The sequence below is a fragment of the Micromonospora sp. CNZ285 genome (assembly GCF_004637285.1).
On sequence record NZ_SPQD01000001.1, the window covers coordinates 4827663 to 4883671 of the forward strand.

A 56009-nucleotide genomic window follows, 5' to 3' on the forward strand; every position below is an offset into this window, starting at 1 on the left:
ACCGGGTGGTGGCGGCGCTGCTGACCGAACTGGACGGGGTGGAGGCGCTGCGCAACGTGGTGGTGGTCGGCGCGACGAACCGCCCCGAGCTGGTCGACCCGGCGCTGCTGCGTCCCGGCCGGCTGGAACGGCTGGTCTACGTGCCGCCGCCGGACGGTCCGGCCCGCACGGAGATCCTCCGCGCGTCGGCCCGGGACGTCCCGCTCGCGCCGGACGTGGACCTCGACGCGCTCGGCGCCGAGCTGGACGGCTTCTCCGCCGCCGACTGCGCCGCGCTGATCCGGGAGGCGGCGCTGGCCGCCATGCGGGAGTCGCTGGAGGCGAGCACCGTGACCGCCGCGCACGTCGAGGCGGCCCGGAACCGCGTCCGCCCGTCCCTGGACCCGGTGCAGCTCGCGCACCTGGAGTCGTACGCCGCCGGCCGGTCCTGACCGGTCAGCGCTCGTCGCGGCGGCGGGCGGCGGGGCGGCGGGGCCGCTCCGGGACCCGGCGGCGGCGCTCGGGTTCACGCTGCCCGCGTGCCGTCCGGCTGCGGGCACGCTCCGGCTCGGTCAGGACCGGCTCGTCGGCGTACTTGTCGTCGTCGAAGTCGTTGCCCTCGTCGTAGGCGGCGTACTCGTCGTCCGCCGGCCCGGCCTCTCCCCGCTCCTCCCGCAGCGCGGTCTCGTGGTCCTTGACCACCTGGGAGTCCTCGATCTCGCCACGCCAGCCCTCGACCGCGTCCGGGTCGAGCACGGTCCGGGTCATCACGTGCCGGACGAAGTGCTTCAGCTCCAGCCGGACCCGGCGGCCCTGGGCCCGCCACAGGTTGCCGGTGTGCTCGAAGAAGCCCTGCGGGTGGTACTCCAGCACGACCAGGATCCGGGTCAGCTCCGGGCCGACCTCGTGGAAGCTGACGGTGCCGTCCACCGAGCCCTTCTCGCCCTTGGACCGCCAGTGGACGAGCCGGTCCGGGATCTGCCGGACGATCGTCGACTCCCAGCTCCGGTGCGACCAGAGCACCTGCGCCTTCCAGGTCATCTTCTCGTCGGCGTCGCAGTCGGCCTGCTCGACCTTCTTCATGAAGCTCGGGAAGTCGCCGAACGTCGTCCACTGGTTGTAGGCGACCCGGACCGGCACGCCGACCTCGATGGTCTCGACGATGTTGGTGACCTTGAGCTTCTGGCCGCCGTCCCGGCCACGCCTGCGGCCGAACGCCGCCATCAGCTTCTCCTTACCGCCGGCCAGGCCGGCCTGGAACATGGCAGTCACCGGCGAGGCACCCTCGGCGAGCCGTTGCGCGCCGGTGGCGGCGGCGACCAGGCCCGGGTCGCCGCCCCGCTTCGCATACTCGCTCAGCCGTCCGGTGGTATCGGTGACCCGGTCGGTGACCACCTGCACGGCCCGCTCGCCGAGCGCGGTGGCGAGGTTGCGCAGCTCGCCGCCGATCTGGTCGCGGGCCCGGTCGGTCAGGCTGCCCGTCGCCACGGCTCACCGCCCCCGATCGGCTCGGGCGGGCACCGGCGCGGCGGGCTGGTCGTCCAGCTCCTGCTCCTCGTCCGGCGCGGAACGTTCGGCGCCCGGCCCGGAACGATCCTTGTTCGGCCCGGACTGCTCGGCGTCCGGCCGGCCCGCGCCGGTCTTGCGCCGCAACGCGCCGGCACCCTCCCGCAGTCGCCCGCCGATGGCGTCGATGCCGTTGCCGGCGGCGGCGGTTGCGGCCGCCCGGCCCGCGGCCACCAGCGGCGGTGCCAGCCCGCCGAGGTTGCGCAGCTGCGGGTTCGCGGCCATCAGGTCCGCGCCGAGCTGCTTCAGGCCGCCCGGGCGCCGGCTGGCCCGCCCGGCGGCGACCGCCGCCGCGAGCGTCAACGCGGTACGCATCTTCTTCCGGCGACCCAGCAGGTAACCGAACCCGACGGCCAGCGCCACCCGTGATCCGCTCTTCATCCGCTCTCCTCCGCGCTCCCCGGGAAGTCGGGTCCCGGAGACGCGGGCAGTACCCGTCACCCCCTCGGCAAAACACTTCCGTGCGAGCACGAAACCGCCCACCGAGGCAGCTCTGAGCAGGAGAAACGTGAATCGGGACCGAAACGGGTCAGCGGATCGGCAGGGCTGAATCCAGGGACATCCGGGCGTGCAGTCGTCCGTCCTCGGTACGCAGTTCCGCGCCGCATTTGCGCAGCACCGAGATCGCGCCCGCGTTGTCCGGCGTGGTGTCCGCGACCACCGTGTGCATCCCGGCCGCGGCGGCGGCGTGCAGCAACTGCCGCAGCGCGGCGGCACCGAGGCCCCGGCCGCGCGCCGACCGGCCGAGCCACATGCCGGTCTCCACGGTTCCCGGCTCGTCCCGGCGGGTCATCCGCACCATGCCGACGACCTCACCGCCGGAGACGATCGCGTACATGGCGGTGCCGGTCGGGCCGTTCAGCCCGCCGAGGTTGGCGCGGTGGAACTCGCGGAACGCGTCACGGCGGGCCAGCGACCAGCCCGCCGGGGCGTCCACCGGAGGCATGACATCCTCCGGTTCCGCCTCAGCCGCCGCTACGGAGAGCAACGGTTCCAGGTTCCGTTCGTCCACCGGCTCCAGCCGTACAGCACCCGTCACGTCGCGCAGTCTGCCGCGCGTGGTCCGGGCCGTCCACCCCTTTGGGGAGGGATTGCCGCTATGGCCGACCGCCTCGTCCGGTCGTACCCCCGGGGTGTTCCCGCCTCACGCTGCGTTGTCATCCGACCGGTCGTTCCGGCGTGAGCGTGGTCACGGCCGAGGGTCGAACTCGCAGAGCACCGCCGACGCGTCGTCGGTGCGCTTGCGTCGCCGCAGCCGGTCCGGGTGGTCCCGCTCGGCCACCCGGACCCGGTCGATCAGCCCGTCCGGGCCCTCCACCGTCAGCACCTCCAGCAGCCCGGCCCAGTCGAACAGGCCGAACTGGTCGACAGCGCAGGAGGCGCCGTCGCTGAGCAGCGCGGCCCGCCGCAGCGCACCCGGACCGCGCAGCGGAAGCGTCCCGGTCAGCGCGTGGTACGCCGCGTCCGGGTCGCTCGCCGCCGCCCAGTAGCCGTGGGTGCGGTTCATCCGGGTCCGCTGCACAGTCGTCGCGCGCCGGAACCGGGTCGCCGGGTCGGTCTCGCCGTCGGGCAGCGCGGCGGCGCTGCGACGCAGGTCCGCCACCGCGTCCGCGAGCCGGTCGTCGGTGACCACCTCGATCCCGCGGTCGGTGTCGAGCACCAGCGGGCTGTCGCAGAGCACCAGGTAGTCGACCCGGTCGCCGCCGGACCGGAGCAGGCACACGGTCGACGACGGGGTGCCGGGATGGTCGAGGTCGCACGTCCCGCCGTGGTCGGCCCGTACCGCGAGGATCGCCGCCGCGAGGCTGCTCATCAGCGTGGCGGCGGGACGGGCCGCGACCGCCAGGCCGATCCGGGCGGCCAGGTGGCGGACGTACCAGGCGGGGCCGTGCGCGCAGCCGGTGTCGAAGCCCTCGGGCACCGTGGCCCCGTCGAGGACGCCGACGAGCGGGCCGAACCGGAAGACCACGTCCTCGTTCTCCGGCCGGCCGGGGGCCGGGTCGGAGGCCGAACGCACCCGCATCACCGGCGCCTGCGCGGCCGGGCGGGCCGGGCTGCTGCCGATCGCGTACCTGCGGTCTGGTGCCCCCATCGTCGGCCTCCGTTCGTCGTCGCCGGCCGCCTACCCGGACCGCGCCGGGTCATCCGCCGCCGACCCCGATCGTGGTAACCGTGCGTCATCTTCCCCGGACCTTCGGTAGCGTCGAACGCGACCGGGTCGGTCCCGGTGACAGGGGGTACGAGATGTTGGAGCGGTTGCACGAGGGCGGCATCCGGGCGGAGCACGCCTACCTCGCCGGATTCGTCAGCATCGGCCTCTCGGTCACCAGCTGGTTCCTCTCCAAGCACATGGAGCGCGCCGGGGTGGCGCGGGCGGACCGCTGGGGCATCTTCATCGGCGAGTGGGCGCCGACGTTCTTCGCCATCGGCAACGGGCTGCGCACGTACGAGAAGTGACGCCGGTCAGCGACGCCGGTTGCGGGCGCGCGACGACCGCAGCCGGCGCAGCCGGCCGATCAGCAGCGGCTCGGCGGCGAGCGCGGCCGGGTGGTCGAGCAGGGCGTTGAGGAGCTGGTAGTAGCGGGTCGCGGAGAGCCCGAAGGTGTCCCGGATGGCCTGTTCCTTGGCGCCGGCGTGCTTCCACCACTGCGCCTCGAAGGCGAGGATCCGCTGCTCCCGCTCGGTGAGGCCGGCCGGCGTCGTCCCTTCAGCGGCCGCATCTGCCGCGTCTGGACCGGCCTGCTCGACCGGCGCGGTGGACTCGACGGGCGGCGAGGCGGGCCCGGCCGCGGCGGGCTCGGCGGGCCGGGCGGACTCCGACGGCTCCGACGGTGCGGTGGACTCGACCGGCGGAGCGGTGCGCGGTGGCGGAACTGCCCCGCCCGCGTGGCGCGTACCCGCTGCCGGGCCGGACCGGTCGACGGCGGCCCGCTGCGAGGCGTCGGCGGACATGGCGCTCCTCTCCGACGGCGGGTGACCGGCACGCGGAGCGCGCCGGCCGGGGGAGCCCCAGCGTAACCAGGGCCGCCGCCGGCCGCATCGGACGCGGGGTCCGCGCCGCCGGCAACGGCCGGCGGCGCGGACCAGGTCAGGCGATGTCCCGCCGCCGCATCGTCCAGAACGCGGCCGCCACCGCGCCCACCAGCGCCACGCCGAACACCACCGCCGACTGCTGCCAGGTGACCACGTACGTCGCAGGCTCGCAGGCGCCCTGGGAGAACTGGCAGGTGTCGTAGTCGAACAGCTCCGCCTGCTTCAGGAACCACGACTGGGCGTACGTGGACAGCACGTACCGGTCACCGAACTGGACCCCGAGCACCGCTACCGCGATCCGGATGCCGATCTCGCTCACCGCGAAGATGCCCACCGCCGCGCCGAGCGCCATCGCCGTGTGCCGGCCGAGCGAGGCCAGCGCGAACCCGACCGCCGCCACGAGCAGCGTCATCCCCAGCGCCCGCAGACCGTCCAGCCCGATCGACTGCCACACTCCGGCGGTCATCTTCGCGGTGCTGCCGCGCTGGCTGGCGATCAGCCAGAACGCCGCCGTCCAGAGCGCGCCGAGCACCACGGTCAGGCCGAACACGGTGGTGAGCAGGGCGGCCAGCTTCGTGCCCAGCACGGTGAGCCGTTTCGGCCGCCAGAGCAGCAGGTTCATCATCCCGCCGGTGTTCCACTCGGCGCCCACGAAGGAGGCGCCGACGATGAAGCCGAACAGCGCCACGGAGGCGGCGAACACGGCGATGAACAGGGGGAACTCGGCCCGGAAGTCGAACTGGTACGGCAGGTACCACTTCGCCTCGAACATGTCGGGCTGCGGCTGGTAGTCCTTGCCGCAGTTCGGGCCGTACCGTTCCTCGGTCTTCTCGCCGCGCGCCTGGGCCGCCTCGCACTCCGCGATGGTGCGCTTCCATTCCGTCATCGCGGACTGGTAGTCGTTGTTCGCCTTGGCCTCGGCCTCGGCGACCACGACGGGCGAGAGCTTCTGGCTGGAGAAGCTGAACGCGGTCGCGACGGTGGCCAGGCCGAGCACCAGCAGCACGAGCATCAGCCGGGTCACCCGGCGCTTGCCGAGCCGGCGCAGCTCGGTGACGAACAGGCTCATGCGCCCCAACCTCCTGCGGTGCCGGTCTGGTCGACCTTGGCGGACTGATCGACCTGACGGTGCTGGCCGGGGACCGGCGCGGTGGCGGTCAGTTCGAGGAAGACGCTCTCCAGGTCGACAGCGACCGGGGTGAGCTCGCTGACGTACAGGCCCTGCTCGGCGAGCAGGCGGCTGACGGTGGCCGGCTTGTCCACGCCGGACAGCATCAGGTGGTCCGGCTCGGCGGCCACGTGGACCCCGGCGCGGGTGAGCGCGTCGGCGGCCTGGGGCAGGTCGCTGACCGCCTCCAGGCGTACCCGCACGGCGCCCTGGGAGTGGGCCGCGAGCACCTGGTCGACCGGCCCGAACGCGACCCGGCGGCCGAGCGAGATGATGGTGACCGAGTCGCAGATGAGCTGGATCTCGCCCAGGATGTGGCTGGAGAGCACCACTGTCATCCCGGCCTCGGACAGCTCCCGCATCAGCCCGCGCATCTCCCGGATGCCGCCCGGGTCGAGGCCGTTCGCCGGCTCGTCGAGGATCAGCAACTTGGGGTTCTTGAGCAGCGCGGAGGCCACAGCGAGGCGCTGCTTCATGCCGAGCGAGTAGGTCTTCACCCGCTCGCCGGCCCGGTCGCGCAGCCCGACCAGTTCCAGCACCTCGTCCACGCGCTGCTTGGGCAGCTCACCGGCCTGGGCGAGCAGGCCGAGCGTGTCCCGCGCGGTGAAGTGCGGGAAGAACTGCGGACTCTCCACGATGGCGCCGACCTGCCCGGCGACCGCCGGCAGCGCGTGCGGCAACTCCTGGCCGAGGATGGCCATCCGGCCGCCGTTCGGCTTGATCAGGCCGAGCAGCGTCCGCAGCGTGGTGGTCTTGCCCGAACCGTTCGGGCCGAGGAAGCCGTGCACCTGGCCGGCTTCCACTCGCATGTCGAAGCCGTCGAGCGCGTGGCGAACCCCGCGTTTCCGGCTCCGGTACGTCTTGCGGAGACCTTCGATCTCCAGGACAGCCGACACAGCTGACCTCCCCCGATAAGTAGGCGTCAGCGACACCATACGCGGTATGCACCGGAAGGCAATACCCGGTATGCAGTGTCGGCGTGTCGGGTGAGGTCAGGCGCAGACGACGTGGACGCCCGCCTCGCGGAACGCCGCCACCACGTCGGGGGACGCGCCGGAGTCGGTCACCAGCGTCTCGACCCGGTCCACCGGGCAGATCCGGGCGAACGCGTGCCCACCGAGCTTCGACGAGTCGGCTATCACGACGACCCGCTTGGCCCGGGCCACCATGAGGCTGTTCATGGCCGCCTCGCCCTCGTGGTGCGCGGCGGCGCCGAGCTGCGGGTCGATCGCGTCCACGCCGAGCAGCGCCACGTCCAGCGTGACCTCGCGCAGCAGCGCCCCGCCGAGCGGGCCGACCAGCTCGAACGACTTCGGCCGGACCACGCCGCCGGCCACCACCACCTTCATCCGCGAGCGCACCAGCAGCTCGTTGGCGATGTTCAACGCGTTCGTGACCACTGTGAGCTGGGCGCCCTCGGCGCTGGTGTTGAGGTCGGGGCGGACCGCGAGCGCCCGCGCCACCTCGGTGCTCGTGGTGCCGCCGTTGAGACCGACGACGGTGCCCGGCGACACGAGCGCGGCGGCGGCGGTGCCGATCCGCTGCTTCTCGGCCGAGTGCTTCGCGGTCTTGTAGCGCAGCGGCAGGTCGTAGGAGACACCGTTGGCGACCGCGCCACCCCGGGTACGGGTGATCATCTGCTGCTGGGCGAGCTGGTCGAAGTCGCGCCGGATGGTGGCCTGGGAGACGTCGAGCCGCCCGGCTGCCTCCTCGACGCTGACCCGGCCGCTGTCGGTCAGCATCTCCAGCAGCGCGTTCCAGCGCGCGTAGCGGTCCACCGCGGGGCCCTCCCCAGACTGTGCGTGAACGGTGATCGGTTGCGTGCACACTAGTGCGCGAAATTGGGTCCGCGCAAAACCCTGCGCTGCGCGAACGGGGAGACGGTTGCCACGACCACCAGACTTCGCGCAGAATGACGCGCGAAAGACGGCAGTATCGCGCCGTATTGCGCAAGGGTTTTCCCGGCGAGGAGTTGTCATGGCGTACGTGCACGCGGAGATCGCGAGCCAGCCCGACTGCTGGCGGGAGGCGGCGCGACTCGCCCCGACCGTCGCCGAGCACCTGCCGCGGCCCGGCGAGCGGGTCGCCGTGGTCGGTTGCGGCACGTCGTGGTTCATGGCGATGGCGTACGCCGGGCTGCGCGAGGCCGCCGGCCAGGGCGAGACCGACGCCTTCCAGGCCAGCGAGTTCCCGGCCGGCCGGAACTACGACCGGCTGATCGCGATCACCCGCTCCGGCACCACCACCGAGGTGCTCGACCTGCTCACCGCGCTGCGCGGGCGGATCCCCACCACGGTCCTGGTCGGCGACCCGGACTCGGCCGCCGTCGCGCTCGCCGACGCCACGGTCGCGCTGCCCTTCGCCGACGAGCGGTCGGTGGTGCAGACCCGCTTCGCCACCACCGCGCTCGCGCTGCTGCGCGCCCACCTCGGCGAGGACCTCGGACGGCTGGCCGCCGACGCCGAGGTGGCCGTACGCGCCCCGCTGCCGATCGACCCGGCCGGCATCGAGCAGGTCACCTTCCTCGGTCGCGGATGGACCGTCGGCCTGGCCGAGGAGGCCGCGCTGAAGTGCCGCGAGGCGGCCACGTTCTGGGCCGAGGCGTACCCGGCGATGGACTACCGGCACGGCCCGATCTCGGTCGCCGCGCCCGGCCGGCTGGTCTGGGCGCTCGGCGAGATCCCGGACGGCCTGTCCGAGGACGTGGCCGCGACCGGCGCCGCGTTCGTGCACAGCCGCACGCACGGCTGGCGCACGGTGCTGACGAGCTGGTCGGCGGGCCGCAACCCGGTCGACCCGATGGCCGACCTGATCCTGGCCCAGCGCTTCGCGGTCGCGCTCGCCACCAGCCGCGGCCTCGACCCGGACGCGCCGCGCCACCTGACTCGGTCCGTGGTCCTGGCATGAGCGAACGCACCGAGCGCAGCGAGGGCCGTGAGCGCATGCCCAGCCGGCACAGCATGAGCGAACGCACCGAGCGCAGCGAGGGCCGTGAGCGCATGCCCAGCCGGCACAGCATGAGCGAGCGAAGCGAGCCCATGGCGTGAGCGCAGGCGACGAGGTCGTCGTCGCGCTGGACGTGGGCGGCACCGGGATGAAGTGCGCCCTGGTCCGGCCGGACGGCACGACTGTGCACACCGAACGGCACGCCACCGGCGCGCAGCGCGGCCCGGAGGCCGTGGTCGGCACGATCCTCGACGTGGCCGAAGGGCTGGCCGGCAAGGCCCGCGCCGACGGCCGTACGCCGGTGGCCTGCGGCATCGCCGTACCCGGAGTGGTCGACGAGGCGCGCGGCGTCGCGGTCTGGTCGGCGAACGTGGGCTTCCGGGACGTACCCCTGCGGGAGCTGGCGGGCACGCGGCTGGGACTGCCGGCGGCGCTCGGCCACGACGTGCGTGCCGGCGGCCTGGCCGAGGCGCGGCTCGGGGCCGGGCGGGACGCCGGCCACGTCCTGTTCGTCGCGATCGGCACCGGCATCGCCGCCTCACACGTGGTCGACGGGTCGGCCACCACCGGCGCGCACGGCGCCGCCGGGGAGATCGGCCACATTCTGGTACGCCCCGGCGGCCCGCGCTGCGGATGCGGGCGGACCGGCTGCCTGGAGGCGGTGTCGTCGGCCTCGGCGATCGGGCGCCGGTATGCCGAACTGTCAGGTGCGCCCACCACCGCCGCTCAGGTGGCCGACCGCGCGGCGGCCGGTGAGCCGCTCGCCGTGAAGGTGTGGCAGGAGGCGGTCGAGGCGCTCGCCGACGGACTCGCCACCGGGCAGGCGCTCTACGATGTCTCGACAGTGGTGCTCGGCGGCGGGCTGGCCCAGGCCGGTCCCCGGCTGTTCGACCCGCTGCGGACGGCGTTGCGTGAGCGGCTGACGTTCCACCGCGAGCCGCGCCTGGTCGCGGCCGGCCTCGGTGACGAGGCCGGCTGCCTGGGCGCCGCCCTGCTGGCCCTGGACACCCTGGCGAAGGAGAGTCGATGACCCGGCGCGTGACCGGCAAGGTGGTGACCCCGACCGGCGTCATCCGGCAGGGTTGCGTGGAGATCGCGGACGGGCGGATCACCGCTGTCGCCGAGTATCCGTCGGTGCGTGACGGGCACTGGATCGTGCCGGGCTTCGTGGACATGCACACCCACGGCGGCGGCGGGCACACGTTCACCACGGGCGACCCGGAGTCGGCGCGGCAGGCCGCCGCGTTCCACAGCGGGCACGGCACCACCACGCTGCTGGCGAGCCTGGTGAGTTCCCCGTTCGAGCTGATGCGCGATGCCACCGCCGCCTACCGCCCGCTGGTGGAGTCCGGCGTGCTCGCCGGCGTCCACTTCGAAGGCCCGTACCTGTCCGCCGACCGCTGCGGCGCGCAGAACCCGGAGTTCCTGCGCGACCCGTCCACCGCCGAGCTGACCGAGCTGATCGAGCTGGGCGGCGGCGCCGTACGCATGGTCACCATCGCTCCCGAGCGGGACGGCGCCACCAAGGCGATCGAGCTGCTGGTGTCGCACGGCGTGGTCGCGGCGGTCGGGCACACCGACGCCACCTGGGAGCAGACCCGGGCGGCCGTGGCTGCGGGCGCGACCGTCGGCACCCACCTGTTCAACGGGATGCGTCCGGTGCACCACCGCGAGCCCGGCCCGGTGGTGGCGCTGCTTGAGGCCCCGAACGTGGTGTGCGAGCTGGTCGCCGACGGGGTGCACCTGCACGACGGCATGCTCGGCTTCGCCACCTCGGTGGCCGGCCCGGAGCGGGCCGCGCTGATCACCGACGCGATGGCCGCCGCCGGGATGCCGGACGGCGAGTACGAACTGGGCGGCCAGGGGGTCACGGTGGCCGGCGGGGTGGCCCGGCTCGCCCACAACGGCGCGATCGCCGGCAGCACGCTCACCATGGACGCGGCGCTGCGCCACGCGGTGGCCGCGGGCGTGGCCCTGCCGGACGCCTGCCGGATGGTCGCCACCACCCCGGCCCGCGCGATCGGTCTGGGCGACCGGGTGGGCGCGCTCATCGCCGGGCTGCGCGCCGACCTGGTGATGCTGGACGACGACCTGAACGTGGTACGGGTGATGCGCGGCGGCGACTGGGTGGAGTGATCCGCCCGGGCGTCAGACCGTTGGCACCTCGACGCCGAGCACCGCCTGCTCGTCCGGGCGGTGCACCAGCACGTCGGCCAGGTACGACTGCACCGCCCGGCGCATTCCGACGTCCCGCCCGGCCTGCTCGGAGAGCAGCCACTTGTGCTCGATGATCTGGGCGAACAGCTCCTGCGGCTCCAGCTTGCGGCGCAGGTGCGCGGGCACCGCCCGGACCACCGGCTCGAAGACCTCGGTCAGCCAGCGGTGCGCCGCCTGCTGCTCGTCGGTCAGGTCGCTCTCCAGCCGGTAGGCGTCCAGGTCGTTGAGGAGCTTGCGGGCCTGGTTCTCCTCCGCGTCCAGGCCGGTCAGGCGCAGCAGCCGCCGGGTGTGGTAGCCGGCGTCGACCACCTTCGGCCGGACCAGGTAGCGCCCGTTGTCGACTGTCGACATGGCCACCTCGGCCACGTCGAAGCCCAGCTCGTTGAGGCGGCGGATGCGGCGCTCGATGTCGTGCCGGGCGGCGCGCTCGACCTGCTGCTCGTACGTGATCTCGTGCCAGAGCCGCTCGTAGCGCCGCACGACCTCCTCGCAGACCACCTCCGGGTCGATCGACTCGTGCAGCAGGCCGGCGGCCTGGAGGTCGAGCGCCTCGCCGAAGATGTTGACCCGGGCGATCTCCAGGTCCTCGCCGCGCTGGCCGTTGGACAGCGACGGGTGAAGCGCCCCGGTCTCGGCGTCGACCAGGTAGGCGGCGAACGCGCCCGCGTCCCGCCGGAACAGCGTGTTCGACAGCGAGCAGTCGCCCCAGAAGAACCCGGTCAGGTGCATCCGCACGATCAGCGCGGCCAGCGCGTCCAGCAGCCGGTTCATCGTCTCCGGGCGCAGCGTGTTGGAGAACAGCGCCCGGTAGGGCAGCGAGAACTGGAGGTGCCGGGTGATCAGCACCGGGTCCAGCGGCTCGCCGTCGTCGGTCTGCCGGTCGGCCACGATCGCGATCGCCTCGACCGACGGGAAGTCGATCCGCTCCAGCGCCCGCAGCAGGTCGTACTCGCGCTCGGCGACCCGCTCGCCGGTCTCCTTCACCGCGTAGACGTACCCGCCGAGCCGGACGAACCGCACGATGTGCCGGGAGATGCCCTGCGGCAGCGCCACCAGGTGCTCGGCAGGCCACTGCTCCAGCGGTGTCGACCAGGGGAGGTCGAGCAGCGCCGGGTCGACGAGAGCCGAGGTGATCCGCACGGCAACCAGTGTGACCGCTGACCCCCGCGCCGCGCTTCCCTTCGTGGCTGGGCACACAGCCGCCGATGCCCGCGCCGCCCGGCCGCCGCCCGCGGCCGGTAGCGTGGTCGCGTGCGTCAGACCTCGGGGGTACGCGGTGACCTGCGGCTGCGGCCGGTCCGGCCGGCCGGGTGGTGGTTCGACGGGCTGCTGCTCGCGGCAGTGGCGGCGCTGACCGTCGCGCTCGCCTCCGGTCACCTGTTCGGCCTCGACCGGGCGGTCGCCGACTGGTCCGACGACAACCGCCCGACGGCCGCCCGCTGGGTGGCGATGACACTGAACCTGCTCGGCCAGGGCACCCCGCTGACGCTGCTCGCGGCCGGGCTGGGCGTGCTGCTGGCGCTGCGGCTGCGATCGGTGCGGCCGCTGCTGCCGCCGGTGGCCGGGTTCGTGCTCACGTTCTTCACGATCGGCCCGCTGAAGGTGTGGACGGCCCGGCCGGCGCCGAGCGCCTCGGTCAAGGAGCCGTTCCTGTCGCCCGAGCAGACGCTGCCGCTGTTCCAGCACGACCTGCCGGTGCGTTTCGCGCAGTCGTACCCGTCCGGGCACGTCGCCAACTCGATCGTCTGGTATGGCGTCCTGGCCCTGCTGCTGGCCCCGCTCGTGCGCACGCTCGGCCGTACCGTGCCGCCCCGGCTGGTCACAGTGGTCCGGGTGGTGCCACCGGCGGTGGTCTTCTGCACCACCGTCTACCTGGGCTGGCACTGGCTGACCGACTCGGTCGCCGGGCTGCTGCTCGGCCTGCTGCTGGACCGCCTGCTGCACCGGGTGCCCTGGGACGACCTGCCGCTGCCCCGCCGCCTCGGCGACCGGGGCCGGCCGGTCGCGTGGTCCGCGCCGCTCAGCCGGCCGGCCTGATCTCCACGATGCTGACCGGGTACGGGTGCTGCAGGTCAGCCTACGGCGGTAGTCGTCGTCCTCCGGCCGCACCGCCACCTGGATGCGGATCTGGGTGCCCTTCGGCAGCTCGGCACGCTCGTCCGGCGTACTCACCACGAACACCCCGCCGGTGGTCTCCGGGTCGAGCGACACGCGCTCCTGCCGGAGCCGATTCGAGGGCACCTTTGCCCGATCGACGCGGAAAGAATCTGATCATCGCCATCGGATAATCGGCACGGAATATTTGTGAACCGTGCTTTACCTGCGTAAACAACCCTACCGAGAGTGTCAATGACCGACCACTGAGCGCCGGTCACTTATTGCAAATCATTTTCGTCAATTTCGGCCCGGCGCGCACCTGCCGTTCACCTGAGCGCTTTAGGCTGCCGGTGTGGAACGGCTGGTGCGGCGACTCGGCGTACCCGACGCGGTGGTCATCGGTCTGGGCTCGATGCTCGGCGCGGGCGTCTTCGTGGTCTTCGCACCGGCCGCCGCGGCGGCCGGCGGTCCCGGTCTGCTCGTCGCGCTGGCGGTGGCCGGCTTCGTCGCCTACTGCAACGCGACCAGTTCGGCCCGGCTCGCCGCCCGCTACCCCGAGTCCGGCGGCACCTACGTCTACGGCCGGGAACGCCTGCACCCGTTCGCCGGTTTCCTCGCCGGCTGGGGATTCGTGGTCGGCAAGACCGCGAGCTGTGCGGCCATGGCGCTGACCGTCGGGACGTACCTGTGGCCGGGGCGGGCGCGGCTCGTGGCGGTCCTCGCGGTGGTGGCGGTGACAGCGGTGAACCTGCGCGGGATCGGCAAGACCGCCACCGCCACCCGGCTCCTCGTCGCGGTGGTGCTCACGGTGCTCGCCGTGGTGGCGGTGACCGGCGTGCCGCAGGTGGCGGCCGACCGGCTCACCGCGCCCGCCGGCATCGGGGCGGGCGGCGTGCTGACCGCCGCCGGGCTGCTGTTCTTCGCATTCGCCGGGTACGCGCGGATCGCCACGCTGGGCGAGGAGGTCCGCGACCCGGAACGCACGATTCCCCGCGCGGTGCCGCTGGCGCTCGGCGCGGTGCTGGCGATCTACCTGACGCTGGCGGTGGTCGCGCTCGGCGTGCTCGGCGCCGACCGGCTGGCGTCCACCGACGCGCCGCTGGTCGAGGTGGTGACCGCCGCCGGGCACCCAGGGCTTGCCTGGCTGGTCCGGGCCGGCGCCGCCGTCGCGGTGACCGGGGTGCTGCTGTCGCTGCTGGCCGGTGTCGGCCGGACCACGCTGGCAATGGCCCGCCGCCGGGACCTGCCGGGCGCGCTGGCGGCGGTCCATCCGCGCCACCGGGTGCCGCACCGCGCCGAACTGGCGGTGGCCGCCGTGGTCGCCGCCGTGGTGACAGTCGGCGACATCCGGGGCGCGATCGGCTTCTCCAGCTGCACGGTGCTGGTCTACTACGCGATCACCAACGCGTCGGCGCTGACGCTCGGTCCGGACCCGGCCCGGCGCGTCCCGGTACGGCTGCTCGCCGCGCTCGGGCTGGTCGGCTGCCTGGTGCTGGCGGTCAACCTGCCACTGCCGAGTGTCCTCGGCGGGTTCGGCGTGCTCGCCCTCGGCGCGCTCGGGTACGCCGTCCGCCACCATCGGGCGGCCTGACCGGCCCGGTCACTCCTGCGGACGGCGCGCGGCGGGCGGGCCGGTGGGCGCCGGCGGCGGCGCGGGCGTGGTCTCCCGGAGCAGCGCCGTCAGCCCGGCCCGCCGGGCCACCACAGTGAGCCGGTCACCGGCCTGGATCACCACGCGCGGGTCTGCCGACCAGTCGGCCTTCTGGCTCGGCCGGGTGTGCGCGAGCAGGCGCACCTCGCCCGGCCGGGCCACCGCGCTCAGCGGACGTCCGTCCAGCGGCGAACCTGCCACCACCGGCACCTCGGTGACCAGCAGCGCGTGCCGGTCGACCGGGATGGTGGCGACCACCGCGCGATCCAGCAGGGCCGCCGCGAACGCCGGCGCGGCCAGATAGGACACGCTGCGCGAGATGCCGATGCCGAACGCCTGCTGGATCCGCTCGGCGAAGTCACCGTCGAACAGCCGCAGCACCACGCGCAGGTCCGGGTCGAGGGACCGGGCGATCAGCGCGGCTCGCAGGTTCGTCCCGTCGTCGGTGGACACCACCACGAGCGCCTGGCAGGTGTCCACCGAGGCGGACCGGAGCGTCTCCTCCCGGCCGGCGTCGCCCACGATCAGCGGCACCCCCAGCCGGCGCGCCAGCGCGGCGCCGCGCGCGTCCGGGTTCTTGTCGATCGCCACCACCTCGACGCCGAAGTCGTGCAACTGCGCCATCACCCGGGTGCCGATGTTGCCCAGCCCGACCATCACCACGTGCCCGGAGCGGTCCGGCTGAACCCGGCCCGCGTGCAGCGCCAGCCGGGCGTTGACGATGCCGTCGACCACCGCGGCCGTGATCAGCGGGATCAGCGCCAGCCCGGCCAGGTTGAGCACCACCTGCATCACCTGCGCCGCGACCGGCTTGCCGACGTCCGGATCCTGGCCGGTGAGCGTGGTGACCAGCGTCAGGTAGATCGCCTCGCTCCAGCTCACGTCGGCGGCCCGCGCGTTGAGCCAGCCCAGCGCCGCGATCACCCCGAGCAGCACCAGCACCGCGATGCCGATCTTGCGGGTGGCGAAGTGGCGGACCGCGCGCAGCAGCACCGCGACCGGCTGCCGGCGCCGCCGTGCCCGGACCAGCCGCCGCGCGGCGACCTCGGTGCCCGCCGGCCGCCCGGTCGCCTCGGCCAGCACCACGTCGGCCGCCGCCTCGTCCGCGGGCAGCACCCGGACCAGATCCGGATCCGTGGTGACGGCCAGACCGCAGACCACGTCCTGCTGGCGTACGTCGTCGCGGCGGGCCACGTAGAGCGTGCGCCCCGCGTGCCGGAAGTGGGTCGGCGCCACCTCGCCCAGCGCGGCGGCCACGAAGGCGGGCGCGGCCATCGAGGCGTCGGAGAGCACCGCCGAGTCAGGGAAGAGCTGCCTCAGCCCGTCCGCCAGGTTGGTGTTGAACATCCGCACCACCAGGCGCAGCCGCGACTCGACCTCCTGGGCGCAGAGCGCGGCGTGCATGTTCCCCACGTCGTCCTGGTGCAACAGGGCCAGCCCGGCCGCGCCGGCCAGCCCGGCCCGGCGGAACGCGGCCTCGTCGAGCCGTTCGGCAGTCACCACGCGTACCCCCGGCACGTCGCGGCCGTCGGGGCCCTCGGACCGGCGGCGACCAGGCACCACGAGCGTCACCCGCACCCGGCCGTCGGCGTTGTCGGTCGCGAGCAGCGACCGGACCACCCAGTAGGCGAGCGGGTCGGAGCCGCAGACCACGTAGTGGGGGCGTTCGTCACCGTTCATCCGGAGCCGCCAGCCGGTCGCGCGGCGCGCGCGGTCGCGCAGAGGCTCGGCCATGTCCGGATCGTAGTCAGCCGCTCGCGATGTGCGCAGCCCCGGCGATCATGGACGCATGGCGGGGGCGGGTACGGGTAGAGCACCGGCATGCAGACGTTCCTGCCGTATCCGGACTTCCTGGCCAGCGCGCGCACGCTGGACCAGAAGCGGCTGGGCAAGCAGCGCGTGGAGACCATCCAGGTGCTGCGCGGGCTGACCCGGCCGGACTACGGCTGGCGCAACCACCCCGCGGTGAAGATGTGGGCCGGGTACGAGGAGGCGCTGACCCGGTACGGGCTGGACATGTGCGCGGTGTGGTGCGAGCCGGGCCGGGCCGACACCTGCGCCGGGACGCTCGCCACCGACCTCGCCGCCGCCTGCGGCATCACGCTGATCCGCACCCAGGACGAACTGGCCGCCGCCGGTGAGCTGCCGCCCTGGCTGGGCCGCGACGACCTGCACCGCAGCCACCGGTCGTCGCTGCTACGCAAGGACCCCGCCCACTATGCACGGTTGTTCACCGACGTCTCCCCCGACCTGGAGTACGTCTGGCCGCCGTCGGACCGCCCCCGCCGCTGCCTGCCGTGAACGCCCCGTCGACGCGTACCCAGCGGGTTGCCCACCCAAGCGGCAGACTGTGAGCACCGCCGACTGGAGGATGCTCCCGTGAGTCTGTCGCAAGTGGTAGGTCGTCTGATCGGCGTACGCGAGCACCTCGTCGACCCGGGCGGCGGTGGCGCCGACCGCGTGCCGCGACCGGTCCCGGCGCTGGTGGTCGGCGGCGGCATCGCCGGCATGTCGGCGGCGGTGGTGCTGGCGGAGCGCGGCGTGGCGGTGACGGTGCTGGAGGCCGCGCCGCACCTCGGCGGGCGGCTCGGCGCCTGGCCGGAGGAGCTGTTCGACGGCGTCCAGCGCAACGAGCACGGCTTCCACGCGTTCTTCCGGCAGTACTGGAACTGGCGGTCGATCCTGCGCCGCGTCGACCCGGCGCTGGGCTTCCTCAAGCCGATCCCGGGCTACCCGATCCTGTCCGAGCAGTGGCCCACGGAGGAGTTCGGCAAGCTGCCGCCCGCGCCGCCGGCGAACCTGCTGGCGCTGCTGCTACGCAGCCCGAGCCTGCGCCTGGCGGACCTGCGCACGATGGACCGGGACGCGGCGCTGCCGCTGCTCACCTACGACCCGGTACGCACCTACGAGGAGTTCGACGAGCGGACCGCCGACGAGCTGCTCACCTCGCTGCGGCTGCCGGACCGGGCGCGGGCCATGCTGTTCGAGGTCTTCTCCCACTCGTTCTTCAACCACGAGGCGGAGATGTCGGCCGCCGAGATGATCGCGCAGTTCCACTTCTACCTGCTCGGCAACCCGGAGGGGCTGGCCTTCGACTGCCCGGACCGGGACTACGGCACGGCGATCTGGGAGCCGCTGACCCGGTACGTGGAGAAGCACGGCGGGCGGGTGCTGACCGGCGCGGCGGCGGCCCGGCTGGACCGTACCCCGGCGGGGTGGCGGGTGACCGGTGCGGACGGCGACGTCTGGGAGGCGCCGCACGTGGTGCTCGCGGTGGACCCGCCGGCGCTCGCCGCGCTGGTCGGCGCCTCGCCCGGCCTGGTCGCGGCGGCACCCGAGCTGGTGGCGCGGATGCCCGCGTTCGGCAGACCCGGGCCGCCGTACGCGGTGGCGCGCTACTGGATGGACGGGGACGTCCGGGCCGACCGGGCGGTGTTCAGCGGCGTCTCCCGGCAGCCCACGCTGGACTCGGTGACGCTCTACCACCGGCTGGAGGACGAGCCGCGCCGCTGGGCCGAGCGGACCGGCGGCTCGGTGGTGGAGCTGCACGCGTACGCCTGTGAGCCGGACGTGCCGGCCGACGAGCTGGCCGCCCGGATGCTGCGGGAGCTGACCGCGCTCTGGCCGGAGGTGGCCGACCTGCGGGTACGCGAGTTGCGCGCCCGCGTCGAGGCGCAGGCACCGGCGTTCACGCCGGGTAGCCACGCCTGGCGTCCCGGGGTGGAGACCGACGCGCCCGGCCTCTACCTGGCCGGGGACGGCATCCGCACCGAGTTCCCGAGCGCGCTGATGGAACGGTCGGCGGCCACCGGGATCATCGCGGCGAACCACATCCTGCGCGCCGAGGGGGTGGCGGCCGAGCCGGTCCGCTCGATCCGGCCGCGCGGCCTGCTGGCCGGTCGCGCCCCTTCAAAACGCCCTTAAGCGGACAAAAACGCCTCTACGCTCGACTGATCCGGTGACACGGGAGGTCGGGCGGTGAGCACCGCGACACGGGAGCGGCGCGACGAGGAGCACGGGACACCGCGGGACGAACGGACCGCGGTGGTCACCGCGCTGCGACTCGGCTGGTCCATGGCGGACGCCTACCACCACGCGCAGACCGCCGACCTGACCGAGGACGGGCACCGGCCGGCGCCCGCGCCGCCGAAGCTGTCGAACCTGACCGAGCTGGCCGGACGGCACCGGCTCGGCATGTACCTCGACGGAGTGGACGTCGCGCTGGCCCAGATCGCGCCGCTGACCCCGCCCGGCCGTACGGTGCCGTCCACCGCCGCCGCCCGCCGCATCACCGGAGCCGGAGCCGACCGGGACCCGTTGCTGCGGGCGCTCGACGACCTCAACATCGACGTACTGCGCTGGACGATGGCGACGAACCACCGGGTGGGGGTGGCCTACCGGCTCGGGCGCTCGCTCGCCGACACGGTACGACGTGGCGACGCCGACCAACTGGCCGCGCGCTTCGGTGGCCGGCACATCCAGATCAGCAGGTGGCTGGACGAGCTGGCGAGCGTGCTGCCGCCGTACTCGGCCGCCGTGGTGCGCCGCTCACTGGCCGCCTGGGCCACCGCTGTCGGTCGCGCCACAGTGGGTGACCCGGGCGAGGCCGGGCTCGCCGAGCTGGCCCGCGAGCTGCGCAACCAGGGCGACCTGTGGCAGGACGTGCTGACCGGCGGCCTGCACCCGCGCGACCTGCTGGACGAGGAGAACTGGGCGGTGATCGCCCGCAACGTCGTCATCCGGGACCGGAAGCTGGTGGCGCAGGCGGCCCGGGGCATCTTCTGGCCGGTGCTGGCGCCCCTGCTCGTGGTGCTGCTCGCGGTCGTCGGGGTCAGTGCCGCCGCCGCGGCCGGCTCCCCCACCACACGCGCGGCGGTGGCGCTCGTCGGCCTCGGCGCCGGGCTGACCGCGATCTGGCGGTCGATCTCCACACCCACGCTGTCGGTGGCGGCCGAGGTGAACCGCCCGCTGCTGGACAGCGAGCTGGTGGTGCAGATGACCGCCCGGATCGACAGGCCGCTCACCGCCGCCCGGCGGGCCGGGCGGGCCGGACGGCAGCGGCGGCCCACCGACGACGGATCGAAATACGTTGCCCCCGATTCCCGAATCGATCTACCGTGAGCGCGCAAGGTCAACCACCGTTCCAGGAGCCGTCGATGTCGCTGCGATACGCCACCACGATGACGTCGTGGCTGCTCGGCGACGACTGCCGGGAACACGGCCCCTGGCCCGGAGGGCACGACTGACGCGTCTCGCGTCCCCGTCGTCGCCGCCCGGTCCCGTGGACCGGGCGGCTTTTTCGTCGCCGTACCGCCGATCGTGAAGGGAGAGCCCGGTGGACGCCGTCCTCGTCATCAACGCCGACCTCGGCCCGCTGCACCGGGTCACCGTCAAACACGCGATCCGGATGCTCTGCCGCCGGGTCGCCGAGATCCACGAGGCCGAGCCCGACCGGGTGATCGGCGTCTTCCCGCTGCCGCGGGTGGTCCGCCTCGTCCGGTACGTGGTGACCCGCTGGCGGTTCAGCGCCGGCCCGGCCTGGTCCCGGGCCGGGGTGCTGGCGCGCGACCGGCGGAAGTGCGCCTACTGCGACGGCGCGGCCAGCACGATCGACCACATCCTGCCCCGCTCGCGCGGTGGCCGGAACACCTGGGGGAACACCACCGCCGCCTGCTACACGTGCAACCAGCGCAAGGGCGACCGGACCCCGGCCGAGGCGGGCATGCCGCTGCGGCGGGAGCCGGTGACGCCGAGCTGGGCCGCGCTGGCGCGGTGACCGACGGCCGGCGGGCACAGGGGGCGGTGTCGGGGGTACGCCCCGGCGCCGCGCCCGCCGGTCCCACCGAGGCGCCTAGCTGTCGAGCCGCCGGGCCAGCCCGTCGAGCAGGAGGTCCAGCCCGCCACCGAACTCGTCCTCCGGTGCGACCGCGCCGGCCTCGCGCGCGGTCGCGGCGAGCAGGGGGAACTCGTCGCGGGACAGCGCCGCGATGACAGCCGTTCCGGGGCCTGACAGCGCGCCGAGGTGTTCCATCTGGATCGCGCCGACCACGTAGCCGAGCAGGGCGCGGAACGCGATCACCCGTCCGGTGCCGGTGAAGCCGGCCCCTGTCAGCACCGCGAGCACCGCCTCACCCCAGCGCAGGATCGTCGGCGAGCGATGCCGGTACGCGGGGAGCAACGGCACGACTGCCGGATGGACGCCGACCGCGCGGCGTACGCGATCGGCCAGGTCCCGGATGCCGTCCGGCCACGGGACGTCGCCCGGCGGACGGGTGTCCACCCGTTCGAGCACCCGCTCGACGACGAGCGCCTCCAGTTCGTCCCGGTCGGCGACGTAGCGGTAGAGGCCCATCGTGCTGGTGCCGAGCTGCGCGCCGACCGCGCGCATGGTGAGACCGGCGAGGCCGTCCCGGTCGAGCACCGCGAGCGCCGCGTCGGCGAGCTGGGCCGGGGTCAGGGAACGGGGACGGGGCATGGCCTTGACAGCGTACAAGATACGCCTACGGTTGTAGGAGTACGTCGTACGCCTACAACGGGAGCGCGCATGGACGTCGTCACCACCCGCCACCTGACCAGCGTGACCGGCGCCGGAATCGACCTGCCGGATCCGGACCGCCTGATCCACCTCCAGTTCCGCCGCTTCGCCGGCTGCCCGGTCTGCAACCTCCACCTGCGCTCGATCGTCCGCCGGCACGCCGAGATCGAGGCCGCGGGCGTACGCGAGGTGGTGCTCTTCCACTCCCCCGCCGACGAGCTGCGCGAGCACGTCGCGGATTTGCCGTTCGCCGTGGTGGCCGATCCGGACCGGCGGTTCTACCGGGAGTTCGGCGTGGAGGCGGCGCGGCGGTCGCTGCTCGACCCGCGCGCCTGGCTGCCGATCCTGCGGGCAGTGGTGACCGGCACCTGGCACGTCCTGCGCGGCCGGGAGAAGCTGCCGTCCACCTCCCCGCACGGCGGCCGGCTCGGGCTGCCGGCCGACTTCCTGATCGCACCCGACGGGCGGGTGCTCGCCGAGAAGCACGGCGAACACGCCTCCGACCAGTGGTCGGTGGACGAGTTGCTGGCCCACGTCAGCGCAGACCGCACGTCGCGGTGACCGCCGACCGCGCGAACCAGCGTGGCGGACGCCGACGATCAGGTCAGACGGCGGGCGGGGTCCAGCCGAAGCGCGGCGGCCGGCGCTCGTTGATCGCCGCCACCCCCTCGCGGGCCTCGCCGCTGTCCCGCACCTGGCCGTGCCACCAGGCCAGCCGGTCGGCGTCGGCACGCCCGTCCACGATCTCCTTGGCGGCGGTCACGGTGAGCCGGGAGCGTTCGGCGATGGTGGCGGTCAGCGCCGCCACCCGCCCGGCCAGCTCACCGGCCGGCAGCACCTCGTCCACCAGGCCGATCCGCAGCGCCCGCTCGGCGTTCACCAGCTCGCTGGTGAACAGCAGGTGCTTGGCCGCCGACGGACCGACCAGCGCGGCCAGCCGCCGCGTGGTCGGCGCCGGGTAGACCAGGCCGAGCCGGGCCGGGGGTACGCCGAACCGCGCGTCCGCCGCGGCCAGCCGCAGGTCGCAGGCGACGGCGAGCTGGCAGCCGCCGCCCACGCAGGCACCCTCGATCGCGGCGACTGTGGGGCGGCCGAACGCGGCGAGCCGTTCCTCGGCGGCCACCGCGATGCTGCCGTCACCGGCTGCCAGCAGCTCGTCCAGGTCGCCCAGGTCGGCGCCGGCGCAGAACGTGCCGCCCGCGCCGGTGAGCACCAGCACCCGTACCGCCGGGTCCGCCTCCAGGCCGTCGAGCAGCACCGGGAGCTGCCGCCACATGGCCGGGGTCATGGCGTTGCGCCGGGCCGGGTTGTGGATGACCACGGTCGCCACCGGGCCGTCCAGGGTGACTGTCAGTTCCGCGTCGGACATGGTGCGACCGTAACGGCCGGGGCCCGCCGGCCACCCGAGTGGGGTGGCCGCCGGGCCCCGGGATCGGCGGTCAGGTCAGGAGACGTTGAGCGCGGTGTCGTCGATCACGAACGAGGTCTGCAGCGAGCTGTCCTCGGTGCCGGTGAACTTCAGCGTGACGGTCTGCCCGGCGTACGCGGCCAGGTTGAACGACTTCTGGCTGTAGCCGCTGGCCTTGTTCAGGTTCGAGTAGGTCGCCAGCGTGGCCAGCACCGAGCCGGACGAGTTGAGCACCTGCACGTTCAGCTTGTCGTACTGGACGCTGGTGGTGCTCTCGGCCGAGTCGATGTGCAGCCAGAACGAGAGGTTGTACGCGGAGCAGCCGCTCGGCAGGCTCACCGACTGCGACAGCGTGTCGGTGCGGGTGCTGCCGTAGCCGTTCAGCCACGCGTTCCACGTACCGGTGCGGGTCGGCTGGCCCTGCGAGCCGTACTGGCCGATCACGCCGGAGGTGGTGGCCCAGACCGTGTTGCCGGACTCGAAGCCGGGGTTGCCGAGCTTCTGGCCGGCGCCGGTGCAGCCGCCGCCGACGCTGCTCACGGTCAGCGAGTACGTGGCGGTCTTCGTGCCCGACGCCGCGCTGCCGGTGACGGTCACCGAGTAGGTGCCGGCCGGGGTGCTGGAGCTGGTGGCGATGGTGAGCGTGGACGAGCCGCCCGAGGTCACCGAGGTGGGGCTGAACGACGCGGTGGCGCCGGTCGGCAGGCCGGACGCGGAGAACGTCACGGTCTGCGCGGTGCCGCTGGTGGTGGACGTGCCGACGGTGGCGGAGGCCGATCCACCCGCGGTCACCGAACCGGAGGTCGGCGAGAGCGAGACGGAGAAGTCGTTGCCGGTCGAGCTGCACGGCGCGTCGTTGCCGGCCACGTTCACCGCGGTCCACGCGGCCTGGACGGTCTTGTACTCGGTGGAGCAGTTGCCGTACAGGTCGGTAGCGGCCCGCAGGGTGTACGCGCGGGCGGTGTTGGCCGGGTTGCTGGTGTTGACGTACGAGGTGTTCGAGGTGAAGTACACGTCGAGCGCCCGGTACCAGATCTTCTCCGCCTTGGCGCGGCCGATGCCGGTGACCGCCGGGGCCGAGCCGCAGACCGGCGAGGTGCCGTACGCGGTGGCGCCGGTGCCCTCGGCGAGGTTGAAGAAGAAGTGGTTGCCGACGCCGGAGGAGTAGTGCACGTCCTTGTTCTTCGTGCTGGTGGACCAGCACGAGTCGGACGAGCCGTCCAGCGACGGGTTGTACATGTAGCGCAGCGGCGTGCCGTTGCCGTTGATGTTGATCTTCTCACCGACCTGGTAGTCGCCCGGGTCGCTCGGCGCGGCGGCGTAGAACTCCACCATGTTGCCGAAGATGTCGCTGGTGGACTCGTTGAGGCCACCGGACTCACCGGAGTAGACCAGCCCGGCCAGCGCCTCGGTGACGCCGTGGCTCATCTCGTGACCGGCCACGTCCAGCGAAACCAGCGGGCGGGAGTTGCCCGAGCCGTCGCCGTAGGTCATCTGGGAGCCGTCCCAGAACGCGTTGACGTAGTTGTTGCCGTAGTGCACCCGGCTCGGCACACCCTGGCCGTTGCCGAAGATGCCGTTGCGGCCGTGCACGTTCTTGAAGTAGTCGAACGTCTTGGCGGCGCCGAAGTGCGCGTCCACGGCGGCCGACTGCCGGTTCGAGGTGGCGCCGTTGCCCCACGCGTTGTCCGCGTCGGTGAACGTGGTGCAGGTGGAGGTCCCGTTGTTCATGTCGCAGGTACGGCCGTTGCCGCGTACCGGGTCGATCATCTGGTACGTGCTGCCGGAGAGCGTGGTGTCGATGGTGACCGAGCCGGTGTAGATGCCCTGGCCGGTGCCGGCCACCGTCTCGATCTCGTCGTACGAGCCGATCACCTTGCCGGTGGTGGCGTCGGTGATGACGTGCAGCTTCGACGGCGTCTGCTTGTCCGCCTTCCAGCCGGTCGCGACGGTCTCCCAGGCGAGGCGGCCCTTGCCGCTGCTGGCGTCGACGAACAGTTCCGGCGCACCGACCGAGGTGAGCGACCCGGAGAACGTCTTGCGGGCGCTGGCCTTGGCCGCGTCCGCGCCGACCTTCGCGGTGGTGCTCAGGGTCAGCGGGGCGGACAGGCTGACCGACGCGCTGGTCAGGGTGCCGTTCGGGGCGGTGTGGATGACGAAGTCACCGCCGTACACCCGCAGGCCCTGGTAGGTCCGGCTGTAGCGGGTGTGCGCGGCCCCGGAGGGGTCGACCTTGGTGCGGACGGCCTGATAGGCCTCACCGCCGGCGCCCTGGACGACGCCGGGGTTGGCGCGCAGCAGGCTCGCGGCCTTGGCTGCGGCAGAGGTCTCGGGGCTGGGGGCGGTTGGCGCTGCCGCTTGCGCCGAGGTGGTGACGCAGGCCAGCACGCCGCTGGTGAGCAGCGCTGCGCTGACGGCGGCGACGGATCTTTTCACGGGCCCTCCTGGAAGGCGAAGTTGTGACGGGGGTAGTCACTGATGTAGATATAGCGATACATCGAAGAACGTGAAAGAGGCTGGCGAGAACCCGCCGGAGACACTGACCGAACGGATGAGGAGGAGCAGTGACCCGGAACCGGGTGGTCCCGTCGCGCGTCCGAACCGGTATGAGAGCTGCCCCCGCCGCGGCGGCCGTCGCCGCCCTTCTCGTCCCGCTCGCCGGCTGCGCCCGCACCGACGCGCCACCCGTCGTCACGGACGGGCCCCCGCCGCTCGTCGCCGAGGTCGTGCTCGAGAAGTCGGGAGGCATCGCCGGGCTGTCCGACACCGTCCGGGTCGGGCCGGACGGCCACTGGACGAGGACCGACCGCGCCGGTGCCTCCCGCGAGGGACAACTCGGCGCGGAGAAGCTCACCCGGCTGCGGCAACTCGCGGCCGACCCCCGGCTGGCCGCCGAGGCCGCCGCCACAGTGCCGCCGACCATGTGCGCCGACGCGTTCACCTACCGGCTCACCATCGGGCCCCGGCAGGTCGGCTACGTCGACTGCCCGCCGGAGACCACGCCGCCGGCAGTCACCGCGCAGGTGGTGGACCTGCTCAACGGCGCCACCGGCTGACCCGGCCCGATCTCAAACCCGTTCCGGCTGTGACATCGGCCTATGGCCGGCCGGCGGGCGAGCGGGCCAGCATGGAAGGCATGACTCGCGCACTCATCGCCCTGACCAGTCATTCCGAGCTGGGCCGCACCGGCCGCTCGACCGGCTACTACGTCGGCGAGGCCGCCGAGCCGTGGGAGGTGTTCCGGGCCGCCGGGTACGACGTCGACCTCGTCTCCGTGGCCGGCGGGGAGCCGCCCGTCGACGGGCGGGACGAGAACGACAGCACCCAGAACGACTTCCTCGCCACCGCCGGCGTCACGGACACCCCGAAGGCCGCCGACGTCGACGCGGCCGGGTACGACGTGATCCTCTTCGCCGGCGGCCACGGCACCATGTGGGACTTCCCCGACGACCCCGACCTGGCCCGGATCGCCCGCTCGGTCTACGAGCGCGGCGGCGTGGTGGCCGCCGTCTGCCACGGCCCGTCGGCGCTGGTGAACCTCACCCTCACCGACGGCTCCCGGCTCGTCGCCGGCAAGCGGGTGGCCGGGTTCACGAACAGCGAGGAGGCGGCCGTCGGCCTCACCGACGAGGTGCCGTTCCTGCTCGCCGACAAGCTCACCGAGGCGGGCGCGCAGCACGTACCGGCGCCGGACTTCACCGAGCACGTGGTGGTCGACGGGCGGCTGGTGACCGGCCAGAACCCGCAGTCCGCCCGCGCCGTGGCCGACGCCGTGGTGAAGCTGGTCGCCTGACTCAGATCCGGTAGTCGTCGGGCAGGCCGGTGGCACGCAGCTCGGGCGGCAGGTGGGCGACGTCGTTGAACGCGATGAGCGCCGGCGGGCCGCCCGAGCCGTAGCGGATCACCGTCAGCCCGCAGTTCTGCTGGTTCAGCCCGATCCACCGGCGCGCCGGCGCGTCCACCGCGTGCAGCACCAGCCACGCGACCAGGAAGTTGTGGGTGACGACCAGCTCGCGTACGTCACCCTCCGCGGGAGCGGCGGCGAACCGCGCCACCGCCTCCGCGGTCACGCGCGGCCCGTCGCGCCGCTCCCGCTCGGAGAAGCCGGCCAGGAACGCCGCGTACGACTCCGGCAGGCCGGCCGGGTCGGTGTCGTGCGGCATGTGGTCGCCGGCGCGGTCGTCCTCGCGTACCGGAACACCGGGCAGCGACGCCGCGACCAGCGCGGCGGTCTCCGCGGCCCGGCGGGCCGGTCCATGATGTACGGCGGCGAAGCGCGTGCCGCGCAGCCGCTCGCCCAGCAGCGTCGCCTGCCGCCGCCCCCGATCCGACAGCCCGGTGTCCGCCTCGTCCTCCGAGCGGACCTGCTCGCCGTGGCGGACCAGGTAGAGCAGGCGGCTGGGCATCGGCACCTCCACGGTCGGGACCGCGAGACTAGCCCGCCGCCGCGCCGTTCACTGCCCCTGGCGCATCTGCCCGATCCGGATGCGGTTGCCGAACGGGTCGCGGATGCCGAAGTCGATGCCGTACGGCTGGTCGGTCGGCTCGTCGGTCACCTCCACGCCCTTCGCGACCAGGTCCGCGTACGTCTTGTGCGCGTCGTCGGTGGTGAAGAACAGGAACCCGCCCGCAGCGCCCTTGGTGAGCAGTTCCCGGACCTGCTCGGCCGTCTTCGGGTCCAGCGCCGGCGGGCCCGGCTTCTCCAGCAGGATCTCCCGGCCCGGGTCGCCCGGCACGTGCACGGTGAGCCAGCGCATGAAACCGAGATCCTGGTCGAGGCTGACCTCCAGGCCGAGCTTGCCGACGTAGAAGTCGAGCGCCTCGTCCTGGTCGAGCACGTAGATCTGGGAGCGGGAAGTCGAAAGCATCGTCATGCCGACGACGCTAGAGCAGCACCCCGGCCTGCTGCTTATCCAAAACACGCAGGCCTGCCGCCCCCGGCACCTGGTCCGGCTTGCGTCGTTTGTCCACACGGGGACACCATCTCGTCACCCGCTGTTAACGTCTTCGTGACGACATCGGGGGAAGTCGATGCAGTTGATGTTGGCCTGGGCCGCCACGAGCGCCCTCCCGGAGTCCCGTGGTGACGCCGCCGTCGCCCGATTCCACAGCGCCGCGGCCGAGCTGGTGCCGGAGAGCTGGCACCGCCGGCACCTCGGCGGCACCGACTGGGGCGTGCTGGTGCTGCACCCGGCCGACCCGGGCGGCTACCGGTGGCCGCCCGTCGCCGGCGACGACGACGTCACCGCCGTCTCGGTGGGCATCCCGGTCGGCGCCGACGGCGACGACCCGGTGATGCTCGCCCGCCACCTGCTCACCGGCGCGGACGCGCACCGCGACGTCGTACCGCCGTTCGCGCTGCTCGCTCTCGACCACGACCGCCTCGCTCTGCAACAGGACTGGCTCGGCATGGCCCGCGTGTTCACCGGCACCGCCGACGGCATCACCGCCTGGTGCACCCGGCCCGGCCTGCTCGCCGCCTTCCTGCACGGCGAGGCCCGCCCCGACCCGGCCGGCTGGGCGTCGTACCTGCTCACCGGCCATTTCGGCGGCGACCTCTCCCCGCTGGCCGGCATCCGGCTGCTGCGGCCGGGCGAGCGGATCACCGGCCGCCGCCGTGCGGGCGGCGGCTGGCAGGTCACCAGCGAGATCCGGTACGCCACCGACGACGTGGTCCGCAGCGGTCTCGCCGACCGGGACCGGCCGCTCGGCGAGCGGCTGGACCGGGCCGCCGACGCGCTGACCCGGGCCGTCGCCGGCCTGCACCGGCTGCACGACGGCGAGGTCACGCTCGGCCTCTCCGGCGGGAAGGACTCCCGGCTCATCGCCGCGACGCTCGTCGCCGCCGGCCGTACGCCGAACCTGGCCACGAACGACGACACCGCCGCCGAGGGCGACGTGGCCCGCGAGCTGGTCCGGCTCGTGCGGGACCGGCGCGGCCTGGAGCTGCCGCACCGCCTCGTACCGGCTGCTCCCCCGGCCGCCGTCCTCGGCGTCGGCCTCCGGGACCGGGCGCGACGGCTCGCCGCGCTGCACGACCACCAGTTCCCGTCGAACTACCTGGCCCGGCCGGCCGTGCGCACCCGGCTGCCCGAGGTGGTACGCGCGCCGAGCCTCACCGGCGCGGCAGGCGAACTGGTGGTCGGCTACTGGTATCCCCGGGCCGACGCCGACCCGGCGCCCACCCCGGAGCAGGCGGGCCTGACGAAGCTGCTGGCGGGCGTGCCGAACGCCGCGGTGTCACCGGAGGCACTGGCCACCGAACGGGACCGCGTCACCGCCCTGCTGGCCCACGCCCGCGACATCGGTCTCCGCGACGAGCACCTGATCGACTACCTCTACCTGGTCGAGCGGATGCGCCGGTGGTGCACCTCCGCGTACACCACCGGGATGGTCACCCCGTTCCTCGCGCCGGGCTTCGTCGCGGCCAGCTTCGCGTTCACCGCGGCCGAGAAGCGGGCGCGGCTGCCGCACACCGCGCTGATCGCCCGGCTCGTACCGGAGTGGGCCGACGTGCCGTTCGTCAGCGCCGCCACCGGGCCGTCCCGGGCCACCCGGATCTGGGAGGGCGACGGCGTCGCCGCCGTCTCCGACCTGCTGGACACCGTCCACGGGCCGCTCACCGAGCTGATCCGGCGGCCGGTCGTGGAGCGGGATCTGCGTACCGCCGCCCGAGGCGGCCGGCCCGATCCTCGCGTGCTCGCCCAGTTCACCGCGCTGGCGGTCGCCTCCGAACGGCTGGAACCCGGCTTCACCAGGCCGTCGACAGGCGCCACCTACGCCCGGGTCACCGCGCCGCCGCGCCCGCGTACGCCGGCGAAGAGCCGGCTGGCCGGATTGCGCTGGGTACGGCGGACCCGGCTCGGCGACCGGCTCTGGGTCATGGTGCGGCGGCAGGTGCGGGGGCGCTGAGCGCGGCGGCTTGCTTCTTGCCCTCCATGGCCGGCTTGCCGGCGGTGGCTGGCTTGCCCGCCGTGCTGCTCGGGCGCATCCACGCCTTGGTGAAGCAGCCCGGGACGCCGGCGGGCGTAGTCTTGCGGCGCCGGTAGGCCGACGGCGACTCACCGACGATGCCGTGGAACGTCCGGCTGAACGTGCCCAGACTGCCGAAGCCGACCAGGTGGCAGATCTCCGTGACCGGCTCGTCGGTGCGCGCCAGCAGGTACATGGCGCGCTCCACCCGGCGACGTTGCAGGTAGCGGTGGGGCGTCTCGCCGAACGTGGCCCGGAAGGTACGGATGAAGTGCGCCTCCGAGACGTACGCGATCCGGGCCAGCGCGGGGATGTCCAGCGGCTGCGCGTACGCCCGGTCCATCGCGTCCCGGGCGCGCAGCATCGCCCGGTTGGACTCCTCGACGGCGCGACTCATCGCTGGTCAGCCTACTGCGCGGCCCGCGCCTCCCGCCCCTACGGCTCGTTCGCGGGGCTCCTGGTCATGATGTGCTCCCGGCGCACGCCGTCGGGCATCAGGCCGCCGACGTCGCCCGTGTCCCGGAAGCCGTTACGCAGGTACAGGGCCCACGCGTTCGGGTTGCCCTCCGCCACCGCGAGCCGCAGCGTCCGCGCGCCTGCCAGCCGGGCCCACTGCTCGACCGCCCGGACGAGGTGGTCGCCCACGCCCCGGCCGCGCCCGCCGGGTGCCACGTACATCGAGATCAGCTCGACGACCCCGTCGTGCTCGGTCGGCATCCCGCTGACCATCCCGACCGGCTGCCCGTCGAGCAGCACCACGATGTTGCACGAGCCGGGCACGGCCAGCCGCCCACGCCAGCGTTCCTCGCGGTCACCGTCGCCCTGCCAGTCCGCAAGCTGGGCGCCGAAGGCGTACCCGGCCTCGGTGAGCGCGGCGAGCCGCAGCTCCCGCCACACCTTCCAGTCCTCCTCGCCGAGGACGCGCGTCTCGAGCATGCGGAGAGGGTGGCGCAGGCGCCCCGAGCAGGCAATCGATATCCGGCGTGGATGGGTCGGGTGGCCGGGCTTCCACGCCGGCGCCGGATAGCCTGCACCGGCCGCGACGACCAGGGAGCCCGACCATGAGACTGCCACCCGGGGCCACCGGCTTCCACGCGCCCGGCGGACGAGCGGACGTCAGGGTCTTCACCGCCGTCTGTCACCACGCCGCCCGCGCCCTCGGTGCCACCGTCACCCGCGTGACCCCCGCCGGCGTCACGCCCAGCTTCCACACCGTCGACATCGCCGATGCCGGCACCACGTCGCGGTGCTGCGGCACGTCACCGTGCCGCTCATCCTTCCTGGAGGCAGAAGCCCGGCCCTACCGTCCTGGCGGCCATGCCGGCGGACTCTGGATCGCGCCCGTCACGCTCGCAGCGTCCGTCCGCATCAGATGCAGGCCGGGCCGAGGGCGGCGGCGCGCAAGATGGCCGGCCCCGGCGGCCGCCTGTCAGTACGGCCGCCGGATGCCTCGCTCCGTGAGCGCCGCCTCGTAGAAACGTAGGAACTCCTCTGCCCCTCGGACGGCGTCGTCCAGGTCGTCGAGAGCCTCACCGTTTCCAGGATCCACACGGAGCATGCGAGCCGCTTCGGCGAGCTGCGTCCAGAGGGCGGCAAACGTATCGCCCTGCACGTGAAGGCCGGGAAAGGCCCGACCTGCCAGCTGCACGACCGCCCAGTTGGTACCACGGGACAGGACCTGCGCTTGCTCCTGGCTCATCCGAGCAGAATCCCAGCAACGCTCGACGATCGTCCAGCCCGAGCTGTGACCCACGGGCCGGCTCAGGCGAGGAACCAACCCCACGCCGGCGCCTCGCAGTAGGCCCGGCCGAGACTCCCGGCCCTCATGACGGGCCAGGCCGTCCAGCGCTCGGGCAGAGCGTGCGAGCCGGCATGATCGTGACGCCTCCTCGCACGCTAACCGCTTCATCGAGTCACGGCGACCCCGCGCAGTGCGGGGATTCGCCGGTGCGCAGTCCGTCGACGAGGAGCGCGACCATGCGCCGCCCGTAGTCGGGTTCCTCGTCCGGCATGGGCGCACACAGTTTCGCAACGGCGTACAGCAGGTCCTGGGCACTGATCCGGGCCCGGACCTCGCCGCTGGCTGTCGCGGCCTGGAGCAGGGACTCGAGGGCCGGTCCCAGCTTCTGCATGAGATATCCGGGCAGGCCGTCGAACGCCGGATCGCCGGAGTGCAGGGCCGCGGCAAATCCGCGTTTCGTCGCGACGAACGCGGTGAACCGGTCGAGCCACTTCGCGAGGGCCACCCCCGGCTCGTGCGCGGCGGCCAGGACCGGGGCCGCGTCGGCGCAGGCGTCGATCTCCCGCTCGATGACGGCCTTGATCAGGTCCGAGCGCTGCGGGAAGTGCCGGTAGAGCGTTCCGACGCCGACGCCGGCCAGGTCGGTGATCTCTTTGGCGGGGGCGGCGACGCCGGCGGTGCTGAAGACCGTCTTCGCCGCTTCGAGCAGGGACTCGATGTTGCGGCGCGCGTCGGTGCGCATCCGGCGCGGGGCGCGGTCGCGAACACCGGAATCTGCTCTGTTGTCGGACACAGCTACGCCTCCCTTGCTTTTCCGGAAAGCCTTTCCGTATAGTTCCGGAAAGGCTTTCCACATAACGACGATACCGCAGGGAGACGCTCATGCAGTACCGCACCCTGGGCCGGACGGGCATCAAGGTCAGCCCCTACGCGCTCGGCACGCTGATGTTCGCCACGGTGATCGGGAATCCCGACCCCGACGACTCGATCAAGGTCATTCACAAGGCGCTGGACGCGGGGATCAACGTCGTCGACACCGCCGATGCCTACGGCGACTCGGAGGAGATCGTGGGCAGAGCCCTCAAGGGGCGCCGGGACAACGTCGTCCTCGCGACCAAGGTGGGCCTGCCCAGGCTGACCACGCTGCCCCGGACGCCGGGCGCGGCCACCGACCCCAACCAGCGAGGCGCCTCCCGCCGCTGGATCATGACCGCGGTCGAGGGCTCGCTGCGCCGCCTGCAGACCGACCACATCGATCTCTACCAGATCCAGCGCCCGGACCCCGACACCGACATCGAAGAGACGCTCTCGGCGCTCTCCGACCTGATCCGCAGTGGCAAGGTCCGAGCGATCGGGTCGTCCACGATGCCCGCCTCCGACATCGTCGAGGCCCAGTGGGTCGCCGAGCGACGCGGGCTGGAACGTTTCCACACCGAGCAGCCGCCCTACTCGATCCTCAACCGCGGCATCGAGAGCGAGGTACTGCCGGCCGCGCAGCGCTACGGGATGGGCACGCTGGTGTGGGGCCCGCTCGGGCAGGGAATGCTCACCGGCCGGGTCCGCAAGGGCGAGCAGAACGACCTGCGCCGTGCCCGCTTCTCCAAGCACCTCACCGACGAGCGCCGGATCGACGTCGTCGAACGACTCATCCCGCTCGCCGACGAGGCAGGCATGCCGTTGACCCACCTCGCCATGGCATTCGCCATCGCACACCCCGGCGTGACCAGCGCAATCCTCGGCCCGCGCACGATGGAACACCTCGACGACCTGCTCGCCGGCGTCGACGTCACGCTCACCGACGAGATCCTCGACCGGATCGACGAGATCGTCGCACCCGGCACCGATGTCACCCGGCTCGACCAGGCCTACCTGCCCCCGGCCCTGCTGAACCCGAACCTGCGCCGCCGGCCGGTCAGCGAGCGTGGCGCCGCCTGATCGTTCTGCGCGGCGGTCTTGACCGCTGCCCCAGGTCAGCCGGCTCGCCGGCGGACTCGCATGAGCCCGCCGCTGTCATCCGGCGGAATCGCGACGGCGGCCGCCCCGAAACGCCTGATGGAATTGGAGCCCCCGGCCGGGATCGAACCGGCGACATCTCGCTTACAAGGCGAGTGCTCTGGCCAGCTGAGCTACAGGGGCGCGTGCGTCGCGCTCAGCATAGCGACTGGGCCCCGGAAATCCCGCCTCGCAGGGCTCCCGAGCACGGAAAACGTCGGTATCCCGACCGGTACGACCGATGGATCATCGTCGGGACGCGCTCCCAGGCGGGAGATTGATGCCTGGCCGTGCCCGACTGACCGTTATGCGTATGCCGTCCATCCCACCCGGAGCGCTACGTCTTGGCACGATCGCGAAAGCCGTTTACCGTGCAGTGACACGGACGACACTCCGGCCGGCCTCGGCTGCCCTGAGCGACGACCCCGTTGGCCGGTGCCTTGGGCGCCGGTCGCTCCTTCACTCGGATCGTCCGGCACGTTCCTGCCGGTGAAAGGAAGCGCTCCATCATGGCTACGGTCACCTACTCGAAGGCGTCCCGGATCTATCCGGGCACCGAGCGCCCCGCCGTCAACCAGCTCGACCTCCAGATCGGTGACGGGGAGTTCCTCGTCCTGGTCGGCCCGTCCGGCTGCGGCAAGTCCACCAGCCTGCGGATGCTCGCCGGCCTGGAGGACGTCGACGACGGCGCGATCTACATCGACGACCGGGACGTCACCCACCTCCCGCCGAAGGCCCGCGACATCGCGATGGTCTTCCAGAACTACGCCCTCTACCCGCACATGACCGTGTACGAGAACATGGCGTTCGCCCTCAAGCTGCGCAAGACCTCGAAGTCGGAGATCGACCGGCGGGTCAAGGAGGCGGCCGGGCTGCTCCAGCTGGAGGAGTTCCTCAGCCGCAAGCCGAAGGCGCTCTCCGGTGGTCAGCGCCAGCGTGTCGCCATGGGCCGCGCGATCGTCCGCGAGCCGCAGGTCTTCCTCATGGACGAGCCGCTGTCGAACCTCGACGCCAAGCTGCGCGTGCAGACCCGTACCCAGATCGCCTCGCTGCAGGCAAAGCTGGGCGTCACCACCGTCTACGTCACCCACGACCAGGTCGAGGCCATGACGATGGGTCACCGGGTGGCGGTCATGCTCGACGGCGTGCTCCAGCAGGTGGACACCCCGCGGGCGCTCTACGACACCCCCTCCAACGTCTTCGTCGCCGGCTTCATGGGCTCCCCCGCCATGAACATCAAGACGGTGAAGCTGACCGAGCAGGGCGGCGCGTTCGCCGAGATGATCGTGCCGCTGACCCGCGAGCAGGTCCAGGCGGCCAGCGCCGAGGGCGGCGACGGCAAGGTCACCGTCGGCTTCCGGCCGGAGGACTGCGACCTGGTCAGCCCGTCCGAGGGCGGCATGCCGGTCGTGGTCGAGCTGGTCGAGGACCTCGGCTCGGACGCCAACGTCTACGGCCACGCCGCGCTGGAGGGCCACAACGAGCGGTTCGTGGTCCGCACCGACCGCCGCAGCATGCCGAACATGGGCGACACCGTGTTCGTCAAGCCGCGTACCGGCCGCAGCCACGTCTTCCACGCCGCCACCGGCCAGCGGATCTGACGTACGCGAGAAAGGGGCGGCCCGCCACGGCGGACCGCCCCTTTTCGTTGCTCTCGATCAGGCCTCGACGGACCGGCGGCGGGCGACCTCGGCGAGCGTGACCGCGGCGGCGACGCTGGCGTTGAGCGACTCCACGTCGGAGACCATCGGGATGCTGACGGTCAGGTCGCAGGTCTCCCCCACCAGGCGGGACAGCCCGCGCCCCTCCGAGCCGACCACCACGACGAGCGGGCCGACGGCGGCCTCCAGGTCGTACAGGTCGGTCTGCCCGTCGGCGTCGAGGCCGACCACGACGAAGCCGGCGTCCTTGCACGCCTTGAGCGACCGGGTCAGGTTGGTGACCTGGGCGACGGGCACGCGCGCAGCCGCGCCGGCGCTGGTCCGCCAGGCGGTCGCGGTGATCCCGGCGGCACGCCTTTCGGGTACGAAGACACCCTGCGCGCCGAACGCGGCGGCCGACCGGATGACCGCGCCGAGGTTACGCGGGTCGGTGACGCCGTCCAGCGCGACGAGCAGCGGGGCGGCCTGTTCCAGCGCGGCGGCGACCAGGTCGTCGAAGGGCTCGTAGGCGAACGGCGGCACCTGGAGGCCGACACCCTGGTGCAGCACCCCGCCGGTCATCCGGTCCAGCTCGGCGCGGCTGACCTCGAGGATCGCGATGCCCCGGTCGGCGGCGGTGCGGACGATCTCCTTGACCCGGTCGTCGATGTCGATGCCCTGCGCGGTGTAGAGCGCGGTCGCGGGCACCTGGGTGCGCAGCGACTCCAGCACCGGGTTGCGCCCGACCAGCAGCTCCGGGCTGTCCTTCGCCGGGTTGGCCTTGCGGCCCGGCGCGACCCGGGGACCGCCACGGCCGGCAGCCGGCTTGCCGCCCCGGCCCTTGGTCGTGGGCGTGCCTCGGCCACCGCCCTTGCCCCAGGTGGTGTCCTTGGTGCCGGGCTGGCCGATCTTGGGTGCGCGGCCCTCCTCGGCGGCGGCGCGGCGCTCCTTGTCCTGCTTCCAGGCGGTGCGCTGGGGCAGCTTCTCGGTGCCCGAGTACGCCTTGTGCCACGGCCGCTCGTCGGCGGGCAGCGTGCGGCCCCGCCCGGCGAGCGAGTCCTTGTTCTTGCCACCGGTGCCCTTGGGGGCGCCCGCCTTCGGCGTCAGTCGCCGGCCACGGCGCTGCGAGTTGCCGGCCATCAGTCCTGCTCTCCAATAGTCCAACGCGGGCCCTGGGGGGTGTCCTCGACGACCACGCCGGCCTGCTTGAGCTGGTCGCGTACGGCGTCGGCGGCGGCCCAGTCCTTGCGGCCGCGGGCCTGCGCGCGCTGCTCCAGGGCCAGCGCGATCAGGGAGTCCACCACGCCGCGCAGGTCGTCCGTGCGGCCGCCGCCGGCCCAGGCCGGGTCCAGGGGGTCGACGCCGAGGATATCCAGCATCGCCCGGGTGGCGGCGAGCGTCGTGCGGACGGTCACATCGTCACCGGCCGTCAGCGCGGTGTTGCCGTCGCGGACCACCTCGTGCAGTGCCGCGAGCGCCGCCGACGTGTTGAGGTCGTCGTCCATCGCGGCCACGAAGGCGGGCGGCAGGTCTCCGGGCCGGCCCGCGCCGACCCGCTCGGCCGCCCGCTGCACGAAGCCTTCGATCCGCCGGTACGCCACGGCGGCCTCGCGCAGCGCGTCCTCGGAGTAGTCGATGCGGGACCGGTAGTGCGCGGCGACGTAGTAGTAGCGCAGCTCCACCGGGCGGACGCCGAGCGAGGCCACGTAGTCGAGGTCGAGCGTGTTGCCGAGCGACTTGCCCATCTTGGTGCCGCCGATGCCGAGCAGGCCGTGGTGCACCCAGTAGCGGGCGAACGGCAGGTCGGCGGCCTGCGACTGGGCGATCTCGTTCTCGTGGTGCGGGAACGTCAGGTCGAGCCCGCCGCCGTGGATGTCGAACTCGGGGCCCAGGTAGCGCCAGCACATGGCCGAGCACTCGATGTGCCAGCCAGGGCGTCCGCGGCCCCACGGCGACGGCCAGTAGGCGTCGCCCGGTTCGCCCGGCTTGGCGCCCTTCCAGAGCGCGAAGTCACGCGGGTCCCGCTTGCCCCGGTCGGGGGCGTCGCCGGCGGGCTGCATGTCCGCCGGGGACTGGCCGGACAGCGAGCCGTACGCGGGCCAGGAGGCCACGTCGAAGTAGACGTCGCCGGAGCCGTCGGTGGCCGGGTAGGCGTGGCCGGTCTCGATCAGCCGGGCGATCAGCTCGTGCATCTCCGGGATGTGCCCGGTGGCCCGCGGCTCGTACGTCGGCGGGAGCACGTTCAGCGCCCGGTAGGAGGTGGTGAGGATCTGCTCGTTGGCGTACGCGATTGACCAGAACGGCCGGTCCTGCTCCATCGCCTTGGCCAGGACCTTGTCGTCGATGTCGGTCAGGTTGCGGATGAACGTGACCTCGAAGCCCTTGCTGAGCAGCCAGCGGCGCAGCACGTCGTAGTTGACGCCGGAGCGAAGGTGACCGATGTGTGGCGGGGCCTGGAGCGTGAGACCACACAGGTAGACCCCCACCTTGCCGGCTTCCCGCGGGACGAAGTCCCGCACCGATCGGGTGGCGGTGTCATACAGGCGTAGCGTCACCTCACAAGGGTAGCCGTCCGCACATTTCCGGGTTGGCCGGAGCCGGGTCGTACGCTGCGTGCTGTGGACACGGCGGCGCGCACGGGAGAGACGGCACAGACCCTGGACCGGGGCCTGCGGCTGCTGCACCTGGTCGCGGACGCGCCGGGCGGGCTCACCGTCACCGAGGCGGCGCACCGGCTGGGCATCGGCCGGGCGGCCGTCTACCGGCTGGTCGGCGCGCTGACCGGCCACGGGATGCTCCGGCGCGACGGCGAGGGCCGCCTGCGCATCGGCGTGGGCGTGTTGCACCTGGCCCGCCGCGCCCAGCCGCTGCTGGCCGAGGGCGCGCTGCCGGCGCTGCGCCGGCTCGCCGAGGGCACCGGGGCGACCGCCCACCTGACGGTGGTCGAGGGCGGCGAGGGGGTGGCGCTCGCGGTGGTCGAGCCGAGCTGGACGTCGTTCCACGTGGCGTACCGGACCGGCACCCGGCACCCGCTGGAGCGGGGAGCAGCCGGCCGGGCGGTGCTGGCCGGGCGGGCCGGCGATCCGGGGCCGGTGAGCACCAGCGGCGAGCTTCAGTCGGGCGCGTACGGGGTGGCCGCGCCGGTGCTCGGTGTGCCGGGTCTGGAGGGCAGCGTCGGGGTGGTGTCGCTGACCCCGCTCGATGTGGCGGACGTCGGCGCCCAGGTCACCGCCGCCGCCGAGGCGGTGGCCGCCGCGCTCGCCTGACCCGCCCTCGTCCGCGTGTCCTCGCCGGCCCTCACGCCAGCTCGGCGAAGTCGCTGCATCAAGGCTGCCCGGATGCCGCCACCTCCCCGAGGTGGAGTCGATCATGCGCAGGGCTGAGGGCCATAGCACACGGACAGGGGCGGTCGGGGGTTGTCCACAGGGCGCGGCGGGCGGCACGGCTGCGGCTGTCCACAGGGGTACCGATCTCGACCCGTGCGCCGCCACGCTCGTCACATGCCACCTCATCCTCATCGACCACCGGAGTTGGCCTGGCAGGTCTTCCGGGGCTCGGAAGCGATCCGGCGCGGGCTGCTGTCCCGGCACCATCTGCGCGGCGCGTCCTGGATCCGGCTCCGGCAGGACGTCTACGCCGACGCGCGGCTCGACCGCGACCACGCGCTGGCCTGCCGCGCGGCGCTGCTACGCATGCCACCCGGTGCGGCGATCGCCGGCCCTTCGGCGGCCTACCTGCACGGGGTCGAGCACGCCGCCGACTTCACCGACGACGTGCACGTCCTGCTGCCGGCCACGGTCCGGGCCGACTCCCAGCCGGGTGTCCGGGTGCACCACGCCCCGATGTCGAGCACCCGCAGCGGCCTCCTGGTCCCCGTCGGCGCCGCCGCCGCAGTCACGCGAACGAGCCCACCCGCAGGCACGAGGTCGCCTGTCGCGGCATCGTCGGCGGCGGACCGCCCAACGGGCACACCGGGCCGGACCAGACCGCCGAATCCGGCCGACTCCCGCAGGGGGCCCGGACCGCACGGCCCAGCCACCCCGCCGGCTTCAACCGCCGCGTTGAACCCGTTCGCGGGGTCGTCGCCCGGCGCGGAAATGATCCTGGCCGGGCCGCCGCCCCGCACCGAGCCGGCCGCCTGTGCCTGGGAGACAGCGGTCTGGGCCGATCCCGTCGCGGCGGTCGGCATCATCGACGGGCTGCTGCGTACCGGTTCGGTGAACCGGTCGGCGCTGGCGAGTGAGGCGGCCCGGAACGCCTGCCGCCCCGGTGGGCGGCGAGCGGCGTGGGTGTTCGGCCTGACCGACGGGCTGGCCCAGTCCCCGCCCGAGTCCCACCTGCGAGTCCGCCTCGTCCTCGCCGGCCTGCCCCGCCCGGCGGCCCAGTATCCGGTGCGTGTGCCGACCGGCCTGATCCTGCACCCCGACCTGGCCTGGCCGGAGTTCCGGGTCGCCGTCGAGTACGACGGTCAGTGGCAGTCCGACGCGGACCGGATGCACCTCGACCGGCGGCGGCTCAACCAGTTCGTCGCGGCGGGCTGGCTGGTGTTGCACGTGACCGGCCGCCGTCTGCGTAAGGAGTTCCCCGCCCTGGTGCGGGAGATCCGGGCGGCACTGGTGGCCCGGGGGTGGCGGCCATGACGCCCGCCGGAACGCCGAGGTGGCGGCGCCCGGGAACTCCGGACACCGCCACCTCGGGGAAACTGTCGTTACGGTCGAACGTTGGGCTTGACCGGGGTCTTCACCGCGGCGTAGGCGTCGACGATGCCGTAGCCGTAGAAGCCGTTGAAGTTCAGCGAGCCCGCGCAGTACGCGTCGAACTCGGCGTCCCGGCCCTCGTTGGTGTAGCTCTGCAGCCGCGGCTCCGGGCAGGCGTGCTCGGCCGCCGTCCGGTAGAGGTGCTGTTCGACCAGGTTCGGCGCCATGCCGTAGCCGTTGCGGCCCTCCTTCTTGCCGTGCTTGCTGACGATCAGCGCCGCCACGCCCGAGACGTGCGGGGACGCCATCGAGGTGCCCTGGAGGTAGGTGTAGTAGCCACACTCACCCTCGGCGGTGCACTGCTTGAACACCGAGTTCTCGAAGCCGGCGACAATGTTGCCGTCTTCGTCGACCGACCCCTCCTCCTGGAGCACCTTCTTCGGGTACGTGGAGAGGATCATGTTGGCGTCGGTGCGGTACGTGTCGGTGCCGAAGCCGTCGCGGAACCAGCCACCCGGCGCCGCCACCGAGATCTGCTCGGTGCCGTAGTTCGAGTAGTCCGACTTCTTGCCGGACGGGCCGACCGCCGACACGCCGATCACGTGCGGGCCCTCGACCGGGAGGTCCCAGCAGGTCGCGTTGTCGATCGGGCGCGGGTACGGGTCGGCGCCGTAGTCCGGGCTGCTCACGTCGGTGCGCGGCGCGCCCAGGTCCTCGTGGTTGTTGCCGAGCGAGCCGACGAGCGTGACGCCCTTGTGGTGCGCGAAGTTGAGCGCCCGCTTCATGGCCTCGATGACGGTGCGCTGCTCGGCCTGCGCCTCCGGCGAGTCGGCCGGGTTGGCGGTGCAGTTGTAGAGCCACGGGTCGACGTAGAAGGACATGTTCACCACGTCCAGCCCGGAGCGGCCCGCGTGCACCAGGGCGTTCACCACCGGGTTGAGGAAGAAGTAGCCGCTGTCCTGGCCACCCTTCAGCTCGACCAGGGAGACGTTCGGGGCCACGCCGGACAGGCCGAAGCCGTTCGCGGCGGCGCCGATGGTGCCTGCGACGTGCGTGCCGTGCCCGCCGTCGTCGGTGCCGACCGGGTCGAGGCAGCTCGCCACCTCGCACGGGCCGTCGACCTCGGGGATGTCCGGGGCGAAGTTGCGCGACAGCGCCCAGTTGAAGTTGGGCGCCAGGTCGGGCTGGCTGGCGTCGACGCCGGTGTCCAGGATGCCGACGGTGACCCGGCGGTCGCCCGGCTCGATCTTGCGAGCCTTGTCGGCCCGGATCATGTCCAGACCCCAGAGCTTGTCGTCGAGCGGGTCCATCTTCTTGCCGTTGCCCTTGGCGGCCTTACCCTTGGTCGCCGCGGCGGCCAGCAGGTGCTCCTGCTCGACCCGGTCCAGCTTCGGCTTGCGGCCGATCGCCTTCTCCTCGGCCGCGCCGACCAGCGCGCCGGCCGCGGTGGCCCGGCTGGCGAAGTCCGCCCGGTCGCTTCTGACCTGGAAGAGGCCGACGTCGTCGGTGCGGGCGACGACCTTGCCGCCGGCGGCGGTGATCGCGGCGACCGCGGCGTCGCTGGAGACGCCGCTCTCGGCCAGCACGGTGAAGGTCCGGAACTCCGACGGCGCGGCGTTCGCCGGGATGCTCAGGCCGGTCACCGTGAGTGCCAGCGAGGCCGCAGCCGCGACCGCGCCGACGGTGAAGCGCTTGCTCACCACATCAGATCCTCTCGTTGAGGGACGTGGTGTCATCCCACATCACGGGAGCAGGTTCCGCCAGATCGACGTCCGTTATCGGCGGCAACTAGGCATTCGCGTTCGTCACGGTGGTGAGCACCGTGGACAGTCCGGTGAGCGTGGACACCTCGGCGTCCGGTTCGAGGCCGCGCGGGCGGGGCAGCCCGGCCCGGTTGAGCCAGACCGCGCGCAGCCCGGCCCGCTGGGCGGCGGTCACGTCGTGCTCCGGCGAGTCGCCCACGTGGACGATGCGCGCGGCGGGCAGCCCGGACGCCGCCACCACCGCCGCGAAGAACTCCGGCGCCGGTTTCTTGGGCAGGCCGCCCTCGTGCGCGTACACCTCGAAGGCGAACTGCCCAGCGAGGCCGCAGCGTTCGGCGCGGCTGTTGCCGTTCGTGGCGAAGCCCAGCACGTGGTGCGGGCGCAGCGCCGCCAGCGCGGGCAGCACGTCGGGGAAGGGGCGGCTCAGCGCGTACCGGCGGGCGAAGAACAACGCCGCGAACTCGTCCAGGTCCGCCTCCAACCCGGCCCGGGCCAGTGAACGGACCAGCGCGGCCCGCCGGATCTCCTGCACCGGGGCGGCGCTGAGCGCGCCGAAGACCGCACCCCAGTCCCCCTCCAGGTCCGCAAGCGCCACGGCAGCCGCCGCCGGGGTCCGCCGCCGCATCTCGTCGAGTACGGCGACGAGTGCGCCGGTGACCGCCGGGCGCAGGTCGACGAGTGTCTCGTCGGCGTCGAAGACGACGGCGCCGCGCGGCCCGCTCATCGGTCGCCGGTCAGCACCGGCTCGGCCGGCGCCGTCTCCGGCACCGATGGTGTGCCGCGCAGTTCGTCCGCCCGGACCAGCGCGACGCCGCCGAGGATGAGCACGCCGCCGGCCAGCTGGATCAGGCTGGGCAGTTCGTCGAGGACCAGCCAGGCGATCAGCACCGCGAACATCACCTCGGTCAGCCCCACGAAGGAGGACAGCCGCGCCCCGAGCAGCCGGGTGCCCGCGACACCGGCCAGGTACGCGACCACGGCGGCGATCAGTGACAGCCCGGCGATCGGCACCAGCCAGCTCACCCGGTGCCCGCCGAAGGTGACGTCGGCGGTGCCGGCCGCGAGCGGCAGCGCTCCGAGGCCGCCGAGCAGGAGCAGCGCCACCGCGCCGACGGCCATGCCACCGCTGGCCATCACCACCGAGGGCAGCCCCGCGTCGATCCGGCCGGCGATGACGAAGTATCCGGCCAGCCCCACGCCCGCGCCGAGACCCCAGAGCACGCCCACCGGGTCGAGTCGTCCGGCGCCGGTGAGGTCGAGGACGAGCACCAGCCCGCACAGGGCGATGACCGAGCCGGCCACCGTGAGCAGCCGGGGGCGCTGCCCGTGGACCAGCCACATCCATCCGACCACGAGCACGATGCCGAGGTATTCCAGCAGGAGTGCCACGCCGACCGGGAGGTAGCGGACCGCGTTGAAGAAGCAGGCCTGCGCCGTGGCCACGCCGAGCAGCCCGAACAGCACCACGCTTCCCGCGTTGCGGCGCAGCACTGTCCACCTGCCGCGCAGCGCCAGCACGGCGGGGACGGCGAGCACCAGCGCGGCGATGCCGACCCGGGCGATCACCACGGCGACCGCCGACCACTCGCCGGTGATCAGCGGGCGGGCGAAGGTGCCCGAGGTCGCGAACGTGATCGCGGAGAGCAGTGCCAGGCCGAGCCCGACGCCGGACCGTTCACGCATCGGCATCTCCTGGTCATGAGTCAAGGGAGGTTATGCTGATGACGCTAGGCGTAGCCTCCGACAGGAGTCAAGTTGCTTTTCGCCCATGACACCGAATGCGCGCTGGTCAGCGTCGCCGCACTGGTGAACACCGCCGGCGACGACCGCGAGGGGCTGCCCGACGTGGCCGCCCTGGACGCCTTCTTCACCGCCCACGGGTGGAGCGGCCGGCACGAGCACACCGACGCCGAACTGCGCCAGGTCCGCGCGCTGCGGCCCCGGCTGCGCCGCATCTGGTACGGCGACACCGACGAGGTGGTGGCGATCGTGAACGCGCTGCTGCGCGAGTCGCACGCGCTGCCGCAACTCGTCCGGCACGACGACGAGCCGTACCACCTGCACGCCGTGCCGCGGGACGCGCCGCTGGCGACCCGGATGGCGGTCGAGGCCGCGATGGCGATGGCCGACCTGGTCCGGATGGGCGAGCTGAGCCGGCTGCGGCACTGCGACCACCCGGACTGCGACAACGTGCTCGTCGACCTGTCCCGGAACCGGTCCCGCCGGTTCTGCGACGCCGGCTGCGGCAACCGCGCCGCGGTGAGCGCCTACCGGGCCCGCAGGGCCGCCGCGTCCCACTCCTGACGCGTCGCGGGCCAGGCGTCGCGGCGCAGCTCGTACTCCACCTCGCCGTGCTCCGTACCCGGGATCGGGTCGTCGAAGGCCAGGTGGAACGTGCGGACGTAGCGCAACCCGGCGCGGGCCATGACCGCGCGGGAGCGGTCGTTTACCGCCATCGTCTGGGCCCACACCCGGCGGACGCCGACCGTGTCGAACGCGTGCCGCACCAGCGCCCGCGCGCCCTCGGTCGCCAGCCCGTGCCCCCACGTGGCGCGGCGCAGCCGGTAGCCCAGCTCCGCCTCGGCGCCGTCGTCGGACGGGTCGAGCGAGTGCCAGCCGAGGAACTCGCCGGTGAACCGGTCGAGCGTCGCCCAGCGGCCGAGCCCGGGGTGCCGGGCGTACTGCGCGAGCACCCGGGGCAGCACCTCGTCCCGGTACGTCGCGGCCGGGGTCGGCGCGCCGCCGGTCAGGAAGCGCATGACCTCCGGGTCGGCGTCCAGCGCCACCAGCCGGTCCACGTCGTCCATCGTGAACCGGCGCAGCGTCAGCCGCGCGGTCTCCAGCAACACCCCGCCGTCGTCACGCACCGTCGGATCATGCCGCGCCCCCTGTGACGGGTCGAGGCATTTACCGGCGCCGGCTCAGGGGTGGGTCATCCGGAGCAGGTCCAGCGCCTCGTCCAGCTGGGTCTCGGTGAGCGTGCCCGAGTCGACGTGCCCCCGGGCGATCACCACCTCACGGATGGACACCTGCTTGGCCAGCGCCTCCTTGGCGATCGAGGCGGCCTCGTCGTACCCGAGGTGGCGGTTGAGCGGGGTGACGATCGACGGTGAGCCCTCCGCGTACGCCAGGCAGACCTCGGCGTCCGCGACCAGGCCGGCCACCAGACGCTCGGCGAACAGCCGGCTGGACGCGGCGATCAGCTTGATCGACTCCAGCAGGTTGCGGCCCATCACCGGGAGCATCACGTTCAGCTCGAAGTCGCCCTGCGAACCGGCGAAGGCCACCGCGGCGTCGTTGCCGATCACCTGGGCGCAGACCTGCCGCATCGCCTCGGCCACCACCGGGTTCACCTTGCCCGGCATGATCGACGACCCCGGCTGGAGGTCGGGGATGCGCAGCTCACGCAGCCCGGCACGGGGGCCGGAGCCCATCCAGCGCACGTCGTTGGCGATCTTGTAGAGGCCGACCGCGATGGTACGGAGCTGACCGGACGTCTCCACCAGCGCGTCCCGGGCGCCCTGCGCCTCGAAGTGGTTGCGCGCCTCGGTCAGCGGCAGCCCGGTCGACTCCCGCAGCTTGCCGATCACCCGGTCGGCGAAGCCCAGCGGCGTGTTGATGCCGGTGCCGACGGCGGTGCCGCCCAGCGGCAGCTCGGCCAGCCGGGGCAACGCCGACTCCAGCCGCTCGACGCCGTAGCGGACCTGCGCCGCGTAGCCGCCGAACTCCTGGCCGAGCGTGACCGGCGTGGCGTCCATGAGGTGGGTACGCCCGGCCTTGACCACCGTCTCGAACTCGGCCGCCTTCTCCTCCAGCGCGCCCGCGAGCTGCTTCAGCGAGGGGATCAGATCCTCCACCACGAACTGGGTGGCGGCCAGGTGGATCGAGGTGGGGAAGACGTCGTTGCTGGACTGCGACGCGTTGACGTGGTCGTTCGGGTGCACGTCACGGCCCAGCTCGCGGCTCGCCAGGGTGGCGATCACCTCGTTGGTGTTCATGTTGGACGAGGTGCCGGAACCGGTCTGGAACACGTCCACCGGGAACTGGTCGTCGTAGCCGCCCTCGGCCACGTGCGCGGCTGCGGTGGCGATCGCCTGCGCCACGTCCGCGTCGATCACCCCCAGCTCACCGTTCACCAGGGCCGCCGCCCCCTTGATCTGCGCCAGGGCCTTGATCTGGGCCGGTTCCAGCCCGCGCCCCGAGATCGGGAAGTTCTGCACCGCGCGCTGGGTCTGCGCCCGCCACAGCGCCTCGGCGGGCACCTCCACCTCGCCCATCGAGTCGCGTTCGATCCGGTAGCCGGTCGCCTCTGGAGTCGTCACGCGTTCCATCCTGCCGCGCCGCCGGTCGGTGTGCAGGGAAAGTGGCGCGGCCCTCAGCCCAGTTCGGCGAGCAGTCTCTCGGTCTCCCGCTGGTCCGGCGACTCGACCTGACGGAACAGCGCCAGCGCCCGCCCGGCGTACCGGCGGGCCTGGTCGGAGTCGGCGTGGCGCAGGCAGCGGGCGAGGCCGTCCAGGGCCCGGGCCTGCTCGTAGCGCAGGCTCAGACGCGTGGCGTCGTCCAGCACCCGGCGGTACAGGTCGACAGCGGCGTCGACATCGCCCAGATCGTGCAGGGCTCGGGCGAGGAGGTTCCGGGAGGCGCACTGCCCGATGCGGTCCCCCGCGTCGGTCATCGCGATCAGGGCGGCCCGGTGCTGGGCGGCGGCCTCGGCCGGGCGGCCCGCCTCACGCTCCATCATGCCGATCTCGTTGAGGATCTCCCCCTCACCGAACCGGTTCGCGGTGCTCCGCTTCAGGCGCAGCGCCGCCCGGAGCAGCCGGCGGGCCGGCCCGGTCTGGCCCAGGCGGTGCCGGATCATGCCGAGGTGGCCGAGCGCGTTCGAGGTGTGCCGCGGGTCCCCCGCCACCCGCGCCAGGAGGACGTGCCGGCGAGCCGCTTCGAGGGCCAGGTCGTACCGGCCCCGGAACAGCTCGGCGATCGACAACATGTTGAACAGGCTGGAGATGGTCGCCGCGTCGTCCGGGTAGCGGCTGATCCGCAGCGCCTCGTCGACGTACCTGACGCAGCGTTCCGCGTCGTCGGTCCCGAAACACACGGCGGCGAGGTTGCACAGCGCCTGGACCTGCTCCCGGCGCAGACCGAGCCGGCGGTACCTGTCGACGCCCGCCTCCAGGAACCGGATCGCCTCCGGAAAGTCCCCGAGCCGGAACTTCGCCGAGGCGAGGTAGTTCATGGTGATCGCCACGGCCTCCTCGTCCCCCGACCCGACGGCGGTCCGCAGCGCCACTTCGTGCGTCTCGACCAGCTCGTCGAGGTGACCACCGACGAAGTTGGACCACCAGCACGCCCGGGTCAGCTGCCAGCAGTACGCCGAGAGGCCCTCCGACTCGGCCAGGTGCACCAGTCCGACGAGGGCCGCCCGGTTCTCGTCGAACCAGGACTGACCCGGCCGGTCCGGGACCGGCAGCAGGTCGGGACGCCTCGGCGGCGGGAAGGCGACCTGGCTCAGCGCGCTCAGCTTCGTCTCGGCGTCGAGCGCCAGGCCGAGCGCCACCTGAAGGTGATGGTCGAGCAGGTGCGCCGCCGCGGCCCGTCGCTCGTCCGGCCCTTCGGTCTCGGCCAGCAGCCGGCGGGCGTACTCCCGGAGCAGGTCGTGGAGGCGGTAGCGGCCCGGTGCCGTCTCCTCGGCCAGGTGCACGTCCACCAGCTCGTCCAGCAGGTCCTGCGCCTCCGGCAGAGGCACGTCGGCGAGCGCCGCCGCCACCCGGTTGTCGAACCGTACGCCGGGGTGGAGTCCGAGCAGCCGGAACAGCCGCCGGGCCGGCGCCGAGACCTGCGCGTACGAGAGCGTGAAGGCGTCCCCGACGGACCGCTCGCCGACCGCCAGCTCGGCCAGCGAGTCCTGCGCCTCGGCCAGCCGCCGCGCCAGGTCGGCGACCCGCCAGTGCGGACGGTGCGCGAGCCGGGAACCGGCCAGCCGGATGGCGAGCGGCAGATGACCGCACCGCCGGACCACCTCGGCGGCGGCGGCCGGCTCGGCGTCGACCCGGTCGGCGCCGACGATCCGGCCGAGCAGTTCCACGGCCTCGTCCGGGTCCAGGACGGGCAGCGAGTGAGGACGACCCTCGTCCAGTCCGGCCAGCCGCCGCCGGCTGGTCACCAGCACGAGATTGTCCGGACCGCTGGGCAGCAGCGCCGCGGCCTGGGCGGCGCTCGCCGCGTTGTCGAGCACCACCACGGCCCGCCGGTCGGCCAGTTCGGAGCGCCACATCGCCAGGCGGTCCTCCGCGTCGACCGGCACCCGTTCGGCCGGCACGCCGAGCTGCCGCAGCAGGGTGGCCGCGGCCGCCGCGGGGGCCAGTGGGCTGCGCTCGCTGTACCCGTGCAGGTCGATGAAGAGTTCCGCGTCGGGGAACCGCTCGCGCAACCCGGTAGCGACCTGGACGGCGAGAGTCGTCTTGCCGCTGCCGGCCATCCCGTCGATCAGATACAGCCGCGTGCCCTCCTCGACGATGTCCTTGACGAGCCGCGCCATCGTCTGCTGACGGCCGGTGAAGTCCCGGATGGCCCGGGGCAGCGTGCGTACCGGGGCCGCGGAGCGCGCGCCCGCCGCCTCGTCGCCGGCCAGCACGCGCTGGTGCAGCTCCTGCAACGCCGCGCCCGGCTCGATGCCCAGCTCCTCGGCGTAGATCCGCCGGCCCTCCCGGTAGACGGCGAGCGCGTCCGCCTGCCGGCCGACCGCCGAGAGAGCCAGCATCAGCTGGCCCCGCAGCCGTTCCCGCAGCGGATTGTGCTCGACCGCCTCGGTGAGCTCGTCGACGAGTTCGGTGCCCCGGCGCAGCCGCAGCTCGACGTCGACGCAGTCCTCCAGCACCGCGAGCCGCTGCTCGTCGAGCGCCTGGGCCCGCACTCGTACCACCCGGGCCGGGATGCCGGCGAGCGCCGGACCGCGCCACAGCGCGAGGGCGGCCCGGTAGTGGCGGCGGGCCTCGGCCAGCCGGCCGGCGGCGGCCTCGGCACGCGCGGTCTCCACGGCACGGGCGAACATGTCGGCGTCGAGGTCGTCCGGCTCGATCCGGATGCCGTAGCCCGCCGGGTCGGTGACGATCGTCCCGGCCGGCAGCCCGAGCACCGCGAACCGCTGCCGCAGCCGCGAGACGCAGATCTGCAGCTGCGTGCGCGCGGTGGCCGGCGGGCGCTCCTCCCAGACGGCGTCGACCAGGTCCTCCACCGGCACCACCCGGCCGGGGCGCAGCAACAGCATGGCGAGCACGGTGCGATCCCGGCCCGCGGTGACGGTGGCTTCGCCGCCGCCGACCCGCAAGGGCCCCAAGATCCCGAATCGCATCCGCGCCCCCGCCTGCCGCCATGCAACTTCCAGCAGCGTAGCCCGGCGGTCACCGAGCGGGGCGGCGAGGCGATAGCGATCCGATAGCGACGGCACACAGACTCGTCACCGGTTGTCGGTGACGACATCCGACGGGGGCGGTGCGCCTGCCCGGCCACCTGGCCGGGCAGGCGCACCGATGTCGATGCATGACGAACACGCCGAGGGGCGCCCGGACCATCCCCGGGCGCCCCTCGCGTACGTCTGACGTCAGCGCCGGCCGACGGTGAGGACCGGCTTGGTGACCTCGGCGAAGAAGTCGTTGCCCTTGTCGTCGACGACGATGAAGGCGGGGAAGTCCTCCACCTCGATCTTCCAGACCGCCTCCATGCCCAGCTCGGCGTATTCGAGCACCTCGACGTGCTTGATGCAGTCCTGCGCCAGGCGGGCGGCCGGGCCGCCGATCGAGCCGAGGTAGAACCCGCCGTGTGCCTGGCAGGAGCGGGTGACCTGGGCGGACCGGTTGCCCTTCGCGAGCATCACCATCGAGCCGCCGGCCGCCTGGAACTTCTCCACGTACGCGTCCATCCGGCCCGCGGTGGTGGGACCGAACGAGCCGGAGGCGTAGCCCTCGGGGGTCTTCGCCGGGCCGGCGTAGTAGACCGCGTGGTCGCGCAGGTACTGCGGCATCGGCTCGCCCGCGTCCAGCCGCTCGGCGATCTTCGCGTGTGCGATGTCCCGGGCCACGACCAGCGGGCCGGTCAGCGACAGCCGGGTCTTCACCGGGTACTTCGACAGTTCGGCCCGGATCTCGTCCATCGGCCGGTTCAGGTCGACGCGGACGACCTCCTCGGTCTCCAGCGTCTCGTCGGTCACGTCGGGCAGGTAACGCGCCGGGTCGGTCTCGAGTCGCTCCAGCCAGACGCCCGACGGGGTGATCTTCGCCACCGCCTGCCGGTCGGCCGAGCAGGAGACCGCGATCGCCACCGGGCAGGAGGCGCCGTGCCGGGGCAGCCGGACCACCCGTACGTCGTGGCAGAAGTAGCGCCCGCCGAACTGCGCGCCGATGCCGAAGTTGCGGGTCAGCTCCAGCACCTCGGCCTCCAGCTCCAGGTCACGGAAGCCGTGCGCGCTCATCGAACCCTCGGTGGGCAGCGCGTCGAGGTACTTCGCGGAGGCGTACTTCGCCGTCTTCAGCGCGTACTCGGCGGAGGTGCCGCCGATGACGATGGCCAGGTGGTAGGGCGGGCAGGCCGCGGTGCCGATGAGCCGCAGCTTCTCCTCCAGGAACTGCATCATCCGCGTGGGGTTCAGCAGCGCCTTCGTCTCCTGGTAGAGGTAGGACTTGTTGGCCGAGCCGCCACCCTTGGCCATGAACAGGAACTTGTACGCGTCGGCGTGGCCGTCCGGGTCCTCGGCGTACAGCTCCACCTGGGCGGGCAGGTTGCTGCCGGTGTTCCGCTCGTCCCACATGGTCAGCGGGGCGAGCTGCGAGTAGCGCAGGTTGAGCCGGGTGTACGCCTGGTAGACGCCGCGCGAGATCGCCTCCGCGTCGGTGCCGTCGGTGAGCACGTGCCGGCCGCGCTTGCCCATCACGATCGCGGTGCCGGTGTCCTGACACATCGGCAGCACACCGCCGGCCGCGATGTTGGCGTTGCGCAGCAGGTCGAGCGCGACGAAGCGGTCGTTCGGCGAGGCCGCCGGATCGTCGATGATCGCGCGGAGCTGAGCCAGGTGGGCCGGGCGCAGGAAGTGGGCGATGTCGTGCATCGCCTCGGCCGTCAGCGCGGTCAGCGCGCCCGGATCCACGGTGAGGAACCGGCGGCCTCCGGGGCCGTTGACGACGTCCACGCCCTCGTCGGTGACCAGGCGGTATTCGGTCTGGTCGGGACCGGTCGGCAGCAGGGGTGCGTACGAGAAGGCGGCGGCACTGCTCATGACCGAAAAGCCTAGGGCAGAGGCGTCGATCGGTGGCACCCGCAGGTCGGTCCTGGGACGACGCTCTCACCCGCTGTCACTTGCCGTCGGCGCAGAGTTCCCGTTTCGGTCCGCAACTTCCCTGGTCGCTCGGCGGGCGCCAACTGCCTCCCGGGTCCGGCGCCACCGGCGCGCCGTCCTGATCCGGCCCCGGCGCCTCGGACGTGCCGGCGCCCCAGCGGACGTACCCGATCTCCCGCCCCTCGCCGATGATCATGCCGTTCGGGCCGACCGCCAGCGCGTTGGCGGAGGTGCGCAGCTCGACCAGCACCCGGCCGTCCCGGGGCCCGACCGCGATCAGCCGGGACGGCTTCTCCTCGCTGATCACCGCCGCGTACGGGGTGAGCGCCGCGCCGGCCTTGCCGCCCGCCGGGCGGGTCCACCGGGTCCGGTCGGCCGACAGCTCCCGGCCCAGCAGCGAACCCTTGTCGGCGCTGCGCACCACGGCGTAGCGGTCGTCCACGGCGAGCAGCTTCTCGCCGTCCGCGCCGACCTGGAGCAGCCGGCCGTCGTACCCGTCGAGCACCGCCTCACGGCCGTCCGGCGCGACCCCGATGAGGACGTTGCGCCCGCCCTGCGGGTCCTCCCGCTGCACGCAGCCGGCGTAGTCGGCGGTGCGCAGATTGATCCCGGTACGCCGCCACACCTGCTGACCGGTGGCCGGGTCCACGGCGGTGACCGCGTAGTAGCAGCTCCCGTCGCGGGAGGTGGCCGCGATCCGCAGCAGCCGGCCGCCGACCACGGCGAGCCGCTCCTCCCGGCCGGGCTGGACGTTCTGGAGCACCCGGCCGGTGGCGGTGTCCACCACGTGCACCCGCCCGTCGACCGGGAAGCCGAGCAGCGGCGGGACGGACTCCGGCCCGGCCACCCCGCCGTCGATGCGGGTGGCGCCGAGCCGCCGGGTGCCGAGAAGTTCCGGGTTGTCGGCGAGCACGCCGCTGTGCACGCCGGGCAGGAACGCGCTCCACAGCGGAGCCGTGCCACGCGGATCCCAGGCGCGCAGCGTGCAGTCGGTGGCCTGCACGCAGTACGCGTCCAGCAGCAGGTTCCGGTAGGTCCAGACGGCGATCGCGCGATCGTCGCGGCGCCGGGTCACGCCGCTGACCGGGTCGAGCACCTCGTACCCCTTGTCGAGCAGCCGGCCCACGGCGACGACCGACTCCCGGCCGCTGCCCGCGACCGCCGACCAGTCGGCCTTGCGCTCCCACAGCTGGCCGCCGTCGGCGAGGTTGCGCGCCTCGATGCGGGTGCGCTGCTCGACGATCACGGTGTCGCCGGCGATGGTGACGCTGCGCGGCGTGCCGCCGACGCGCTGCTGCCAGACCACGTCGGGCTCGCTGATCGGCTTGCTGCGGTCGACCCAGTCCCAGAGCGCCGGGAACGGGTTCCAGACGCCTGTCGCGGCGAGTACGACCACGGTGACGAGCCCGAGCAGCAACCAGCCGCGTACCCCTAGGCCCTTCACACCGCACACGGTAGCGACGATCACCGGTCCCCCGGGCCGCGTGCGGTGCGTGTCGCGGCGCTTCTTGGGCGGTCCGGGGTGTTAAGGGCCGCCGCGGGCGGCGGAGCGGACCAGCGGCAGCGTGCGGTACGGGATCTGCTCGGCCAGCGCGATGATGGTGGACGCGCGGCGGATGCCCTCCGAGGCGACGATCTGGTCGATGACCCGCTGGAGGTCGGTGTTCGACCGGGCGACGATGCGGCAGAGCAGGTCGCTGGAGCCGGTGATGGTGTGCGCCTCCAGCACCTCGGGGATCGCGGCCAGGTGCGCGGTGACCTGGTCGTGGCCGTGCCGCTGACTGATCTCCAGGGTGACGAAGCTGGTCACCCCGAAGCCGATCGCGGCCGGGGTGATGTCCGGCCCGAACCCGGTGACCACGCCCCGGCCGACGAGCTTGTCGAGCCGGGCCTGGACCGTGCCGCGGGCCACGCCGAGGCGCCGGGAGCACTCCAGCACGCCGATCCGGGGCTCCTCCGCGAGCAGTTCGATCAAGCGCGCGTCCAGCTCGTCGAGCTGTACATCCTGACCAGTGTTCATGGTGTCCGACGGTACCGAATGCACAAGCTGACCAGGAATTACGTCAACTGTTGCCCAACTCACCGCGGTCCGTAGATCCTCGCCGGAAGAGCACATCCACGGCGGCCCACGAGGCCGGCCGGTACGCGAGGGAGGCCACCATGACCCAGGCGATCGACCGACCCCAGTCGACCGAGGAGGTCGACGTCGACGCTCTCGTCGGCGCAGTCGACCACGACATCACTCACGACCCGTTCCCGGTCAAGGGCATGGACCACGTCCACTTCCTGGTAGGGAACGCCAAGCAGGCCGCGCACTACTACTCCACCGCGTTCGGCATGACCTGCGTGGCGTACCGGGGGCCGGAGCAGGGCTACCGCGACCACGCGCAGTACGTGCTCACAAGCGGTTCGGCCCGCTTCGTGCTGACCGGCGCGGTCCGCCCGGACGCCGACGGCGCCGAGCATGTGGCGAAGCACAGCGACGGCGTCTCCGACATCGCCCTGGAGGTGCCGGACGTGGACGCCGCGTACGCGCACGCCGTGGCGCAGGGCGCGACCGGCCTGGTCGAGCCGCACGACGTCAGCGACGAGCACGGCACCGTGCGGATGGCATCCATCGCGGCGTACGGCGACACCCGGCACAGCCTGGTCGACAGGTCCCGCTACACCGGCCCGTTCCTGCCCGGCTTCGTGGCCCGTGGCCCGATCGTGGACCGGCAGCCGATGATCGACGCCGGCCTCCAGCCGAAGCGGTTCTTCCAGGCCGTCGACCACGTGGTCGGCAACGTGGAGCTGGGCCGGATGGACGAGTGGGTCGAGTTCTACAAGCGCGTCATGGGCTTCTCGAACATGGCGGAGTTCATCGGCGACGACATCGCCACCGACTACTCGGCGCTGATGAGCAAGGTCGTCGCCAACGGCACCCGCAAGGTGAAGTTCCCGCTGAACGAGCCGGCCGTGGCCCGCAAGAAGTCGCAGATCGACGAGTACCTGGAGTTCTACCAGGGCCCCGGCGCCCAGCACATCGCGGTTGCCACAAACGACATCCTCGCCAGCGTGGACGCCATGCGCGCGGCGGGCGTCGAGTTCCTGGACACCCCGGACTCGTACTACGAGGACCCGGAGCTGCGCGCCCGCATCGGCAACGTCCGGGTGCCGATCGAGGAGCTTCAGTCCCGCAAGATCCTGGTCGACCGGGACGAGGACGGCTACCTGCTCCAGATCTTCACCAAGCCGGTGCAGGACCGCCCCACCGTCTTCTTCGAGCTGATCGAGCGGCACGGCTCGCTCGGCTTCGGCAAGGGCAACTTCAAGGCCCTGTTCGAGGCGATCGAGCGCGAGCAGGAGAAGCGCGGGAACCTGTAACACTGTCCGCGTGACCCAGCCTGCTCCGAACCCGCCGCCGCCCGCCGGTCCTCCACCCGCGGGCGGCGGCTTCGCGCCGCCCGGCGGACCGGCGGTGCCCGCGCAGCACGTTCCTCCGGGGTACGCCGGCCCGCCCGGCTACCCGCCGCCCGGTTACCCCCCGCCCGGGTACGCCCCGGCGCCCCTCCCGCCCCCGGTGGCGCCGAACGGGCAGCCGCTGGCGAGCTTCGGTGACCGGCTGCTCGCCTACCTGATCGACACCGCAGTCGCCATGGCGGTGACGATGGCGCTGTTCCTGCCGGTCTTCTTCCTCGTCTTCGTCCGGATGATCGACGAGATCGAGCAGGCCGGCCCGAACGGCCCCGACCCGGCCGAGCTCTGGACGGGCGTGCTCCTGCCGCTGTTCGCCGCCGAGCTCGGGGTCCTGCTGCTGATGCTCGCCTTCTACTGGGTCTACCACGTCGAGTACGCCCGCCGGACCGGGCAGACGCTCGGCAAGAAGGTGATGAAGCTGCGGATCGTCCCGATGCAGCCGGACGCCGCGCTGACCCGGGGCATGCTCGGCAAGCGCTGGCTCGTCGAGTTCGCCGGCGGCATGTTCGTGCCGTTCCTCAACTACCTCGACGGTTTCTGGCAACTGTGGGACAAGCCCTGGCAGCAGTGCCTCCACGACAAGTTCGCCGGAACGGTCGTCGTTAAGGTTGGCCCGTGAGCGCGAGGAGTGAGCCGGTCCTGCGAGCCCCGCAGTCGGGAACTAGGACGGCATCGTGAGTTTGGAACCCGGCTGGTACGTCGACCCCGCCGACACGGAGACCCGCAGGTGGTGGGACGGCGAGGGCTGGATCGGCGCGCCGATCCCGGTCGACGTCACCCCGCCCGACGGCCCGCCGCCCCCCGAACCCGCGCCGGCCACCCCGACGCCCGCCGCCGACAAGCCGGCCTCCGGTCCGGGCGGCCGCCCCGACGCGCCCCCGACGCCCGGCGGGCCGGGCCCGTGGCCGGGCCAGCCGGGTCAGTCCGGCCAGGCCGGGCCGTGGCCCGGGCAGCCGGGACAGCCGAACCCCTGGCCGGGCCAGCCCGGACAGCCGGGTCAGCCGGGCATGCAGGGGCCGCCGCCGGGCTGGCCGTACCCGCACTGGCCCGGAGCACAGCCGATCCCGCGCCCGCACGGACTGCCGCTCGCGTCGTACGGCGCCCGGCTGGTCGCGCGCCTGATCGACTTCGGCGTGGTGTTCCTGCTCAACGCCGTGGTCAACGGCTGGTTCGTGTGGCGCTACATCGAGGCGGTCTCCCCGTACCTGCGCGAGTCGGTGCGCCGGGCGCTCAACGGCGACACGTCCACCGAAGGGCTGCCCCAGATCGACGACCAGGCCGGCGGCCTCCAGATCGCGATCCTGGTGATCGCCACCGCGCTCTGGTACGCGTACGAGGTGCCGTCGATGGCGGCACGCGGCCAGACCTTCGGCAAGCGGCTGATGGGCATTCGCGCGCTGCCGGTCGAGGCGGACCAGCCGCTCGGCTTCGGCCGGGCCACCCGGCGCTGGAGCACGCTCGGCCTACCGACGCTGCTCTGGTACTGCTGCGGCCTGGGCCTGGTGCTCCAGCTCATCGACGCGGTCTCACCCCTGTTCGACCATCCGCTGCGCCAGGCCCTGCACGACAAGCGGGCGCAGACGGTGGTGGTCCAGCTCCCCCGCAAGCGTGACACCCGTACCACCCCGCCCGAGAGCGCCGACACCCCGGGAGACACCCCATGACCGAGACCGGACGCCAGCAGCCCGCGCTGCGGCTCACCCGCGCCGACCTGGACGCGCTGCCCAACTACGTGCCCGGCCGCAGCCCGGCCGACCTGGCCCGCGAGCTGGGGCTGGCCGAGGCGATCAAGCTGGCCAGCAACGAGGTGCCGTACG

Annotated in this window: 55 protein-coding genes and 1 tRNA gene (2 of these 56 cut by a window edge); 25 read left to right on the forward strand and 31 right to left on the reverse strand. The window is 73.1% G+C overall.

Translation table 11 applies throughout. The annotated features are described in order from the left end of the window. Positions 1-431 carry the 3' end of an AAA family ATPase gene (locus CLT75_RS21995; RefSeq protein ID WP_135242263.1) on the forward strand. 1810 nt of this gene lie to the left of the window's left edge, so 431 of the gene's 2241 nt are visible here — the last part of the coding sequence; its start codon lies off the left edge, out of view; its stop codon occupies positions 429-431. A gap of 4 nt (positions 432-435) precedes the next feature. Here the strand turns inward: CLT75_RS21995 and CLT75_RS22000 are convergent, their stop codons facing one another. From CLT75_RS22000 to CLT75_RS22015, 4 genes are all read right to left on the reverse strand, one after another. Continuing rightward, positions 436-1467, reverse strand: a complete 1032-nt coding sequence (locus CLT75_RS22000; RefSeq protein WP_135242264.1) for an SRPBCC family protein — start codon at positions 1465-1467, stop codon at positions 436-438. Between the two features lie 3 nt (positions 1468-1470). Then, positions 1471-1926, reverse strand: a complete 456-nt coding sequence (locus CLT75_RS22005; RefSeq protein ID WP_135242265.1) for a hypothetical protein — start codon at positions 1924-1926, stop codon at positions 1471-1473. 148 nt (positions 1927-2074) lie between these two features. After that, on the reverse strand, positions 2075-2584 hold the full coding sequence (locus CLT75_RS22010; protein ID WP_135242266.1) for a GNAT family N-acetyltransferase: 510 nt from the start codon (positions 2582-2584) through the stop codon (positions 2075-2077). A 150-nt stretch (positions 2585-2734) separates the two neighbouring features. Continuing rightward, positions 2735-3637, reverse strand: a complete 903-nt coding sequence (locus CLT75_RS22015) for a hypothetical protein (RefSeq protein ID WP_135242267.1) — start codon at positions 3635-3637, stop codon at positions 2735-2737. A gap of 152 nt (positions 3638-3789) precedes the next feature. On the opposite strand from CLT75_RS22015, the gene CLT75_RS22020 reads away from it, so the two are divergent. Further along, the gene (locus CLT75_RS22020) at positions 3790-4002 is read left to right on the forward strand and encodes a hypothetical protein (RefSeq protein WP_013288875.1); all 213 of its coding nucleotides are present in this window, start codon (positions 3790-3792) and stop codon (positions 4000-4002) included. Between the two features lie 6 nt (positions 4003-4008). On the opposite strand, the gene CLT75_RS22025 is transcribed toward CLT75_RS22020, so the two are convergent. The 4 genes from CLT75_RS22025 to CLT75_RS22040 form a co-directional block, all read right to left on the reverse strand. After that, complete coding sequence (locus CLT75_RS22025; RefSeq protein ID WP_135242268.1) at positions 4009-4497, reverse strand: DUF3263 domain-containing protein; 489 nt, start codon at positions 4495-4497, stop codon at positions 4009-4011. A 136-nt stretch (positions 4498-4633) separates the two neighbouring features. Then, on the reverse strand, positions 4634-5647 hold the full coding sequence (locus CLT75_RS22030; RefSeq protein ID WP_135242269.1) for an ABC transporter permease subunit: 1014 nt from the start codon (positions 5645-5647) through the stop codon (positions 4634-4636). Next, on the reverse strand, positions 5644-6642 hold the full coding sequence (locus tag CLT75_RS22035) for an ATP-binding cassette domain-containing protein (protein WP_013475073.1): 999 nt from the start codon (positions 6640-6642) through the stop codon (positions 5644-5646). The genes CLT75_RS22030 and CLT75_RS22035 overlap by 4 nt, the downstream gene beginning before the upstream one ends. A gap of 96 nt (positions 6643-6738) precedes the next feature. Further along, entirely contained in the window at positions 6739-7524 is a 786-nt protein-coding gene (locus CLT75_RS22040; protein ID WP_013288879.1) for a DeoR/GlpR family DNA-binding transcription regulator, read from the reverse strand. A gap of 199 nt (positions 7525-7723) precedes the next feature. Between CLT75_RS22040 and CLT75_RS22045 the strand changes: the two genes are divergently transcribed. Genes CLT75_RS22045 through nagA form a run of 4 tightly spaced genes read left to right on the forward strand, consistent with a single transcriptional unit; the run spans position 7724 to position 10828 of the window. Next, complete coding sequence (locus CLT75_RS22045) at positions 7724-8653, forward strand: sugar isomerase (RefSeq protein ID WP_135242270.1); 930 nt, start codon at positions 7724-7726, stop codon at positions 8651-8653. Then, on the forward strand, positions 8650-8793 hold the full coding sequence (locus CLT75_RS32730) for a hypothetical protein (RefSeq protein WP_167796937.1): 144 nt from the start codon (positions 8650-8652) through the stop codon (positions 8791-8793). Before CLT75_RS22045 ends, CLT75_RS32730 begins: the two co-directional genes overlap by 4 nt. Continuing rightward, complete coding sequence (locus CLT75_RS22050) at positions 8790-9722, forward strand: ROK family protein (protein ID WP_135242271.1); 933 nt, start codon at positions 8790-8792, stop codon at positions 9720-9722. The genes CLT75_RS32730 and CLT75_RS22050 overlap by 4 nt, the downstream gene beginning before the upstream one ends. After that, complete coding sequence (gene nagA / locus CLT75_RS22055; RefSeq protein WP_135242272.1) at positions 9719-10828, forward strand: N-acetylglucosamine-6-phosphate deacetylase; 1110 nt, start codon at positions 9719-9721, stop codon at positions 10826-10828. Before CLT75_RS22050 ends, nagA begins: the two co-directional genes overlap by 4 nt. Positions 10829-10840: 12 nt before the next feature. Here nagA and CLT75_RS22060 read toward each other — a convergent pair whose 3' ends face one another. Further along, the gene (locus CLT75_RS22060; protein ID WP_135242273.1) at positions 10841-12049 is read right to left on the reverse strand and encodes a DUF4032 domain-containing protein; all 1209 of its coding nucleotides are present in this window, start codon (positions 12047-12049) and stop codon (positions 10841-10843) included. A 111-nt stretch (positions 12050-12160) separates the two neighbouring features. On the opposite strand from CLT75_RS22060, the gene CLT75_RS22065 reads away from it, so the two are divergent. Together CLT75_RS22065 and CLT75_RS22070 are read left to right on the forward strand one after the other, a co-directional pair. Next, positions 12161-12946: a phosphatase PAP2 family protein gene (locus CLT75_RS22065; protein ID WP_135242274.1), complete on the forward strand. Its 786-nt coding sequence runs from the start codon at positions 12161-12163 to the stop codon at positions 12944-12946. 412 nt (positions 12947-13358) lie between these two features. Further along, positions 13359-14597, forward strand: coding sequence for an APC family permease (locus CLT75_RS22070; RefSeq protein ID WP_167796938.1), 1239 nt, complete (start codon positions 13359-13361; stop codon positions 14595-14597). A 9-nt stretch (positions 14598-14606) separates the two neighbouring features. Here CLT75_RS22070 and CLT75_RS22075 read toward each other — a convergent pair whose 3' ends face one another. Then, positions 14607-16391, reverse strand: coding sequence for an NAD-binding protein (locus CLT75_RS22075; protein ID WP_209310366.1), 1785 nt, complete (start codon positions 16389-16391; stop codon positions 14607-14609). An 87-nt stretch (positions 16392-16478) separates the two neighbouring features. Here CLT75_RS22075 and CLT75_RS22080 point away from each other — a divergent pair, with 87 nt between their 5' ends. The 4 genes from CLT75_RS22080 to CLT75_RS22095 all read left to right on the forward strand — a co-directional run bounded on the left by CLT75_RS22080 (position 16479) and on the right by CLT75_RS22095 (position 20433). After that, positions 16479-16958, forward strand: coding sequence for an MSMEG_6728 family protein (locus CLT75_RS22080; RefSeq protein WP_135242275.1), 480 nt, complete (start codon positions 16479-16481; stop codon positions 16956-16958). Positions 16959-17036: 78 nt separating this feature from the next. Then, positions 17037-18581 carry an FAD-dependent oxidoreductase gene (locus tag CLT75_RS22085; RefSeq protein WP_135242276.1) on the forward strand — a complete coding sequence of 515 codons (1545 nt, stop codon included), beginning with the start codon at positions 17037-17039 and terminating at the stop codon, positions 18579-18581. A gap of 54 nt (positions 18582-18635) precedes the next feature. Next, positions 18636-19778 carry a hypothetical protein gene (locus CLT75_RS22090; protein WP_135242277.1) on the forward strand — a complete coding sequence of 381 codons (1143 nt, stop codon included), beginning with the start codon at positions 18636-18638 and terminating at the stop codon, positions 19776-19778. A 214-nt stretch (positions 19779-19992) separates the two neighbouring features. Further along, the gene (locus tag CLT75_RS22095) at positions 19993-20433 is read left to right on the forward strand and encodes an HNH endonuclease (RefSeq protein WP_135242278.1); all 441 of its coding nucleotides are present in this window, start codon (positions 19993-19995) and stop codon (positions 20431-20433) included. 75 nt (positions 20434-20508) lie between these two features. Here CLT75_RS22095 and CLT75_RS22100 read toward each other — a convergent pair whose 3' ends face one another. Continuing rightward, on the reverse strand, positions 20509-21132 hold the full coding sequence (locus CLT75_RS22100; RefSeq protein WP_486485243.1) for a TetR/AcrR family transcriptional regulator: 624 nt from the start codon (positions 21130-21132) through the stop codon (positions 20509-20511). A gap of 69 nt (positions 21133-21201) precedes the next feature. Here CLT75_RS22100 and CLT75_RS22105 point away from each other — a divergent pair, with 69 nt between their 5' ends. Further along, positions 21202-21753, forward strand: coding sequence for a peroxiredoxin-like family protein (locus CLT75_RS22105; RefSeq protein WP_135242280.1), 552 nt, complete (start codon positions 21202-21204; stop codon positions 21751-21753). A 43-nt stretch (positions 21754-21796) separates the two neighbouring features. Here CLT75_RS22105 and CLT75_RS22110 read toward each other — a convergent pair whose 3' ends face one another. Both CLT75_RS22110 and CLT75_RS22115 read right to left on the reverse strand, forming a co-directional pair. After that, complete coding sequence (locus CLT75_RS22110; RefSeq protein WP_135242281.1) at positions 21797-22561, reverse strand: enoyl-CoA hydratase/isomerase family protein; 765 nt, start codon at positions 22559-22561, stop codon at positions 21797-21799. A gap of 75 nt (positions 22562-22636) precedes the next feature. Continuing rightward, positions 22637-25036 (reverse strand): M4 family metallopeptidase, encoded by a 2400-nt coding sequence (locus tag CLT75_RS22115; protein WP_135242282.1) that lies wholly within the window; start codon positions 25034-25036, stop codon positions 22637-22639. A 170-nt stretch (positions 25037-25206) separates the two neighbouring features. Here CLT75_RS22115 and CLT75_RS22120 point away from each other — a divergent pair, with 170 nt between their 5' ends. Then, complete coding sequence (locus tag CLT75_RS22120) at positions 25207-25656, forward strand: hypothetical protein (RefSeq protein WP_135242283.1); 450 nt, start codon at positions 25207-25209, stop codon at positions 25654-25656. Positions 25657-25736: 80 nt separating this feature from the next. Beyond that, positions 25737-26393, forward strand: coding sequence for a type 1 glutamine amidotransferase domain-containing protein (locus CLT75_RS22125; protein ID WP_486485244.1), 657 nt, complete (start codon positions 25737-25739; stop codon positions 26391-26393). Position 26394: 1 nt separating this feature from the next. On the opposite strand, the gene CLT75_RS22130 is transcribed toward CLT75_RS22125, so the two are convergent. Both CLT75_RS22130 and CLT75_RS22135 read right to left on the reverse strand, forming a co-directional pair. Beyond that, positions 26395-27006 (reverse strand): histidine phosphatase family protein, encoded by a 612-nt coding sequence (locus tag CLT75_RS22130; protein WP_135242285.1) that lies wholly within the window; start codon positions 27004-27006, stop codon positions 26395-26397. Positions 27007-27054: 48 nt separating this feature from the next. Then, positions 27055-27474 carry a VOC family protein gene (locus CLT75_RS22135; RefSeq protein ID WP_135242286.1) on the reverse strand — a complete coding sequence of 140 codons (420 nt, stop codon included), beginning with the start codon at positions 27472-27474 and terminating at the stop codon, positions 27055-27057. A gap of 157 nt (positions 27475-27631) precedes the next feature. On the opposite strand from CLT75_RS22135, the gene CLT75_RS22140 reads away from it, so the two are divergent. Next, positions 27632-29512, forward strand: a complete 1881-nt coding sequence (locus CLT75_RS22140; RefSeq protein ID WP_135242287.1) for an adenine nucleotide alpha hydrolase family protein — start codon at positions 27632-27634, stop codon at positions 29510-29512. On the opposite strand, the gene CLT75_RS22145 is transcribed toward CLT75_RS22140, so the two are convergent. The 4 genes from CLT75_RS22145 to CLT75_RS22160 all read right to left on the reverse strand — a co-directional run bounded on the left by CLT75_RS22145 (position 29481) and on the right by CLT75_RS22160 (position 32106). Continuing rightward, positions 29481-29969 carry a helix-turn-helix domain-containing protein gene (locus tag CLT75_RS22145; protein ID WP_135242288.1) on the reverse strand — a complete coding sequence of 163 codons (489 nt, stop codon included), beginning with the start codon at positions 29967-29969 and terminating at the stop codon, positions 29481-29483. The two genes, CLT75_RS22140 and CLT75_RS22145, sit on opposite strands and share 32 nt — an antisense overlap. A gap of 38 nt (positions 29970-30007) precedes the next feature. Continuing rightward, the gene (locus CLT75_RS22150; protein ID WP_135242289.1) at positions 30008-30508 is read right to left on the reverse strand and encodes a GNAT family N-acetyltransferase; all 501 of its coding nucleotides are present in this window, start codon (positions 30506-30508) and stop codon (positions 30008-30010) included. A gap of 493 nt (positions 30509-31001) precedes the next feature. Beyond that, entirely contained in the window at positions 31002-31271 is a 270-nt protein-coding gene (locus CLT75_RS32740; protein WP_167796939.1) for a DUF6959 family protein, read from the reverse strand. 214 nt (positions 31272-31485) lie between these two features. Then, complete coding sequence (locus CLT75_RS22160) at positions 31486-32106, reverse strand: TetR/AcrR family transcriptional regulator (protein WP_167796940.1); 621 nt, start codon at positions 32104-32106, stop codon at positions 31486-31488. Between the two features lie 89 nt (positions 32107-32195). On the opposite strand from CLT75_RS22160, the gene CLT75_RS22165 reads away from it, so the two are divergent. After that, the gene (locus tag CLT75_RS22165) at positions 32196-33248 is read left to right on the forward strand and encodes an aldo/keto reductase (RefSeq protein WP_135242290.1); all 1053 of its coding nucleotides are present in this window, start codon (positions 32196-32198) and stop codon (positions 33246-33248) included. Positions 33249-33372: 124 nt separating this feature from the next. On the opposite strand, the gene CLT75_RS22170 is transcribed toward CLT75_RS22165, so the two are convergent. Then, a tRNA-Thr gene (locus tag CLT75_RS22170) sits at positions 33373-33449 on the reverse strand. 365 nt (positions 33450-33814) lie between these two features. Here CLT75_RS22170 and CLT75_RS22175 point away from each other — a divergent pair. After that, positions 33815-34906 carry a sn-glycerol-3-phosphate ABC transporter ATP-binding protein UgpC gene (locus CLT75_RS22175; RefSeq protein WP_135242291.1) on the forward strand — a complete coding sequence of 364 codons (1092 nt, stop codon included), beginning with the start codon at positions 33815-33817 and terminating at the stop codon, positions 34904-34906. A gap of 57 nt (positions 34907-34963) precedes the next feature. On the opposite strand, the gene rlmB is transcribed toward CLT75_RS22175, so the two are convergent. Further along, positions 34964-36085 carry a 23S rRNA (guanosine(2251)-2'-O)-methyltransferase RlmB gene (rlmB, locus tag CLT75_RS22180; RefSeq protein WP_135242292.1) on the reverse strand — a complete coding sequence of 374 codons (1122 nt, stop codon included), beginning with the start codon at positions 36083-36085 and terminating at the stop codon, positions 34964-34966. Then, on the reverse strand, positions 36085-37500 hold the full coding sequence (gene cysS, locus CLT75_RS22185) for a cysteine--tRNA ligase (RefSeq protein ID WP_135242293.1): 1416 nt from the start codon (positions 37498-37500) through the stop codon (positions 36085-36087). The genes rlmB and cysS overlap by 1 nt, the downstream gene beginning before the upstream one ends. A 63-nt stretch (positions 37501-37563) precedes the next feature. On the opposite strand from cysS, the gene CLT75_RS22190 reads away from it, so the two are divergent. After that, entirely contained in the window at positions 37564-38211 is a 648-nt protein-coding gene (locus tag CLT75_RS22190; RefSeq protein ID WP_135242294.1) for a helix-turn-helix domain-containing protein, read from the forward strand. Positions 38212-38445: 234 nt separating this feature from the next. Further along, positions 38446-39585 carry a hypothetical protein gene (locus tag CLT75_RS22195; RefSeq protein ID WP_486485245.1) on the forward strand — a complete coding sequence of 380 codons (1140 nt, stop codon included), beginning with the start codon at positions 38446-38448 and terminating at the stop codon, positions 39583-39585. Positions 39586-39653: 68 nt separating this feature from the next. Here CLT75_RS22195 and CLT75_RS22200 read toward each other — a convergent pair whose 3' ends face one another. The 3 genes from CLT75_RS22200 to CLT75_RS22210 form a co-directional block, all read right to left on the reverse strand. Then, positions 39654-41342, reverse strand: coding sequence for a S8 family serine peptidase (locus tag CLT75_RS22200; RefSeq protein WP_167796941.1), 1689 nt, complete (start codon positions 41340-41342; stop codon positions 39654-39656). An 88-nt stretch (positions 41343-41430) separates the two neighbouring features. Further along, the gene (locus CLT75_RS22205; protein WP_135242296.1) at positions 41431-42129 is read right to left on the reverse strand and encodes an HAD family hydrolase; all 699 of its coding nucleotides are present in this window, start codon (positions 42127-42129) and stop codon (positions 41431-41433) included. Then, positions 42126-43088 carry a DMT family transporter gene (locus CLT75_RS22210; protein ID WP_135242297.1) on the reverse strand — a complete coding sequence of 321 codons (963 nt, stop codon included), beginning with the start codon at positions 43086-43088 and terminating at the stop codon, positions 42126-42128. The genes CLT75_RS22205 and CLT75_RS22210 overlap by 4 nt, the downstream gene beginning before the upstream one ends. A 72-nt stretch (positions 43089-43160) precedes the next feature. Here CLT75_RS22210 and CLT75_RS22215 point away from each other — a divergent pair, with 72 nt between their 5' ends. Continuing rightward, positions 43161-43709, forward strand: a complete 549-nt coding sequence (locus CLT75_RS22215; RefSeq protein WP_135242298.1) for a CGNR zinc finger domain-containing protein — start codon at positions 43161-43163, stop codon at positions 43707-43709. Here the strand turns inward: CLT75_RS22215 and CLT75_RS22220 are convergent. The 6 genes from CLT75_RS22220 to CLT75_RS22245 form a co-directional block, all read right to left on the reverse strand. Further along, complete coding sequence (locus CLT75_RS22220; protein WP_135242299.1) at positions 43673-44272, reverse strand: GNAT family N-acetyltransferase; 600 nt, start codon at positions 44270-44272, stop codon at positions 43673-43675. The two genes, CLT75_RS22215 and CLT75_RS22220, sit on opposite strands and share 37 nt — an antisense overlap. Before the next feature lie 54 nt (positions 44273-44326). After that, positions 44327-45727 (reverse strand): class II fumarate hydratase, encoded by a 1401-nt coding sequence (locus CLT75_RS22225; RefSeq protein ID WP_091330664.1) that lies wholly within the window; start codon positions 45725-45727, stop codon positions 44327-44329. 53 nt (positions 45728-45780) lie between these two features. Further along, the gene (locus tag CLT75_RS22230; RefSeq protein ID WP_135242300.1) at positions 45781-48756 is read right to left on the reverse strand and encodes an AfsR/SARP family transcriptional regulator; all 2976 of its coding nucleotides are present in this window, start codon (positions 48754-48756) and stop codon (positions 45781-45783) included. Positions 48757-49005: 249 nt separating this feature from the next. Then, a complete protein-coding gene (locus CLT75_RS22235; RefSeq protein WP_013288918.1) occupies positions 49006-50673 on the reverse strand; it encodes a fumarate hydratase in 1668 nt (555 codons plus the stop codon). A gap of 76 nt (positions 50674-50749) precedes the next feature. Then, positions 50750-52186, reverse strand: a complete 1437-nt coding sequence (locus CLT75_RS22240) for an outer membrane protein assembly factor BamB family protein (protein ID WP_135242301.1) — start codon at positions 52184-52186, stop codon at positions 50750-50752. A 72-nt stretch (positions 52187-52258) separates the two neighbouring features. Further along, entirely contained in the window at positions 52259-52753 is a 495-nt protein-coding gene (locus CLT75_RS22245; protein ID WP_091425618.1) for an Lrp/AsnC family transcriptional regulator, read from the reverse strand. 140 nt (positions 52754-52893) lie between these two features. Between CLT75_RS22245 and hppD the strand changes: the two genes are divergently transcribed. The 4 genes in view from hppD to hisC are tightly spaced (at most 55 nt apart) and all read left to right on the forward strand, a layout consistent with a single transcriptional unit that may run on beyond the window. Next, positions 52894-54099 carry a 4-hydroxyphenylpyruvate dioxygenase gene (hppD, locus tag CLT75_RS22250; RefSeq protein WP_135242302.1) on the forward strand — a complete coding sequence of 402 codons (1206 nt, stop codon included), beginning with the start codon at positions 52894-52896 and terminating at the stop codon, positions 54097-54099. Between the two features lie 10 nt (positions 54100-54109). Further along, entirely contained in the window at positions 54110-54811 is a 702-nt protein-coding gene (locus CLT75_RS22255; RefSeq protein WP_135242303.1) for an RDD family protein, read from the forward strand. A 55-nt stretch (positions 54812-54866) separates the two neighbouring features. Further along, positions 54867-55856: an RDD family protein gene (locus tag CLT75_RS22260; RefSeq protein ID WP_135242304.1), complete on the forward strand. Its 990-nt coding sequence runs from the start codon at positions 54867-54869 to the stop codon at positions 55854-55856. Further along, positions 55853-56009, forward strand: the beginning of a protein-coding gene (gene hisC / locus CLT75_RS22265) for a histidinol-phosphate transaminase (RefSeq protein ID WP_135242305.1). 947 nt of this gene lie beyond the right edge of the window; only the first 157 of its 1104 coding nucleotides appear in the window; it begins with the start codon at positions 55853-55855; its stop codon lies beyond the right edge, outside the window. Before CLT75_RS22260 ends, hisC begins: the two co-directional genes overlap by 4 nt.

What these genes read in the sequence shown, in the direction of transcription:
- CLT75_RS32730 (WP_167796937.1), top strand. Translation starts at nt 8,650, where the DNA reads ATGAGCGAACGCACCGAGCGCAGCGAGGGCCGTGAGCGCATGCCCAGC.
- CLT75_RS22150 (WP_135242289.1), bottom strand. Translation starts at nt 30,508, where the DNA reads ATGCTCGAGACGCGCGTCCTCGGCGAGGAGGACTGGAAGGTGTGGCGG.
- hppD (WP_135242302.1), top strand. Translation starts at nt 52,894, where the DNA reads ATGACCCAGGCGATCGACCGACCCCAGTCGACCGAGGAGGTCGACGTC.
- CLT75_RS22245 (WP_091425618.1), bottom strand. Translation starts at nt 52,753, where the DNA reads ATGAACACTGGTCAGGATGTACAGCTCGACGAGCTGGACGCGCGCTTG.
- CLT75_RS22100 (WP_486485243.1), bottom strand. Translation starts at nt 21,132, where the DNA reads ATGCCCCGTCCCCGTTCCCTGACCCCGGCCCAGCTCGCCGACGCGGCG.
- CLT75_RS22005 (WP_135242265.1), bottom strand. Translation starts at nt 1,926, where the DNA reads ATGAAGAGCGGATCACGGGTGGCGCTGGCCGTCGGGTTCGGTTACCTG.
- CLT75_RS22130 (WP_135242285.1), bottom strand. Translation starts at nt 27,006, where the DNA reads ATGCCCAGCCGCCTGCTCTACCTGGTCCGCCACGGCGAGCAGGTCCGC.
- CLT75_RS22125 (WP_486485244.1), top strand. Translation starts at nt 25,737, where the DNA reads ATGACTCGCGCACTCATCGCCCTGACCAGTCATTCCGAGCTGGGCCGC.
- CLT75_RS22135 (WP_135242286.1), bottom strand. Translation starts at nt 27,474, where the DNA reads ATGACGATGCTTTCGACTTCCCGCTCCCAGATCTACGTGCTCGACCAG.
- CLT75_RS22030 (WP_135242269.1), bottom strand. Translation starts at nt 5,647, where the DNA reads ATGAGCCTGTTCGTCACCGAGCTGCGCCGGCTCGGCAAGCGCCGGGTG.
- CLT75_RS22020 (WP_013288875.1), top strand. Translation starts at nt 3,790, where the DNA reads ATGTTGGAGCGGTTGCACGAGGGCGGCATCCGGGCGGAGCACGCCTAC.
- CLT75_RS22165 (WP_135242290.1), top strand. Translation starts at nt 32,196, where the DNA reads ATGCAGTACCGCACCCTGGGCCGGACGGGCATCAAGGTCAGCCCCTAC.
- CLT75_RS22195 (WP_486485245.1), top strand. Translation starts at nt 38,446, where the DNA reads ATGCCACCTCATCCTCATCGACCACCGGAGTTGGCCTGGCAGGTCTTC.
- CLT75_RS22235 (WP_013288918.1), bottom strand. Translation starts at nt 50,673, where the DNA reads ATGAGCAGTGCCGCCGCCTTCTCGTACGCACCCCTGCTGCCGACCGGT.
- CLT75_RS32740 (WP_167796939.1), bottom strand. Translation starts at nt 31,271, where the DNA reads ATGAGCCAGGAGCAAGCGCAGGTCCTGTCCCGTGGTACCAACTGGGCG.
- nagA (WP_135242272.1), top strand. Translation starts at nt 9,719, where the DNA reads ATGACCCGGCGCGTGACCGGCAAGGTGGTGACCCCGACCGGCGTCATC.
- CLT75_RS22120 (WP_135242283.1), top strand. Translation starts at nt 25,207, where the DNA reads ATGAGAGCTGCCCCCGCCGCGGCGGCCGTCGCCGCCCTTCTCGTCCCG.
- CLT75_RS22015 (WP_135242267.1), bottom strand. Translation starts at nt 3,637, where the DNA reads ATGGGGGCACCAGACCGCAGGTACGCGATCGGCAGCAGCCCGGCCCGC.
- CLT75_RS22045 (WP_135242270.1), top strand. Translation starts at nt 7,724, where the DNA reads ATGGCGTACGTGCACGCGGAGATCGCGAGCCAGCCCGACTGCTGGCGG.
- CLT75_RS22075 (WP_209310366.1), bottom strand. Translation starts at nt 16,391, where the DNA reads ATGGCCGAGCCTCTGCGCGACCGCGCGCGCCGCGCGACCGGCTGGCGG.
- CLT75_RS22105 (WP_135242280.1), top strand. Translation starts at nt 21,202, where the DNA reads ATGGACGTCGTCACCACCCGCCACCTGACCAGCGTGACCGGCGCCGGA.
- CLT75_RS22175 (WP_135242291.1), top strand. Translation starts at nt 33,815, where the DNA reads ATGGCTACGGTCACCTACTCGAAGGCGTCCCGGATCTATCCGGGCACC.
- CLT75_RS22230 (WP_135242300.1), bottom strand. Translation starts at nt 48,756, where the DNA reads ATGCGATTCGGGATCTTGGGGCCCTTGCGGGTCGGCGGCGGCGAAGCC.
- CLT75_RS22080 (WP_135242275.1), top strand. Translation starts at nt 16,479, where the DNA reads ATGCAGACGTTCCTGCCGTATCCGGACTTCCTGGCCAGCGCGCGCACG.
- CLT75_RS22025 (WP_135242268.1), bottom strand. Translation starts at nt 4,497, where the DNA reads ATGTCCGCCGACGCCTCGCAGCGGGCCGCCGTCGACCGGTCCGGCCCG.
- CLT75_RS22210 (WP_135242297.1), bottom strand. Translation starts at nt 43,088, where the DNA reads ATGCGTGAACGGTCCGGCGTCGGGCTCGGCCTGGCACTGCTCTCCGCG.
- rlmB (WP_135242292.1), bottom strand. Translation starts at nt 36,085, where the DNA reads ATGGCCGGCAACTCGCAGCGCCGTGGCCGGCGACTGACGCCGAAGGCG.
- CLT75_RS22110 (WP_135242281.1), bottom strand. Translation starts at nt 22,561, where the DNA reads ATGTCCGACGCGGAACTGACAGTCACCCTGGACGGCCCGGTGGCGACC.
- CLT75_RS22145 (WP_135242288.1), bottom strand. Translation starts at nt 29,969, where the DNA reads ATGAGTCGCGCCGTCGAGGAGTCCAACCGGGCGATGCTGCGCGCCCGG.
- CLT75_RS22140 (WP_135242287.1), top strand. Translation starts at nt 27,632, where the DNA reads ATGCAGTTGATGTTGGCCTGGGCCGCCACGAGCGCCCTCCCGGAGTCC.
- CLT75_RS22205 (WP_135242296.1), bottom strand. Translation starts at nt 42,129, where the DNA reads ATGAGCGGGCCGCGCGGCGCCGTCGTCTTCGACGCCGACGAGACACTC.